52 protein-coding genes, 1 tRNA gene and 5 pseudogenes (2 of these 58 running past the window's edge) are annotated in these 56,623 nt (G+C 62.7%); 40 read left to right on the top strand and 18 right to left on the bottom strand.

What is annotated here, in order from left to right; genetic code table 11:
• From ACQB61_RS06665 to aat, 6 genes and pseudogenes are all read left to right on the top strand, one after another.
• Positions 1-64, top strand: the final stretch of a protein-coding gene (locus ACQB61_RS06665) for a M48 family metalloprotease (protein WP_430511995.1). Its footprint begins 1,208 nt before the window's first position; the window shows 64 of its 1,272 coding nt (coding positions 1,209-1,272); the start codon falls outside the window, past its left edge; its stop codon occupies positions 62-64.
• A gap of 54 nt (positions 65-118) precedes the next feature.
• Positions 119-886, top strand: coding sequence for a DsbA family protein (locus ACQB61_RS06660; protein ID WP_430511994.1), 768 nt, complete (start codon positions 119-121; stop codon positions 884-886).
• A 138-nt stretch (positions 887-1,024) separates the two neighbouring features.
• Positions 1,025-1,468, top strand: a complete 444-nt coding sequence (gene aroQ, locus ACQB61_RS06655) for a type II 3-dehydroquinate dehydratase (RefSeq protein ID WP_430511993.1) — start codon at positions 1,025-1,027, stop codon at positions 1,466-1,468.
• Between the two features lie 23 nt (positions 1,469-1,491).
• Positions 1,492-1,961, top strand: a pseudogene (gene accB, locus ACQB61_RS06650) (acetyl-CoA carboxylase biotin carboxyl carrier protein).
• Between the two features lie 10 nt (positions 1,962-1,971).
• The gene (accC, locus tag ACQB61_RS06645) at positions 1,972-3,318 is read left to right on the top strand and encodes an acetyl-CoA carboxylase biotin carboxylase subunit (RefSeq protein ID WP_430511992.1); all 1,347 of its coding nucleotides are present in this window, start codon (positions 1,972-1,974) and stop codon (positions 3,316-3,318) included.
• A 90-nt stretch (positions 3,319-3,408) separates the two neighbouring features.
• Positions 3,409-4,071, top strand: coding sequence for a leucyl/phenylalanyl-tRNA--protein transferase (aat, locus tag ACQB61_RS06640; RefSeq protein ID WP_430511991.1), 663 nt, complete (start codon positions 3,409-3,411; stop codon positions 4,069-4,071).
• A gap of 221 nt (positions 4,072-4,292) precedes the next feature.
• Here the strand turns inward: aat and ACQB61_RS06635 are convergent.
• The 9 genes and pseudogenes from ACQB61_RS06635 to ACQB61_RS06595 all read right to left on the bottom strand — a co-directional run.
• Positions 4,293-4,970: pseudogene (locus tag ACQB61_RS06635) on the bottom strand (SDR family oxidoreductase); the annotation flags it as partial.
• Positions 4,922-5,071, bottom strand: a complete 150-nt coding sequence (locus ACQB61_RS06630) for a hypothetical protein (protein WP_430511990.1) — start codon at positions 5,069-5,071, stop codon at positions 4,922-4,924. The gene ACQB61_RS06630 and the pseudogene ACQB61_RS06635, both read right to left, overlap by 49 nt.
• Positions 5,071-6,348, bottom strand: a complete 1,278-nt coding sequence (locus ACQB61_RS06625; protein WP_430511989.1) for an L-fuconate dehydratase — start codon at positions 6,346-6,348, stop codon at positions 5,071-5,073. The genes ACQB61_RS06630 and ACQB61_RS06625 overlap by 1 nt, the downstream gene beginning before the upstream one ends.
• Entirely contained in the window at positions 6,345-7,199 is an 855-nt protein-coding gene (locus tag ACQB61_RS06620; protein WP_430511988.1) for an ureidoglycolate lyase, read from the bottom strand. Before ACQB61_RS06620 ends, ACQB61_RS06625 begins: the two co-directional genes overlap by 4 nt.
• 131 nt (positions 7,200-7,330) lie before the next feature.
• Complete coding sequence (locus ACQB61_RS06615) at positions 7,331-8,275, bottom strand: ABC transporter substrate-binding protein (protein ID WP_430511987.1); 945 nt, start codon at positions 8,273-8,275, stop codon at positions 7,331-7,333.
• A gap of 64 nt (positions 8,276-8,339) precedes the next feature.
• Positions 8,340-9,347: an ABC transporter permease gene (locus tag ACQB61_RS06610; RefSeq protein ID WP_430511986.1), complete on the bottom strand. Its 1,008-nt coding sequence runs from the start codon at positions 9,345-9,347 to the stop codon at positions 8,340-8,342.
• A complete protein-coding gene (locus ACQB61_RS06605; RefSeq protein WP_430511985.1) occupies positions 9,344-10,864 on the bottom strand; it encodes a sugar ABC transporter ATP-binding protein in 1,521 nt (506 codons plus the stop codon). Before ACQB61_RS06605 ends, ACQB61_RS06610 begins: the two co-directional genes overlap by 4 nt.
• A complete protein-coding gene (locus tag ACQB61_RS06600) occupies positions 10,861-11,721 on the bottom strand; it encodes an amidohydrolase family protein (protein WP_430511984.1) in 861 nt (286 codons plus the stop codon). The genes ACQB61_RS06605 and ACQB61_RS06600 overlap by 4 nt, the downstream gene beginning before the upstream one ends.
• Before the next feature lie 56 nt (positions 11,722-11,777).
• On the bottom strand, positions 11,778-12,515 hold the full coding sequence (locus ACQB61_RS06595) for an SDR family oxidoreductase (protein ID WP_430511983.1): 738 nt from the start codon (positions 12,513-12,515) through the stop codon (positions 11,778-11,780).
• A gap of 182 nt (positions 12,516-12,697) precedes the next feature.
• Between ACQB61_RS06595 and ACQB61_RS06590 the strand changes: the two genes are divergently transcribed.
• On the top strand, positions 12,698-13,462 hold the full coding sequence (locus tag ACQB61_RS06590) for an IclR family transcriptional regulator (RefSeq protein ID WP_430511982.1): 765 nt from the start codon (positions 12,698-12,700) through the stop codon (positions 13,460-13,462).
• 13 nt (positions 13,463-13,475) lie between these two features.
• Here the strand turns inward: ACQB61_RS06590 and ACQB61_RS06585 are convergent, their stop codons facing one another.
• From ACQB61_RS06585 to ACQB61_RS06575, 3 genes are all read right to left on the bottom strand, one after another.
• Positions 13,476-13,910: an RbsD/FucU family protein gene (locus ACQB61_RS06585; protein WP_430511981.1), complete on the bottom strand. Its 435-nt coding sequence runs from the start codon at positions 13,908-13,910 to the stop codon at positions 13,476-13,478.
• A gap of 452 nt (positions 13,911-14,362) precedes the next feature.
• Positions 14,363-15,475: a Gfo/Idh/MocA family protein gene (locus tag ACQB61_RS06580; RefSeq protein WP_430514314.1), complete on the bottom strand. Its 1,113-nt coding sequence runs from the start codon at positions 15,473-15,475 to the stop codon at positions 14,363-14,365.
• Between the two features lie 7 nt (positions 15,476-15,482).
• The gene (locus ACQB61_RS06575) at positions 15,483-16,184 is read right to left on the bottom strand and encodes a GntR family transcriptional regulator (RefSeq protein ID WP_430511980.1); all 702 of its coding nucleotides are present in this window, start codon (positions 16,182-16,184) and stop codon (positions 15,483-15,485) included.
• A gap of 119 nt (positions 16,185-16,303) precedes the next feature.
• Between ACQB61_RS06575 and ACQB61_RS06570 the strand changes: the two genes are divergently transcribed.
• The 17 genes and pseudogenes from ACQB61_RS06570 to ACQB61_RS06490 all read left to right on the top strand — a co-directional run bounded on the left by ACQB61_RS06570 (position 16,304) and on the right by ACQB61_RS06490 (position 36,430).
• Complete coding sequence (locus ACQB61_RS06570; protein ID WP_430511979.1) at positions 16,304-17,461, top strand: LLM class flavin-dependent oxidoreductase; 1,158 nt, start codon at positions 16,304-16,306, stop codon at positions 17,459-17,461.
• Positions 17,461-18,354, top strand: coding sequence for an aldo/keto reductase (locus tag ACQB61_RS06565; protein WP_430511978.1), 894 nt, complete (start codon positions 17,461-17,463; stop codon positions 18,352-18,354). Before ACQB61_RS06570 ends, ACQB61_RS06565 begins: the two co-directional genes overlap by 1 nt.
• Positions 18,354-18,884, top strand: a complete 531-nt coding sequence (locus tag ACQB61_RS06560) for a flavin reductase family protein (protein ID WP_430511977.1) — start codon at positions 18,354-18,356, stop codon at positions 18,882-18,884. The genes ACQB61_RS06565 and ACQB61_RS06560 overlap by 1 nt, the downstream gene beginning before the upstream one ends.
• Before the next feature lie 62 nt (positions 18,885-18,946).
• Positions 18,947-19,537: a TRAP transporter small permease gene (locus tag ACQB61_RS06555; protein WP_430511976.1), complete on the top strand. Its 591-nt coding sequence runs from the start codon at positions 18,947-18,949 to the stop codon at positions 19,535-19,537.
• Positions 19,537-20,826 (top strand): TRAP transporter large permease, encoded by a 1,290-nt coding sequence (locus ACQB61_RS06550; protein WP_430511975.1) that lies wholly within the window; start codon positions 19,537-19,539, stop codon positions 20,824-20,826. Before ACQB61_RS06555 ends, ACQB61_RS06550 begins: the two co-directional genes overlap by 1 nt.
• Before the next feature lie 24 nt (positions 20,827-20,850).
• On the top strand, positions 20,851-21,825 hold the full coding sequence (gene dctP, locus ACQB61_RS06545; protein WP_430511974.1) for a TRAP transporter substrate-binding protein DctP: 975 nt from the start codon (positions 20,851-20,853) through the stop codon (positions 21,823-21,825).
• A gap of 599 nt (positions 21,826-22,424) precedes the next feature.
• A complete protein-coding gene (locus ACQB61_RS06540) occupies positions 22,425-23,480 on the top strand; it encodes a YeiH family protein (RefSeq protein WP_430511973.1) in 1,056 nt (351 codons plus the stop codon).
• Positions 23,481-23,583: 103 nt separating this feature from the next.
• Positions 23,584-24,999, top strand: coding sequence for a sigma-54-dependent transcriptional regulator (locus ACQB61_RS06535; RefSeq protein WP_430511972.1), 1,416 nt, complete (start codon positions 23,584-23,586; stop codon positions 24,997-24,999).
• A complete protein-coding gene (locus ACQB61_RS06530) occupies positions 24,992-26,284 on the top strand; it encodes a cache domain-containing protein (RefSeq protein ID WP_430511971.1) in 1,293 nt (430 codons plus the stop codon). The genes ACQB61_RS06535 and ACQB61_RS06530 overlap by 8 nt, the downstream gene beginning before the upstream one ends.
• The gene (locus ACQB61_RS06525) at positions 26,178-27,053 is read left to right on the top strand and encodes a sensor histidine kinase (protein WP_430511970.1); all 876 of its coding nucleotides are present in this window, start codon (positions 26,178-26,180) and stop codon (positions 27,051-27,053) included. The genes ACQB61_RS06530 and ACQB61_RS06525 overlap by 107 nt, the downstream gene beginning before the upstream one ends.
• A 708-nt stretch (positions 27,054-27,761) precedes the next feature.
• A complete protein-coding gene (locus tag ACQB61_RS06520; RefSeq protein WP_430511969.1) occupies positions 27,762-29,420 on the top strand; it encodes an OFA family MFS transporter in 1,659 nt (552 codons plus the stop codon).
• A gap of 93 nt (positions 29,421-29,513) precedes the next feature.
• Positions 29,514-30,458: a LysR family transcriptional regulator gene (locus tag ACQB61_RS06515; protein ID WP_430511968.1), complete on the top strand. Its 945-nt coding sequence runs from the start codon at positions 29,514-29,516 to the stop codon at positions 30,456-30,458.
• A 56-nt stretch (positions 30,459-30,514) separates the two neighbouring features.
• Positions 30,515-30,994: a formate dehydrogenase subunit gamma gene (locus ACQB61_RS06510; protein ID WP_430511967.1), complete on the top strand. Its 480-nt coding sequence runs from the start codon at positions 30,515-30,517 to the stop codon at positions 30,992-30,994.
• Positions 30,991-32,534: pseudogene (locus tag ACQB61_RS06505) on the top strand (formate dehydrogenase beta subunit). Before ACQB61_RS06510 ends, ACQB61_RS06505 begins: the two are co-directional and overlap by 4 nt.
• Positions 32,531-35,410, top strand: coding sequence for a formate dehydrogenase subunit alpha (gene fdhF, locus ACQB61_RS06500; protein ID WP_430511966.1), 2,880 nt, complete (start codon positions 32,531-32,533; stop codon positions 35,408-35,410). Before ACQB61_RS06505 ends, fdhF begins: the two are co-directional and overlap by 4 nt.
• Positions 35,407-36,225, top strand: coding sequence for a formate dehydrogenase accessory sulfurtransferase FdhD (gene fdhD / locus ACQB61_RS06495; RefSeq protein ID WP_430511965.1), 819 nt, complete (start codon positions 35,407-35,409; stop codon positions 36,223-36,225). Before fdhF ends, fdhD begins: the two co-directional genes overlap by 4 nt.
• Entirely contained in the window at positions 36,215-36,430 is a 216-nt protein-coding gene (locus ACQB61_RS06490; protein WP_374630294.1) for a formate dehydrogenase subunit delta, read from the top strand. The genes fdhD and ACQB61_RS06490 overlap by 11 nt, the downstream gene beginning before the upstream one ends.
• A gap of 13 nt (positions 36,431-36,443) precedes the next feature.
• On the opposite strand, the gene ACQB61_RS06485 is transcribed toward ACQB61_RS06490, so the two are convergent.
• From ACQB61_RS06485 to ACQB61_RS06475, 3 genes are read right to left on the bottom strand one after another with little or no spacing between them, the layout of a single operon-like run.
• A complete protein-coding gene (locus ACQB61_RS06485; RefSeq protein WP_430511964.1) occupies positions 36,444-37,220 on the bottom strand; it encodes an RES family NAD+ phosphorylase in 777 nt (258 codons plus the stop codon).
• Entirely contained in the window at positions 37,180-37,560 is a 381-nt protein-coding gene (locus ACQB61_RS06480) for an MbcA/ParS/Xre antitoxin family protein (protein WP_430511963.1), read from the bottom strand. Before ACQB61_RS06480 ends, ACQB61_RS06485 begins: the two co-directional genes overlap by 41 nt.
• Before the next feature lie 60 nt (positions 37,561-37,620).
• Positions 37,621-38,745, bottom strand: coding sequence for an AI-2E family transporter (locus tag ACQB61_RS06475; RefSeq protein WP_430514313.1), 1,125 nt, complete (start codon positions 38,743-38,745; stop codon positions 37,621-37,623).
• A gap of 372 nt (positions 38,746-39,117) precedes the next feature.
• On the opposite strand from ACQB61_RS06475, the pseudogene ACQB61_RS06470 reads away from it, so the two are divergent.
• The 5 genes and pseudogenes from ACQB61_RS06470 to ACQB61_RS06450 all read left to right on the top strand — a co-directional run bounded on the left by ACQB61_RS06470 (position 39,118) and on the right by ACQB61_RS06450 (position 42,401).
• A pseudogene (locus ACQB61_RS06470) lies at positions 39,118-39,947 on the top strand (bifunctional allantoicase/(S)-ureidoglycine aminohydrolase).
• Positions 39,944-40,468 (top strand): ureidoglycolate lyase, encoded by a 525-nt coding sequence (locus tag ACQB61_RS06465; protein WP_430511962.1) that lies wholly within the window; start codon positions 39,944-39,946, stop codon positions 40,466-40,468. The pseudogene ACQB61_RS06470 and the gene ACQB61_RS06465 overlap by 4 nt, the downstream one beginning before the upstream one ends.
• 417 nt (positions 40,469-40,885) lie before the next feature.
• Positions 40,886-41,161: a hypothetical protein gene (locus ACQB61_RS06460; protein WP_430511961.1), complete on the top strand. Its 276-nt coding sequence runs from the start codon at positions 40,886-40,888 to the stop codon at positions 41,159-41,161.
• Positions 41,162-41,398: 237 nt separating this feature from the next.
• Positions 41,399-41,489 (top strand) — tRNA-Ser (locus ACQB61_RS06455).
• 105 nt (positions 41,490-41,594) lie between these two features.
• A complete protein-coding gene (locus tag ACQB61_RS06450) occupies positions 41,595-42,401 on the top strand; it encodes a DUF3883 domain-containing protein (RefSeq protein ID WP_430511960.1) in 807 nt (268 codons plus the stop codon).
• Between the two features lie 165 nt (positions 42,402-42,566).
• Here the strand turns inward: ACQB61_RS06450 and ACQB61_RS06445 are convergent, their stop codons facing one another.
• A complete protein-coding gene (locus ACQB61_RS06445; RefSeq protein ID WP_430511959.1) occupies positions 42,567-43,946 on the bottom strand; it encodes a GntP family permease in 1,380 nt (459 codons plus the stop codon).
• 327 nt (positions 43,947-44,273) lie between these two features.
• Between ACQB61_RS06445 and ACQB61_RS06440 the strand changes: the two genes are divergently transcribed.
• From ACQB61_RS06440 to ACQB61_RS06405, 8 genes are all read left to right on the top strand, one after another.
• On the top strand, positions 44,274-44,618 hold the full coding sequence (locus tag ACQB61_RS06440) for a hypothetical protein (RefSeq protein WP_430511958.1): 345 nt from the start codon (positions 44,274-44,276) through the stop codon (positions 44,616-44,618).
• On the top strand, positions 44,585-45,193 hold the full coding sequence (locus ACQB61_RS06435; protein ID WP_430511957.1) for a helix-turn-helix domain-containing protein: 609 nt from the start codon (positions 44,585-44,587) through the stop codon (positions 45,191-45,193). Before ACQB61_RS06440 ends, ACQB61_RS06435 begins: the two co-directional genes overlap by 34 nt.
• An 88-nt stretch (positions 45,194-45,281) precedes the next feature.
• Positions 45,282-47,375 carry a TonB-dependent receptor gene (locus ACQB61_RS06430; RefSeq protein ID WP_430511956.1) on the top strand — a complete coding sequence of 698 codons (2,094 nt, stop codon included), beginning with the start codon at positions 45,282-45,284 and terminating at the stop codon, positions 47,373-47,375.
• Positions 47,369-48,382 carry a class I SAM-dependent methyltransferase gene (locus ACQB61_RS06425; RefSeq protein ID WP_430511955.1) on the top strand — a complete coding sequence of 338 codons (1,014 nt, stop codon included), beginning with the start codon at positions 47,369-47,371 and terminating at the stop codon, positions 48,380-48,382. The genes ACQB61_RS06430 and ACQB61_RS06425 overlap by 7 nt, the downstream gene beginning before the upstream one ends.
• Positions 48,383-49,116: 734 nt before the next feature.
• Positions 49,117-49,299: a hypothetical protein gene (locus ACQB61_RS06420; RefSeq protein ID WP_430511954.1), complete on the top strand. Its 183-nt coding sequence runs from the start codon at positions 49,117-49,119 to the stop codon at positions 49,297-49,299.
• Entirely contained in the window at positions 49,296-50,030 is a 735-nt protein-coding gene (locus ACQB61_RS06415) for an ABC transporter permease (RefSeq protein ID WP_430511953.1), read from the top strand. The genes ACQB61_RS06420 and ACQB61_RS06415 overlap by 4 nt, the downstream gene beginning before the upstream one ends.
• On the top strand, positions 50,027-50,608 hold the full coding sequence (locus ACQB61_RS06410; RefSeq protein WP_430511952.1) for an ATP-binding cassette domain-containing protein: 582 nt from the start codon (positions 50,027-50,029) through the stop codon (positions 50,606-50,608). Before ACQB61_RS06415 ends, ACQB61_RS06410 begins: the two co-directional genes overlap by 4 nt.
• 908 nt (positions 50,609-51,516) lie before the next feature.
• Positions 51,517-51,963 carry a carbonic anhydrase gene (locus tag ACQB61_RS06405; RefSeq protein WP_430514312.1) on the top strand — a complete coding sequence of 149 codons (447 nt, stop codon included), beginning with the start codon at positions 51,517-51,519 and terminating at the stop codon, positions 51,961-51,963.
• A 182-nt stretch (positions 51,964-52,145) separates the two neighbouring features.
• On the opposite strand, the gene ACQB61_RS06400 is transcribed toward ACQB61_RS06405, so the two are convergent.
• Together ACQB61_RS06400 and arsH are read right to left on the bottom strand one after the other, a co-directional pair.
• Positions 52,146-53,084 (bottom strand): ornithine cyclodeaminase family protein, encoded by a 939-nt coding sequence (locus ACQB61_RS06400; protein WP_430511951.1) that lies wholly within the window; start codon positions 53,082-53,084, stop codon positions 52,146-52,148.
• Between the two features lie 94 nt (positions 53,085-53,178).
• A complete protein-coding gene (gene arsH, locus ACQB61_RS06395; protein ID WP_430511950.1) occupies positions 53,179-53,913 on the bottom strand; it encodes an arsenical resistance protein ArsH in 735 nt (244 codons plus the stop codon).
• 262 nt (positions 53,914-54,175) lie between these two features.
• Between arsH and ACQB61_RS06390 the strand changes: the two genes are divergently transcribed.
• The 3 genes and pseudogenes from ACQB61_RS06390 to ACQB61_RS06380 all read left to right on the top strand — a co-directional run.
• Positions 54,176-56,023: a heavy metal translocating P-type ATPase gene (locus ACQB61_RS06390; protein ID WP_430511949.1), complete on the top strand. Its 1,848-nt coding sequence runs from the start codon at positions 54,176-54,178 to the stop codon at positions 56,021-56,023.
• An 81-nt stretch (positions 56,024-56,104) separates the two neighbouring features.
• The gene (locus ACQB61_RS06385) at positions 56,105-56,287 is read left to right on the top strand and encodes a hypothetical protein (RefSeq protein WP_430511948.1); all 183 of its coding nucleotides are present in this window, start codon (positions 56,105-56,107) and stop codon (positions 56,285-56,287) included.
• A gap of 184 nt (positions 56,288-56,471) precedes the next feature.
• Positions 56,472-56,623 (top strand): annotated as a pseudogene (locus ACQB61_RS06380) (cysteine peptidase family C39 domain-containing protein); its annotated part runs 268 nt beyond the window's last position; the annotation flags it as partial.

The raw sequence follows: 56,623 nt of genomic DNA, 5'->3' as shown, positions 1-56,623 counted from the left end.
AACGCCCGCATGGATCCTGGCAGATGATATCCTGACCTACAAGCCGCCAGCCCTGAATCGCTGAGCTGAGGCAATCCGTTTCCGCACCACGCGCTGCATGCGCGCGCAGGAGTTTTGTATGAATCGCTTTCTTCGCTGTCTCGCTGCGCCCGTGCTGGCGCTTGCCCTTGGCACCACGGCTCCCGTAACAGCCTCGGCCCAGTCCCCCGCCCTCGACAAGGCGCAGGTCGAGCAGATCGTGAAGGACTATCTGCTGCAGAATCCGGAAGTCATCCGCGACGCTCTTGTCGAACTGGACCGCCGTGACAAGGAAGCAGAGGCCACCCGCGTCAGCGCCATGGTGTCCGACAAGGACGGAATTCTGCTCAACTCACGCCATCAGGTCGTTCTTGGCAACCCCAAGGGTGATGTCACCATGGTCGAGTTCTTCGACTACAACTGCGGCTACTGCAAGCGTGCCATGGCCGACATGGAACGCCTGCTGGATGAAGACCCGAACCTGCGCGTCGTGCTGAAGGAATATCCGGTACTGGGTCAGGGCTCCTTTGAGGCCGCACAGATTGCCATTGCCGTGAATGCCCTGGCACCGGACAGGTACCGGGAATTCCACGTCGCCATGCTGAGCATGCGCGGCAAGGCCGATCAGGCCAGCACGCTGAAGGTTGCAGAGGCGATGGGACTTACCCGTGACGACCTCGCCCGTGCTGTCACCAAGGACGATGTGCGCGCCAATGTGGAAGAGGTCTATGAACTGGCAGACCAGCTCGGTATCTCCGGCACGCCGTCCTACGTGATCGGCGACGCCGTGATCAAGGGCGCCTATGGCTATGACACGCTGAAGGCCGCCATTGAATCCGTGCGCAAATGCGGCAAGTCGAGCTGCTGACCGGATTGGTCAGACCACCGGCATTTCCGTAAATTTCACAAAGACCCTGGGGGCGGCCATGGCGCTGCCCCAATCAGGGCTTTTCCTCCCGCACGCAAATCCCTATAAGGATGCGGAAATCGCGGCGACGGAGAAGGAATGCCCGCCACCTTTTTCATTTTGAACGGCCCCAATCTCAACCGGCTCGGCAAGCGCGAGCCAGAGACCTATGGCCGCACGACCCTCGCCGATATCGAGGCCCAGGCACGCGCAACTGCCGCGCGGCTCGGCTACGACATCGTCTTCCGCCAGACCAACAGCGAAGGAACGCTGGTGGACTGGATTCATGAAGCTGCCGACACCGGCGCTGTGGGGATCATCATCAATCCTGCCGCCTACACGCACACATCCGTCGCTCTTCACGACGCGATCCGTGCCGTGGCGCTCCCTACGGTGGAAGTCCATCTCTCTAACGTCCATGCACGTGAGGCCTTCCGCCACCACTCCTATGTCTCACCGGTTGCGGCCGGCGTGATCTGCGGCTTCGGCGCCAAGGGCTATGACCTGGCGATCGAGGCCCTGGCCCACAAGCTCGGCGCCTGAACGACTACAGAAAGCACTTTGAGATGACCAAAGAAAACAACGGTTTCGACAAAAACCTGATCCGTGAGCTGGCGCTCCTGCTCGACGAAACCAATCTGTCCGAGATCGAGCTGGAGCAGAAAGACTTCCGCATCCGCGTTGCCCGCGAGCTGACGATCCAGGCTTCCGTTGCCTCTCACTATGCTCCGGCTCCTGCCGCTGCCCCGGCCGCAGCTGCGGCCCCGGCCCCTGCGGCAGCTCCGGCAGAGCCTGCAAAGCACCCGGGCATGGTGCCTTCGCCGATGGTCGGCACTGCCTATCTTTCGCCCGAGCCGGGTGCCCGTCCGTTCGTGGAAGTTGGCGCCGCCGTGAAGGAAGGCCAGACGGTTCTGATCGTCGAGGCCATGAAGACCATGAACCAGATCCCGCTCCGCGCAGCGGCGTGCTGAAGCAGGTGCTGGTCACCGACGCGCAGCCGGTGGAATACGGCGAACCGCTCTTCATCATCGAATAAGGGGCGGCCCATGTTCACCAAGATCCTGATCGCAAACCGCGGCGAAATTGCCCTCCGGGTGCTGCGGGCCTGCAAGGAGCTCGGCATTTCCACCGTGGCGGTGCACTCCACCGCCGACGCGGATGCCATGCACGTGCGCCTCGCCGATGAAAGCGTCTGCATCGGCCCGGCTCCGGCCCGTGACAGCTACCTCAACATCCCTGCCCTTATGGCCGCCTGTGAAATCACCGGCGCCGATGCAGTGCATCCGGGCTACGGCTTCCTGTCCGAGAACGCCCGCTTTGCGGAAATTCTCGAGGCTCACAACATCACCTTCATTGGCCCCACGTCGGAACATATCCGCATCATGGGGGACAAGATCGAGGCCAAGCAGACCGCCAAGCGCCTCGGCATTCCGGTGGTACCGGGCTCTGATGGTGCCGTGACGCCGAAGGACGATGCCCACGCGATCGCCCGCGAGATCGGCTATCCGGTTCTCGTCAAGGCAGCAGCTGGCGGCGGCGGGCGCGGCATGAAGGTGGCAATGACCGAGGCCGACCTCGACAACGCCCTTTCCACTGCACGCTCCGAAGCCAAGGCAGCCTTCGGCGATGATGCTCTCTACATGGAGAAGTATCTGGCCAAGCCGCGCCACATCGAAATCCAGGTTCTGGGTGACGGTCAGGGCAACGCCATTCATCTGGGCGAGCGTGACTGCTCGCTGCAGCGCCGTCACCAGAAGGTGCTGGAAGAGGCTCCCTCCCCGGCGCTCAACGCCAGCCAGCGTGCTGAAATCGGCGAGATCGTTGCCGATGCCATGCGCAAGCTGAAGTACCGGGGCGTCGGCACGGTTGAGTTCCTCTACGAAGATGGCCAGTTCTACTTCATCGAGATGAACACCCGTCTGCAGGTGGAGCATCCGGTAACGGAAATGGTCACCGGCATCGATCTCGTGAACGAGCAGATCCGCATTGCTGCGGGCGGCACACTCGGCCTCAGGCAGGAAGACGTGCTGTTCGAGGGCCATGCCATCGAATGCCGCATCAACGCGGAAAACCCGCGCACCTTCGCGCCCTCGCCCGGCACGATCACCTACTACCACCCGCCCGGCGGCCTCGGTGTGCGCGTCGATTCTGGCGTCTATCAGGGCTACAAGATCCCGCCGCACTACGACAGCCTCATCGGCAAGCTCATCGTCCATGGCCGCAACCGCGTGGAATGCATGATGCGCCTGCGCCGCTGCCTGGATGAATTCGTCGTCGACGGCATCCAGTCCACCATTCCGCTGTTCCGCGATCTGGTGGATAATCAGGACATTGCCAACGGCCAGTATGACATTCACTGGCTGGAAAAGTATCTGGCTGCCAAGGAGCAGTAAGATACCGCAGAAAAGTTCTCCGCCCGCATGGCCGGGCGGAGACTGCATCTGATCAGATCCGGCGCAAGACCGGACGGTACAGGCCTCGGGATGGCACGCAAGAACAACGACGACGCCGTTCTGGAAATCACGCCGCAGCTTCTGCTGAAGGCCTATGCCTGTGGCATCTTTCCAATGTCGGAATCAGCGGATGACCCGCATCTGTTCTGGATCGAACCAGAGCAACGCGGAATCCTGCCTCTCGACGGCTTCCACCTGCCCCGCCGCCTTGCCCGCACCGTGCGCTCGGACCATTTCGAAATCCGCGTGGACAGCGATTTTGAAGGCGTCATCAGCGGTTGCGCAGAACCGGCACCGGGCCGCGACAACACCTGGATCAATTCCGAAATCCGCCGCCTCTATGGCGAGCTCTTCGAGCTTGGCCACTGCCACACGGTGGAGGCCTGGCGCGAGGGCAAGCTGGTGGGCGGTCTCTATGGGGTGAGCATCGGCGGCGCCTTCTTCGGCGAAAGCATGTTCGCCCGCGAGCGCGACGCCTCCAAAGTATGCCTCACCCATCTGGTAGCCCGGCTGATTGCCGGCGGTTACCGCCTGCTCGACACCCAGTTCACCACCACCCATCTGGAGCGCTTCGGCACCATCGAAGTGCCCAAGGCGGACTACAGCCTGCTTCTCGAAGACGCCATGCGCTGTGACGCGAGCTACTTCACCCTCCCCCGATGCCTCCGGCGAAATGGCGCTGGCCGTACTTGAAGGGCCGAAAGGGTCAGAGATGCAGAAGGCGTGAGCCATCAAGTTTGCGGGCACTGGGGCGCAAAGATTGCGAAAGACTATCCATCTTCGTCATGGCATGACGGAAATTGGATGTTTTCGTAAAAATAATCAGCCCCACAATGGTCACGCAATTTCATGAAATAAGAAGCCGGAAACTGCTCTCCAGTTCCCGGCTTCTTATTTTCAACGCTCCTGTCCCCTCAGCCGCGCAGAGCGCGGTCGAGGTGGGTGTAGCCACCGTCGGGGAAGACCCACTGGCCGGTCGTGTGGGACGAGCGGGACGACAGCAGGAAGACGACTGTGTCCGCCAGCTCCCGCGGTGTCGTCATGCGGGCGCCGAAGGGAATACGGCCTTCGATCTCCGCAAGCCGCTCCTCCGGGTCCGGGAAGGACTTCAGCCAGTTCTCATAGAGCGGTGTCATCACCTCGGCCGGCAGCACGGCATTGACCCGCACCCCGTCCTTGGCAAGCTCCGCCGCCCATTCCCGCGTCAGACCCAGCTGCGCCGCCTTGGCGGCCACATAGGCTGAAGTGTTCCCCTGCCCCGTCACCGCCGTCTTGGACGAGACATTGACCACGGCCCCTTTCGAGGCCTTGAGGTCGGCCAGAGCGTGGTGCATCAGCGTGTAGTAATGCACCAGATTGCGGTCGAGCGAAGCGCGGAAGGCTTCCGGCCCGGCATCAAGGCCGACGCTGTCATTGGCACCGGCATTGTTGACCAGCCCGTCGATTCGGCCATAGCGCACCCGGCAGGTTGAGATCACCGCCGCGCAATCCTCATCGCGCGACAGCTCCGCCTGAATGAAAGACGCCTGAGGCGACAGGGCGGTTATCCGCGCCATGAACGCCGCCTCCGGTTCCCGCCGCGTGGCGATGACCGGAACGGCCCCTCCTCGGCGAGAATTTCGGTCACGGCTGCCCCGATGCCCGAAGCCCCGCCCGTGACGATGATGACCTTGTCCTTGAGCCCCAGATCCATCAGTTTGCTCCGAACCGGTAGGCCGCGATGGAGGCCGGTTTCATTTCGATGGAGAAGCCCGGCATCTGCGGCGGCATGTAGGCTGCATCACGAATGAGGCAGGGCTCGACGAAATGCTCGTGCAGGTGATCCACATATTCGATCACCCGGCCCTCATAGGTGCCTGCAATACACAGATAGTCGATCATCGACAGATGCTGCACATATTCGCAGAGCCCCACGCCGCCCGCATGCGGACAAACCTTGAGGCCGTGCTTGGCCGCCATCAACATCACCGCGAGGATCTCGTTGACGCCGCCCAGGCGGCAGCTGTCGATCTGCACCACGTCGATGGCGCCGCGCATGATCAGCTGCTTGAAGATGATGCGGTTCTGGCACATCTCGCCGGTGGCCACTTGCATCGGGGCAACGGCTTCGCGGATCTTGCGGTGGCCTTCAATGTCATCAGGGCTGGTCGGCTCCTCGATGAACCACGGGCGGGCAAAGGCAAGCTGCTTCACCCAATCGATCGCCTGATCGACTTCCCACACCTGGTTGGCATCGATCATCAGGTTGATGTCCGGGCCGACCGTTTCGCGGGCAATCGTCAGACGGCGGATGTCGTCGGCCAGGTCGCGGCCCACCTTCATCTTGATGTGGCGGAAGCCGGCATCGACCGCCTCACGGCACAGGCGCCGCAGCTTGTCGTCGTCATAGCCGAGCCATCCGGCCGAGGTGGTGTAGCAGGGATAGCCGGTGGCTTCGAGCTTGGCCCGCCGCTCCGCCTTGCCTTCCGCCTGCTTCGTCAGGAACTCAAGTGCCCATTCCGGCGTGATGCAATCCGTGAGGTAGCGGAAGTCGATGCAGCGCACCAGCTCTTCCGGGCTCATGTCTGCCACCAGCGCCCAGACCGGCTTGCCCTCGATCTTGGCCCACAGGTCCCAGACCGCGTTGACGACGGCACCAGTTGCCAGATGGATCGCGCCCTTGTCGGGACCGATCCAGCGCAGCTGGCTGTCGGAAGTGATGTGCCGCCAGAAGCGGCCCATGTCTTCGGCAACCCAGGCCATATCGAGCCCTACGACCAGCGGACGCAGTGCCTCAATGGCGGCAACGCAGATCTCGTTGCCGCGCCCGATGGTGAAGGTCAGACCGTGGCCCTCGTGGGGGCCATCGGTCTCCAGCACCACATAGGCTGCCGAGTAGTCCGGATCCGGGTTCATCGCATCCGAGCCGTCGAGATGCTGGCTCGTGGGGAAACGCAGGTCCGCTGTGCGCAGCCCGGTGATCCTTGTCATGCCCGCACCACCTTCTGGGTCTGCTCGCCGAGGCCCGCGATGCCGAGGCGGATGGTTTCGCCGCCCTTGAGGAACACCGGCGGCTTCTGGCCAAGGCCAACGCCGGGAGGCGTGCCGGTGGAGATGACATCACCCGGCTGCAGCGACATAAAGCGGCTGAGGTAGGAAACGATATGGGCGACGCCGAAGATCATCGTTGCGGTAGAGCCGTCCTGATAGCGCTTGCCATCGACCTCCAGCCACATGTGCAGGTTGCCCGTATCGGCGACTTCGTCGCGGGTTACCAGCCAGGGACCGATAGGACCAAACGTATCGCAGCCCTTGCCCTTGTCCCAGGTGCCGCCGCGCTCGATCTGGAATTCGCGTTCGGACACATCGTTGACAACGCAATAGCCGGCCACATGGTCCAGCGCGTCTTTTTCCTCGATGTACTTGCCGCCCTTGCCGATAACGATGCCAAGTTCGACTTCCCAGTCGGTCTTCTGCGAGCCGCGCGGGATTTCGATGGCATCATCCGGGCCGGAGATGGCCGAGGTCCACTTGTTGAAGACCACCGGCTCTTTCGGGATGTCGGCCCCGGTTTCCGCCGCATGATCGGCATAATTGAGACCGATGCAGATGAACTTGCCGACGCGGCCAACACAGGCGCCAAGGCGCAGGTCCTGCTGCGGGGTGCCCGGCACAACCGGCAGCGAAGCCGGATCAATGGCGGCAAGACGCGCAAGGCCTTCCGGCGTCAGGTGGCTGCCGGCAACGTCATCAATGACGCCGGACAGATCACGCACCTTGCCATCCTTGTCGAGAAGGCCCGGCTTTTCCTGGCCATTCGGGCCGTAACGCAGCAACTTCATTTCAGTCTCCGTGGTTAAGAATGGGACCGGGCAGTCTGCCCGGCCCCGGATGTCAAAGCTGGATCTCCTCAAGCCCGTGCGGCGCCTGAGCCTTCCAAGGCGTGATGCGCAAGCATCTCAGCGCCTTGAAATCAATCGTAGAGAACGGCAGCAATCTCCGGCGCGTCGATGTTCGACTTGTCGTAGTAGTAGAAGCCGGTGTCGATGTTCGGCACCACCGGTTCGCCCTTGGCCGCAGCAACAGCGGCCTTGACGGTCTCATAGCCGATGCCGACGGGGTTCTGGGTGATCGCGCCAGCCATCAGGCCGTCGCGGACCGCCTGCTTCTGGGCAGCGCCCGAGTCATAGCCGATGATGACCACCTTCTTGCCCATTTCGCGCGCGCCATTGACGACGCCAATGGCCGAGCCTTCATTGGCACCGAAGATGCCCTTCAGGTTCGGGTTCGCCTGCAAAATGGCCTTTGTGATTTCGGTGGACTTGAGCTGGTCACCGCCGCCGTACTCGATGGCAACGATCTGGATCTTCGGCTTGTTCATGGCCATCCACTCGACAAAGCCGTCGCGGCGGTCGATGCCGGTGCGGCTGGTCTGGTCATGCACCACCAGCGCAACCTCGCCCTCGTCACCGATCAGCGCAGCCATCTTCTCGGCCGCAAGGGCGGCCGCTGCCTTGTTGTCGGTGGCAGCCGTTGCGACCGGAATGGAGCTGTCTACGCCGCTGTCGAAGGCAATGACCGGGATCTTGGCAGCTTCCGCCTGCCGCAGCAGCGGGATGGCCGCCTGGCTGTCCAGCGCGGCAAAGCCGATGGCAGAGGGCTTCTTGGCAAGGGCGGCGGACAGCATGTCGATCTGCCGGTCGACCATGGTCTCGTTGTCCGGACCTTCAAAAGTCACTTCCACGTTGAACTCGGCGGCTGCCTTGTCGGCGCCAGCCTTCACGGCCTGCCAGAACTGATGCTGGAAGCCCTTGGAAATCAGCGGGATATACATCTTCTCCTGTGCCATCGGCATGGATGCCGAGGCGACGAGGACGGCGGCACTGAGCGTGCCCAGCAGCATACGGCGTGTAATCATTTCCATTCCTCCACTTTCAGGGTTTCAAAGATACGGGGTGTTCCCACCCTCTTCTTTCCTGACCTCAGCTGCGCTCCCTCCGCAGTTGATCGGCATAGACGGCAAGGATGATGATCCCGCCGGTCACAACGGTCTGCCACTCGGGCGCGACCGAAAGAATGCGCAAGCCATTGGTGAGCACGGCCATGATCAGCGCGCCAATCAGCGTGCCAAGCACAGTGCCCCTGCCTCCGGCCAGCGACGTGCCACCAATGACGACGGCGGCGATGGCATCCAGCTCATAGCCAAGGCCGAGAGCCGGCTGCGCCGAGTTGAGACGCGAGGAGATAAGAATGCCTGCAATGCCGCAGATGCCTCCTGCCAGCGCATAAACAGCCATTTTCCAGGCGCGGGTGTTGACGCCGGACAGGCGCACCGCCTCCTCGTTTGAGCCGAGCGCATAGGTGTAGCGGCCAAGCACCGTACGCGACAACACCCAGGCCATGCCGCCCGCCACCACAAAAAGCACAAGTACGCCGTTGGGGATCGGCAATGCAGGGATCACCACGCCAAACAGAGAGCCCTGCGAGATATCCGTGTAGCCCGGCGTGTCGTTGAAATAGATCGGGCGAGCGCCGGTGATGATCAGCGACAGGCCCTTCAGCATCAGCATCATGCCCAGGGTGGCAATGAAGGGCGGGATCTTCATCTGCGCCACGAATGTGCCCGAAGCCAGACCACAAAGCGCGCCCGTGCCGATGGCCGCGAGAATGCCCAGAGGCAGCGGCATGCCTGCCCAGGTCAGCACCACGCCGGTGACAACGGCACAGAAGGTCATAAGAGTGCCGATGGACAAATCGATTCCACCCGTCAGGATGATGACCGTTGCTGCGACAGCCAGCACGCCGTTGACAGACGTAGCCTGCAGAATGGCCATGATGTTGCTCACCTGAAAGAAATTCGGCGAGGCAAGACTGAAGCCGATGACGAGAATGATCAGGCTGGCAAATGCCAGAAGCTTCTGCTGGGCGGATGCGGATTGCTGCACGAAGCTAGCCCCCGCTGCGGCCTTGGACTTGTCTTGTGCTGTCACGCGGGTTCCTCCTGACGCGTGGCTTGCCGGGCAGTGGCAAGGTGCATGATGTCTTCCTGGGTTGTGCCAGCCCCGCCGGGCAGCGTGCCGGTCAGCCGGCCTTCGCACATCACGGCAATGCGGTGTGACACACGCAGGATCTCCGGCAGTTCCGAGCTGATGACGATGATCGCCTTGCCCTCCGCAGCAAGGTCCGCCAGCAGCTTGTAGATCTCCGACTTGGCGCCGATATCAATGCCGCGTGTCGGCTCATCGAAAATCAGGATATCGCAGTTGCGCAACAGCCATTTGGCGATGACGACCTTTTGCTGGTTGCCGCCGGACAGAAGCCGCACCTCCTGCCGCTCGGACGGGGTGCGGATACCAAGGCTCTTGATGAATTCCCGCGCCGTCTTGCGCATGGCTTCGTCATTGAGCTGCCCGGCTCCACCGGTAAAGCGGTGCATGCTGGCCAGCGCCACGTTGTCGGCGACGTCCATGCCAAGGGCGAGGCCGAAATGCTTGCGGTCTTCGGACAGATAGCCAATCCCGGCGCGCACCGCGTCCACCGGCGAGCGGATCTCCACCTTGCGGCCATGCACAGTGATCTCGCCGCTGTCACGCGGATCTGCACCAAAAATGGCGCGGGCAACTTCCGTGCGCCCGGCTCCCATGAGACCGGCGAAGCCCAGCACCTCGCCCTTTTTCAACGAGAAACTGACATCGCGGATCTCGCGGCCCCGGTTCAGTCCCTTCACATCGAGAGCCACCTCAGCTCCGGACAGATCGGGGATAGAGACCGCTTCTTCTGTCAGCGTGCGCCCGACCATCATGGAGATGATCTGCGAGATTGGCGTTTCCTTTGCACCCACCGTGCCCACATACTCGCCGTCACGCATCACCGTTACACGGTCGGAGATGCGGCGGATCTCGTCCATCTTGTGGCTGATATAGACGACGCCCACGCCATCGGCCTTCAGCCGGGCAATCATCGCGAAAAGCTCGTTGATCTCGCCATCGGTGAGCGCCGCCGTCGGCTCGTCCATGATCAGCACGCGGGAACGCGCAGACAGGGCCTTGGCGATCTCCACCATCTGCTGGCGGGCGATGGACAGACCCTCAACCTTGCGGCGCGGATCAATGGTGATGTTGAGCGTGCGAAACAGCGCCTCCGCATCGCGGATCATCTTCGCGTCATCGACCCGGCCAAAGGACAGGCGCGGCTCGCGGCCAATGAAGATGTTCTGCGCAACCGTCAGATCCTTCATCAGGGCGAGTTCTTGATGGATGATGCCAATGCCCTGATCCTGCGCAGCGCGGGGGCTGGGCAGGGTCACTTCCCGGCCCTCAACCAGAATGCGGCCCGAATCCGGATGATAGACGCCGGAAAGGATCTTCATGAGTGTCGATTTGCCAGCGCCGTTCTCGCCCATCAGCGCGTGAACCTCGCCCTCCTGAAGGTCGAAGCTCACGCTTTTCAGGGCATGGACGCCAGGAAACCGCTTTTCGATGCGCTGCATTTCCACGAGGATCTTCATGCGCGCCCCTCCCCGAGCCCGTAGAACCGGGTGGCGGTGCCGCCGAGCAGGGCAGCACGCTCATCAGCCGAAAGGCCGCCCGTCAGCCGCTCCGTTACCTCTTCCCAGAAGCCGTGCGAGCCAGCCAGCGTCACCACCGGCCAGTCAGAGCCCCACATCAGCCGCTGCGGACCAAACCACTCCAGCAAGTGATCCATCACAGGCTTCAACAGGGCAGCAGCGGCATCCACATCCTGCGGGCAGGACGGGCGGACTTCGGTCAGGAGCCCGGACAGCTTGCAGACGATGCGCGTGTCCGCCGCCAGCCCCTTCATGTGCTTCTTCCAATGGCTGCTCAGTCCCTCCGCCACCGTTGGCTTGGCAGCATGATCGATGACCAGCGGAAGACCAGGATGAGCAGCAGCGAAACGAGTGATGGCGGCAAGCTGCGGTTCCATCACCAGTGCATCGAAGCGCAGGCCAAGGCGAACCATTGCCTCGATCACCGATGTCTCGGGCGCGGTCAGGATCCAGTCCGGATCGGCAATGTCCTGAAGCATCGGGCGGATGCCCTTGAGGCGTTTGTCCGCTGCCATACGTGCCAGCCGGTCTTCCGCCAGCGGATCGGTCAGATCCACCCAGCCGACGACGCCGGCAATCTGCGGCGCGTCCTTTGCAAGATCCAGCAGGAACAGGGTTTCCGCTTCGGAGGGCGCAGCCTGCACCACGACAACGCGGCGGCCACCGTTCAGCGCTGCAAGATCAGCAGGCAGAAAGTCACGGCGCAGCGGCGCAAGGGCAGGACCGCCCTCCTCCAGCCAGCCATAGTCTCCCCGTGCCGGGCGCCAGAAATGGCAGTGAGCATCAATTCGTTCCATCCGGCGGCCTCCCGTCCGCGTGTGATGGCTGCGGGCCTCAAACTGGCCCGCGAGACTCAGATCGTAACGCCGCCGTCCACCAGCACGGCCTGGCCAGTCATGAAACGGCTTTCGTCACTCAGAAGATAGAGCACCAGCGGCGTGATATCGTCCACCGCAGCAAGACGCCCCATGGGCTGGCGGGCGATGAAGTCCTTTTCAGCCTGCACAGGATCGGCAGCAGAGGCGATACGGCCACGCAGCGAAGGCGTGTCCACCGTGCCGGGACACAGGGCATTGCAGCGGATGCCCTGCTTCACATAATCGGCTGCCACAGCCTTGGTCAGACCAATCACCGCCGCCTTGGTGGTGCCATAGGCGGTACGGTTGACAAATCCCTTGATGGAAGAGGCCATCGAAGCCATGTTGAGAATGGATGCTGATCCGGTTTCGCCCGCTCGTTCCAGCATCCCCGGCAGGAAAGCCCGGATCATGCGCATCATGGAGGTTACATTGACCGCCAGTGCCTGTTCCCAGTCCTCGTCCGTAATGTCGAGCACTGCGCCGTTGTGCACCATGCCCGCGCAGTTGAAGAGCCCATCCAGCGGACCAACTTCCCGCGCCAGCGCATCAATGGCGGTCCGGTCCGTCACGTCCAGCTTCATCGTTTCAAGGCCGGAGAGGCCCGTCAGCAGCGAGGCGTCACGGTCCGTGGCAATCACACGGGCGCCTTCTGCGGCCAAAGCTACAGCCGACGCTCGGCCCATGCCCTGACCGGCTGCCGTCACGAGAATAGTCTTGCCTGCAAGGCGCATCGCAGTCCTCCCGGATACCGGTTCCACCCCAGGGCCACCGGCCTTTCCTCCACCAGCCGCTCTTGCTGGCGGCTGTTCATATACGAACACCCTATTCACAAATAAACTGATATGCAACACTACAGATCAAAGGAACGAAGCACCCCGCCTGAAACTTGGGCGGGGACCGGGAGGACAGAACCATGAGCGATTCAGAGAGCGGCACAGAGCGCTATCGCGCTCCCGCACTGGACAAAGGGCTCGATATTCTCGAACTTCTGTCGGAACAATCGGCCGGCATGACCCGGGCCGAGATCGTCAAGGCCATGGGCCGCAGCCCCTCGGAAATTTACCGCATGCTGGAGCGGCTGGTGGCACGCGACTATGTGGTGCGTTCCTTTGGCGGCGACCGCTACGCCCTGTCGATGAAGCTGTTTGTGCTGGCCAACCGCCACCCGCCTGTGCGCCGCCTCGTGGCGCAGGCAACGCCGAAGCTGGACGTGTTTGCCCGCGACAGCCGCCAGTCCTGCCATCTCGCCGTTCCGGAGCGCGCCGCTGCCGTTGTCGTGGCGCAGGCAAGTCCCATGGACAGCTGGGAGTTCCGCGTGCGCACCGGCGCAAGGCTTGATCTTCTGGAAACGGGCTCAGGCCTCGTCCTGCTGGCCTTCCAGAACCCGGAGCGGCGGGCCGAAACGCTGGCCACCTGGGGCAGCAGCGCCCAGACAGCACGCCTGCATGAAGTGGAAGAGGAACTCGAACAGGTGCGGGCGGCCGGTTACCGTATCGCCGAAAGCGGCCAGCTTCTGGGCGTGCAGGACATTTCCGTGCCCGTCCTGGCTCCGGACGGCGACGCCATCGCCGTCCTGACCTGCCCCTATCTCGGCCGCCCCGCCAACGCGCCTTGCGCCAGCATCAGCGAGGTTCTGGACAGGTTGAAGGGGCTTGCGGGGGAACTCTCCCTCGCCTGACCCGGACTTGATTTCACCCGAAGATCACGCCCTTGCGGATAATGAAATTGCCATAGGCGCGCAGTTCGGTCGTCAGAACCACCGCGTAACAGCTCTTGGCGCGGGCGTAGAAGTCGTAGCGCTCCAGCGAGGCCATGGATGCCTTTTCCGCATCGAACAGGGGCTTTGCCTCGGCCACGACGGGCGGAATGGCCGCGGCATCGCCCACCACCTGCATAGTGAAGACCGGATCGCCGTCGAATGTATCCACTGGCAGAAGGGTGAGAATGGCTTCCACCGCCGTCACCGCCGGACAATCCATGCGCAGCGGCACCCCATGCACTGTGTGGCGGGCGGTCGATTCAGCCGGAAAATTGGCATCGACGATCGCAATCTCGTCCCCATGCCCCATGGCGGCCAGAACCATCAGTAGTTCCGGGCTGATGAGCGGATGAATGCCCTTGAGCATGACGGAAATCCTCCCTGCCCGCAGAATTGGAATCTCTAAACAGCTGCGCGGGCGGGCGGCAGATTAGCGGGCTGAGGGATGAGGTCAACGGGGGAGCGGATTGGATGGCGCCGATGGGGCAGAGCGCTGCCCCACTCACAGCCGTCACCCCGGGCGAAGCGCAGCGCAGCCCCGGGGTCCACTCACGTGCAGAGAGAGGTTGCTGTCCGGAGCGGCGCGGCAAAGTCTGGGCGGCATGTCTCACCGCTGTGCATCAGCCTTACCACTCTGCGAACGAATAGGCCCCGGCGGATTCCATGGATTGGGGGCCAGGGCGACCGCCGGGAAAGCCGCAAGGCCCAACGTCCCTGGCAGGTCCCCGCACAAGGCGGGGACGGCGCGGTGTAAGTGTCTTCCTGCCGGGCAGCGCTGCATCATCTCTGCATTCCAGAAACAATGCATCGCGCCTCCTCTCACCCCGGCGTGTATGCCAGGCTTGCGATGTCCACGGCCTTGCCGGTCATGGCGGATTGCTGGGCGGCGAGGCCCATGGCGACCGCCCACCAGCCATCATTCAGCGCCACTTCAACCGGCGCACCGGCGGTGACCGCCTTCTGGAAGCGCTGGTGCTGGTAGAAGGTGGAACCATTGTGGTCACCGGCATCCAGCAGTTGCGGATCGACCGGCACTTCAAGCACCACAGGCCCTTGCGGCTGGCGCGGCGAAACGATGACCTGCGGCACCGGCGGTTCGCCCAGATGCTCCGGCCAGAAGCGGCCCGGCCCCGGAACGAGGCATTCGATCTTGCCCTTCGGCCCGACGGCGGAAATCTCCTCCTGATAGCGCGAGCCTTCCGCAAACATGCAAAGCTCCAGCATGGCGCGGGCGCCGGAGGCGAAATCCACGATCACATAGGCATGGTCCCAGATGTCGGATCGCTCGCCTGCATAAACCTCGTTCAGATGGTTCACCGCCTGCCCGCCGGAGGCCATCACCCGCACCGGATCGGACTTGAGGATGTGGCGCATCAGATCGAAGAAGTGGCAGCATTTTTCCACCAGCGTGCCACCGGTGTTGCGGTTGAAGCGGTTCCAGTCGCCGACCTTCTCCAGGAACGGAAAGCGGTGCTCGCGGATGGTCAGCATGCGGATGCCGCCGGTCACCCTGTCCGCTTCCTCGATCATCTTTGCGACCGGCGGCATGTAGCGGTATTCCATCGCCACCCAAATCGGCGCGGGATAGGCAGCCCGCAGCGCAGCAAGGCGCGGGGCATCTTCCGGGGCAGTGAACAGCGGCTTTTCCACGATCACCGGCAGCGGCCGGACGGATGCGATTTCCTCAAGCTGGCTGAGATGCAGGAAGTTGGGGCTTGCGATCAGCAGGCAGTTGATCTCCGGCACATCCAGAAGATCCGCAACGGACGCCACCATTCGGGCACCGGGCACAGCTGCGGCAGCGCGGGCACGCATGTCTGCATCGGGCTCGTAGATTGCTGCGACAGACGCCCCCTCCAGCAGGGCAATGTTGCGCAGGTGCTCCTGCCCCATCATGCCGCAGCCGATGATTCCATACGTCAGATCCAAGATGCTTCCCCTATTTGAGACGCGCCACGTAGCGCGCCACGTTATGATCGAACCAGGTGCGGGAAACCTCCGCCCGCTGCCCGTCCTGTCCATGACTGATGCGAAGGATGTGCGGCACCGGTGCACCCGGCGCGAGGCCGAAATTGGCAGGCGCCCAGTCCGGCACATGGTCCAGCCCCACCTGATCCTCGGCCTTGACAATCCACAGGCCGAGCCGGGTGCGGTAGAAGAGATAGAGCGACTCTGACAGCTCTTGCGCCGTCACATGCTGCACGTAGGAGCCGTCGAGCCAGATCTCCTCCACAGCTGCAATCTGCCCCGAAAGACGCCGCAGGCGGCGGATGCGATGCCCCTCTTCGCCCTGTCCGAAAGGCGGCAGGTAATCCGGCTTTGCCAGCCGGTCCACGGACAGCACCTCCGCCGTCGGCAAGCCCCCCTTGATCAGCTCCAGCCGGAACATGGCATAGAGACTCTTCGGATCACTCACCGCGCGGACGTAATTTCCAGAGCCCTGAACGCGTTCCAGAAGCCCGCGATTCTGCAATTCCGCCAAGGCCTTGCGCAGGGTGCCGACAGCGATCCCCATCTCCGCCGCCATGTCCCGTTCGGGCGGCAGGCGCATGCCGTCGATCAGCCGTCCGGCGGCTATGTCGCGCACCAGCAATTCAGCAATCTGCATGTAGATCGGAAGGCTGCCCTTGCTCTGTGTCATCGCGTTCCGGCCATGGGATGAGGCACCCGGGGAGTGGATCGAAGAAAATTGATACACTATTGATTTACATCAATGCAGGTGATACGCAAGTGGAAACTGCGGCTCAAAAGGGGAGTATGATGACCGTTGTTCCCGTGACCTCCGCCGATCTCGACGCGTCCGAAGTGTCCTGGTTTGCGGCTCTTTGTTCCGACGATTACGCCTATCTCGGCGTGCCGGACGGCAGCCTGCGCTCCAGCTGGGAGCACTGCTCCTCGATCGTTCAGAAGGCGGAAAGCCTTGGCTTCCGCAACATCCTGTGCCCCTCCTCCTATCAGGTTGGGCAGGACACGCTGAGCTTCGTGGCCGGCTGCGCGCCCATTACGGAGCGCATCAACATGCTGGCGGCCATCCGCTGCGGCGAAATGCAGCCGATCATGCTGGCACGCACGGTGGCGACGCTCGATCACATGCTCAAGGGCCGCCTGACGCTCAACGTCATCAGCTCGGACTTCCCGGGTGAAGTTGCTGACAGCGCCTTCCGCTACAAGCGAAGCCACGAGGTGGTTCAGATCCTGCGCCAGGCCTGGACACGCGAGACTATCGACCATGAGGGCGAGGTCTATCAGTTCAAGGGCGTATCGACGGAACCGGCTCGGCCCTATCAGCAGAACGGCGGCCCCCTGCTCTATTTCGGCGGCTATTCACCGGACGCGCTGGAGCTGTGCGGTGCCCAGTGTGACGTCTATCTGATGTGGCCCGAGACCAAGGACCAGCTGGCAGAGCGGATGAAGGCCGTGCATGAGCGCGCCGCCGCCCATGGCCGCACACTCGACTATGGCCTGCGCGTTCACATGATTGTCCGCGACACGGAAGCCGAAGCCCGCGAATATGCCGAACATCTCGTCTCTAAGCTCGATGATGAATACGGCAAACTGATCCGCGACCGGGCACACGACTCGATCTCGCTGGGCGTTGCCCATCAGGCCCGCGCGCGGGAACTGGCGGACAAGTTCGGCTATATCGAGCCGCATCTGTGGACAGGCATTGGGCGTGCGCGCTCGGGCTGCGGTGCGGCGCTCGTCGGCTCCACCGATCAGGTTTTGTCGGAGATTGAATCCTACCGGAAGATGGGCATCCGTGCCTTCATCTTCTCCGGCTATCCGCATCTGGAGGAAGCCGGTCACTTCGGAACCAAGGTCCTGCCCGAGCTCAAGACCTGTTCCTTGCCCCATGAATATGGCCGAGTGCCAAGCGAGACGCCCGCCACTCCGCTGGGCGTGGGAGAACGCCGCTAATGAACCGCATTGATCTCACCAAAGACCTGAGCCTCAGCCGCATCGTCTACGGCATGTGGCGCATCGGTGACGACAGCAACACCAGCCCGGCGCATGTTCAGGCCAAGATCGAAAGCTGTCTGGCGCAGGGCATCACCACGCTGGATCAGGCCGACATTTACGGCGGCTACACCGCCGAAGCGATCCTTGGCGGCGCGCTGAAGGCATCGCCGCAGCTGCGCGACAAGGTGGAACTCGTCACCAAATGCGGCATCGTCGCCCCGGTCGGCCGCTATGCAGACCGCCGGGTGAAGTACTACGACACCACTGCCGGTCACATTACCGCGTCGGTCGAGGCCTCCTTGCGCGACATGGGCACGGACCGGATCGATCTGCTGCTGATCCACCGGCCCGACCCGCTGATCGACCACGAAGAAACCGGCAAGGCGCTGGATGGTCTTGTGGCCTCCGGCAAGGTGCGCAGCGTTGGAGTATCCAATTTCCGCCCCTGGGACTTCTCACTGTTGCAGTCGGCGATGAGCAGCAAGCTCGTCACCAACCAGATCGAGATAAGCCTTGTGGCAACCGAATGTTTCATCAACGGCGATCTGGCCTATCTTCAGGAACGCGCGATTGCCCCCATGGCCTGGTCGCCGCTTGGCGGCGGCTCACTCTTCGGCGAGGACAACCGCCAGCTTCTGGCGGCACTGGAGCGGATTGGCTCGGCACAGGGCATTGATGCAACCGCCGTCGCCGTTGCCTGGCTGCTGCGCCATCCGGCACGGATCATTCCAGTGATGGGCACCAACAACATCGAGCGGATCAGCAAGATCAGCGATGCAGCCAAGGTGGAGATGGACCGGCAGACCTGGTTCGAGCTCTACACCCTCGCCATCGGCAAGGATGTTCCGTAATGATGGCGGCGAACGGGCACTTTTCCGGACGGGATGAGCGGCTGTTCGTGCCAGGCGCGGACACATCGCGCGAGTTCCGCAACGCGCTGGGCACCTTTGCCACGGGCGTAACGGTGGTGACGGCAATGGGTGATCAAGGCCCGATGGGCATGACGGCCAACAGCTTCACCTCGCTGTCGCTGGACCCGCCGCTGGTGCTGTGGTCGCCGGCCAAAAGCTCATCCAAGCACGGCGGCTTCACCACCGCCGGGCATTTCACCATCCATGTGCTGAGCGAGGAGCAGGACAACCTCAGCACCTGTTTTACCCGTGGCGGTACTGGCTTTGACGGGCTGGATTGGGCGTTCAATGCGGAAGGCACGCCGGTCATTCCTGGCACGCTCGCCCGCTTCGAGTGCGCCCTGCACGCCGTTCACGACGGTGGGGACCATTCCATTGTCATCGGACGGGTGCTACGCGTAGCACAGCGCGATGGCGCACCGCTTTGCTTCTCGCAGGGCACTTTCGGACGGTTTGCCCGAATGACCTGACAAATCAGGCCATTCGAGTGTGGCAGCCGCGCCGGGAGACCGCGGCTGGTGGGAGGAAGATGATGGCTTTCATTCTGGCACTTGCCAGATACCTGGGCCTTGTCAACGGCGCGGCGCTGGCCGCAGGCCGCTGGATCGGGGCAGGCTGCGTCGGGCTGATGGTTACCATCATCCTGATACAGGTATTTTTCCGTTACGTGCTCAACGACGCCCCCGCCTGGACGGAAGAGGCGTCACGTTTCCTTATGCTCTGGATGACCGGCTTGATGGTACCCACGGCCTTTCGCCGGGGTGGTTTCGTTGGCATCGACATGCTGGTGATTCTGCTGCCGCGCTTCGTGGCCGGCGTGCTCAATCTCGTTCTGCTCATGTTGATTGCCGGCCTCCTGTTCTACGCAATGAAGCTGGGCTGGAAGGAAGTCACAGGCATTGGCGGGCGTTTTGCGATGGCGGCAATTTCCGTGCCTGCATCGCTGGACCTTTCCGTCTGGATGAAGGTTCCCCGCGCCTGGATGATGGCCTCGCTCGCAGTCGGCTGTACGGCAATGTTCTCCGTCTGCATCGAGCTGATCCTGCGCAGCCTCATTTCACTGGCGGGCGCTGAACGCCAGCTTACACCGATTGCCGAAACTCAGTCTCTGGGAGCGGAGTGATGCTCAGTCTTTTCCTGCCGCTCTTTCTGCTGCTGCTATTCCTCGGTCTGCCCGTCGTCTTCGGCCTGATCATGGCACCAGCCGCTCTGCTTGCAATCAACGGGCAAGAGCGTGAAATTGCCCTGCTCTACCGCAATGTCTACAACGGCATGGACAGTTTCCCGCTGATGGCGATCCCCTTCTTCATGCTCGCAGGCGAGCTGATGAACCGGGCGGGCATCACCATGCGCCTCGTGGAATTTGCGCAGGCCATGATTGGCCATCTGCGCGGAGGCCTGGCGCATGTAAACATCATGTCCTCCATGCTCTTTGCCGGATTGTCCGGCTCGGCGGTGGCTGATGTTTCGGCGCTCGGCTCCATGCTCATTCCCGCCATGGAGAAGCAGGGCTACACCCGCCGTTTTGCTGCCGCCGTCACTGCGGCCTCGTCCATCATCGGCCCGATCATCCCGCCTTCCGGCATCATGATCATCTATGCCTATGTGATGAACCAGAGCGTTGCTGCCCTGTTCCTTGCAGGCATCGTGCCGGGCATCCTCATTGGCCTCAGTCTGATGGTCATCGTCTGGCTGCAGGCCGACCGGGAGAACCTGCCTGCCGCAACAACGCGTGCCTCGTGGGCTGACAGACGCAAGGCAAGCCTCTCGGCCTTCTGGCCGCTGCTGACGCCGGTGATCATTCTCGGCGGCATCCTGGGCGGTGTCTTCACACCGACGGAAGCCTCGGCCATTGCCGTGGGCTATGCCTTCTTCATCGGCCTCTTCGTCATGCGCACGCTGAAGCTGAGCGAGATCCCGGACGTGCTGACGCGCGCCGGCATGACCTCCGCCGTGGTGCTGCTGCTGGTGGGCGCAGCCATGGCCTTCAAGACCGTCGCCAGCCTTGCCCACACGCCGGAACTTCTGGCCGAGATCATCCTTGGCCTCAGCAACAATCCGCTGGTGCTGCTGTTCCTGATCAACATCCTGCTGTTCATCGTCGGCATGTTCCTGGATGCAGGGCCTGCCATCATCATCCTGGGCCCCATCCTTGGTCCGATCTTCACCTCCATGGGCGTGGATCCGATCCATTTTGCCATCATCATGGCGGTGAACCTGACCGTTGGCCTGCTCACCCCGCCCATGGGCCTCGTGCTCTTCGTCACCTCATCCGTATCCGGCCTGAGGGTGGAGACCATTGCCCGGGCAACACTGCCGTTCCTGGCGGCGGAAGTGGCCGTGATCTTCCTGATCACCTACTTCCCTGCCATCTGCCTCACCGTCCCCCGCCTTCTGGGGTTCGTGAACTGACTTGAGTAAAAGGGAGGAACTGGAATGCTCAAGGCACTTCTGAAAACCGTGCTGCTGGCCAGCACACTGTCCATGGCCACTATGGCGCAGGCCGCAGACATCACCCTGCGCGCCACCGCCAACTCCAACGAGAATGACGAGGATTATGACGGCCTCGTCGTCTTCAAGAATTACGTCGAGAATGCCTCAAACGGCGCGATTGCCGTGGAGCTGTTCATCGGCACCCAGCTCTGCGCCACGGGCGAGGAATGCCTTCAGGGCGTCGCGGACGGCAACATCGACATCTACATCTCCACCTCCGGCGGTGCAGCGGGCCTCTTCCCCTATATTCAGGTGCTGGACCTGCCGTATCTCATGAGCGACGACCGGGTGGCAGAGGCCGTGCTGACCGGCCCCTTCACCCGCGAACTGCGCGCCAAGGCGCTCGCCGACAGCGACAACAAGATCCGCCTGATGACCATCGGCAACACCGGCGGCTGGCGCAACTATGCCAACACCAAGGGCACAGTGAAGACCCCGGCAGACCTCAAGGGCCTGAAGATGCGCACCGTCCCGGCCGACCTGCCGCAGCAGGTGGCCACCGCCGTCGGCGCCTCCCCCACCCCCGTTCCGTGGCCGGAACTCTTCACCGCCCTGCAGACCGGCGTTGTTGAAGGCACGGCCAACGGCATCACCGACATCATGAACATGAAGTTCACCGATGCGGGCGTGAAGTACATCACCCTCGATGGCCACTCCTACATGGGCGCCTTCTGGTGGATGTCGAACGACCGCTTCCTGTCGCTGTCGCCGGAGCAGCGCAAAGTGGTGGCCGATGGCTTCGCCGCGCTGCAGCAGGCCACCTTCGCCAGCCCGAAGCGCAAGGAAATCGCCGCCTATCAGGACTTCCTGAAAGCCGGTGGCGAGATCTACGTGCCGACCGCCGAGGAAAAGGCCGCCTTCAAGGAGGCCGTTGCCCCGGTGTTCGACTGGTTCAAGACCAAGGTTACGGGGGGATGAAGTCTTCGCCATGTTCACCACGGCCGTGGCTGAAGCCGAGGAAATCGTTAACGCAGAGCGCGCCGCAGAAACGGCCGACTGACATTGATCCAGCAGGACGGGGCGCGCTCCGTCCTGCTTTTTGGGAACCTCGGATATGACCGGAGTAGCCTCTCCTCCCTCGTGGGGCAATGTTTACAACGGACGCATGGCGCGGGAACGCACCGTCCTTTGGCCGCAGCCCCCTCTCCCCCTTGAGGGGAGATGTCTGCGTCAGCAGACAGAGGGAGGTGGCAGCGCCTCAGTACGGCAGGATCTCTCTTATAGACGGACAGTCCGTTACCCCCTCTGCCCCCTACCGGGGGCATCTCCTCCTCAAGGGGGAGAGGAATTGGTGCCTGACTGGCTGTCCGTTGTAAACGTTGCGCCACGAGGGGGCGCGGGCTGAAAGGCCTTGCCGTAGATTCCAGCCACAAACACCAACCGCAAACAGGCCCAGACCAGATATCCTTTCATCTGTCCTGAAACAAAAATTCCTGCCCCGCGAAAACAGCGGCTCTCAAGACAGGCACCGGAGTATCCGGTGCGTCTCTTTGCGCCCAATCCTGAAGGTTCACATCATGGCCACTCCAGATCAGGCCTTTCCTCCTGCTCAGAGCGGAGAGACTTCGCTTGCGGCGCGCATGCGCCTGCGTTTCCCCGGCCTTTCCATCGCCGTGCTGATTGCGCTCGCCTCCGCCTTCCTGTCGGAGCATTACGGCGCGCCGGCCATGCTGCTGGCGATCCTCATCGGCCTCGCGCTGCATTTCCTCTCAGATGATCCGCGCATGCTGCCGGGGCTGGAGTTTGCGGCCAAGAGCCTCCTGCGCGCCGGGATCACGCTGCTCGGCCTCAGGATCAGCCTCGGCATGTTTGCAGATCTCGGGCTGCCGATGCTTCTGGTGCTGGCAAGCGCCGTTGCCCTGACCATCGGCTTTGGCATGGCCGTCTCGCGCCTCTTCGGGCAGGAGAGCCGCTTCGGCCTGCTCACGGGCGGCGCCGTCGCCATTTGCGGGGCGTCCGCCGCCATGGCCATCGCCGCCGTACTACCGCGCAAATCGGCCCATGAGGCCGAGCGGGACATGGTGTTTGCCGTCTTTGGCGTCACGATGATGTCGACACTCGCCATGATCGGCTACCCGATCCTCGCCGCCGCTCTGGGCATGAGCGATCAGGTAACCGGCGTTTTCCTCGGCGCAACGATCCACGATGTGGCGCAGGTGGTGGGCGCCGGCTTCTCCGTCTCCGAAACAACCGGCGACATGGCCGTGCTGGTGAAGCTGATCCGCGTTACCATGCTGGCGCCCGTGGTGCTGCTGATCGCCCTCGCCTTCCGCCGATCCGTGCCCTCCGATGCCAAGCGTCCGCCGCTGGTGCCGCTGTTTGTCCTCGGCTTTCTGGCGCTGGCCATTCTCAATTCCATCATCGAAATCCCGGCCTTCGTTGCAGAAGGCGCCAATGCGGCCTCCCGCTGGGCGCTGCTGGCGGCCATCGGCGCGGTCGGCGTCAAGACCTCCCTGCCCAACATCATGAGCGTTGGCCGCCGCGCCATTGCGCTGCTGGTTGCCGAAACCGTGTTCCTCGCAGGCTTCATCCTGATCTGCGTCGAGTTCCTGCCGCTCGACCGGCTGCATTAAAGTTCTCCACCCTTGCCCTTCCCTGCCAGTTTTGCGAGGGTCACAGTCTGCCGCTCGCAAGGTGCAGACAAGACACCGCAAGCAGGCAGCGTGGGAGGGGAACATGAACACCAGCACGGCACTGGCCAGCGCTGCGCCGAAGACAGGCTTTGATCAGGCGCTGGGCGAAGCCTCGATCCTCGTCATCGATGACGAGCCAGGCATGCGCAACTTCCTTGACCGGACGCTGCGCCCGCGCTGCCGCCATCTGGATCTGGCCGCCAGCGTCGAAGAGGCCGCAGGCCTGCTGGATGCAGCGCATTTCGATATCGTCATCCTCGACAATATCATGAGCGGCAAGCGCGGCGTCGACTGGCTGGCCGAGCAGCGCGACACCGGCTTTCTGCCTGCCGCCATCCTGATCACCGCCTATGCCGACCTCGAGACGGCCATTCAAGCGCTGCAGGCGGGCGCGGCGGATTTCGTGCTGAAGCCTTTCCGCTCCAACCAGATCCTCAATGCCGTGGCCCGCTGCCTCGACCGGATGCAGTTGCAGCGGGAGAACACGGTGCTGCGTCATGAACTGAAGGCAAGCTCTGACCTTATCCTCTTGCGTGACAAGCTGATCGGCGCCTCCCCCGCCATCGAGGACATCAGAGCCACCATCGCCCGCGTTGCCCCGCTCCCCTCCTCCGTGCTACTGACCGGCCAATCAGGCACCGGCAAGGAAGTGGCCGCGCGCATGATCCATGAGCTGTCCGACCGGGCGGCCAAGCCCTTCGTGCCGGTCAACTGCGCTGCCATGCCGTCCGACATGGTGGAGAGCGAGCTTTTCGGCCATGTGAAAGGCGCCTTCACCGGTGCGCAGAATGGCCGTGAGGGGCTGTTCCTGCATGCCCGCGGCGGCACGCTGTTTCTGGACGAGATCGGCGATCTGCCCCTTCAGACCCAGGGCAAGCTGCTGCGCGTTCTGGAAGACCGCAAGGTGCGCCCCGTTGGTGCGGAACGGGAGCTGCCGGTCGATCTGCGCTTTGTCTTTGCCACCAATGTGGATCTGGAAAAGGCGGTGGCTGAGGGTCGCTTCCGGGCGGATCTCTTCTTCCGCATCAACATCGTCAGCCTGCACATGCCGCCACTGAAGGAGCGCGGGTGTGATGGGCTCGATCTGGCGGAACTGTTCATGCAGAAGCTGTCGCAGCAGCTCGGCACCCCGCCGCTGCCGCTCACCGAAGAGGTGCGCCGGGCGATTGCCGCCTATGACTGGCCGGGCAATGTGCGCGAGCTGCGCAATTTCATCGAGCGCAGCCTGATCCTTGGCCGCTTTCCGCCGGACTTCCTGCGCACCGCGCAAACGCCCGTTACCGGCGGGCACGCCAGTGCGGCACCGCAGGCCGATGGCACGCCGACGCTGGCCGATATGGAGCGCAGCCATATTCTGGGCACGCTGGAGCGCTGCGGCGGCGACCGGGATGCAGCCGCAAGCCTTCTCGGCATTTCCCGAAAGACCATCGACCGGCGGCTCAGGGACTGGAATGTCTGACCCTGCCGCGCCTCTGGAGAGCGTCCGCCCATCCCGCTCCGTCCGCTTCCGCCTGCTGGCGATTGCGCTTCTGCCCATGCTGGTCATCGTGCCGCTGGTGGCCGGCGGCATCATACTGCGCTGGAATGCCAAGTTCAGCGAAGTCTTGATCAACAAGGTGAGCGCCGATCTCACCATCGCCCGGCAATATCTCGCCCGGCTGATGGAAACCAACGGCGAGCGGCTGACCGCCATCGCCCAGTCCGCCCGCTTCCAGAGCGCCGCCTCCGGCCCGGCACTGGCGGATCTGCTGGCGCAGGAAAAGACCGTCCTCGGCCTCGACTATCTCTATCTGAGCGACGCCTCAGGCGCGCTGATTGCCGCCAGCAGCCCGGACCTGCGGCTGCCGGAGCAATCCTCCCCGGTCATCGCCAGCGCGCTGGAAGGCAGCGCCCGCACCGGCATCACCATTCTCTCCGGCCCGGATCTTGAACGGCTGTCGCCGGAGCTTGCGGCGCGTGCCAGGCTCGACATCGTGCCCACCGCCAACGCCGCCCCCAGCCCGCGCAAGACCGAAGACCGTGGCATGGTCATTCTGGCAGCTACCCCGGTCACGCTTGCCGATGGACGCAAGGCTGCGCTCACCGGTGGCTTGCTTCTCAACCAGAACCTCGTCTTCATCGACACGATCAATGATCTCGTTTACCGGCAGGGCAGCCTGCCGGAGGGCAGCGAGGGCACGGCGACGCTGTTTCTGGATGACGTGCGCATCAGCACCAATGTGCGCCTGTTCGAGGGCAAGCGGGCGCTGGGCACGCGGGTGTCGGATGCCGTGCGCAAGACCGTGCTGGATGACGGCATCACCTGGCGGGCGAGCGCCTTTGTCGTCAACGACTGGTACATCTCCGCCTATGAGCCGATCCTCGACAGCGAGGGCCAGCGCGTCGGCATGCTTTATGTCGGCTTTCTGGAAACGCCCTTCACGCAGGCGCGGCAGCAGACGGTGCTGCTGGTCGTCCTTGCGCTTCTGGCCATCGGCACCATCACCGTTCCCATTTTCCTGCGCTGGGCGCGGGCGATCTTCCGTCCGCTGGAGAAGATGGCCGGCACCATTTCCCGTGTTGAGGCAGGCGACATGGGCGCCCGCACCCACGCCCCCGCCGCAGGGCGGCGGGGCCGGTCAGGACGAAATCACCCGCGTGGCGCATCTGCTCGACCACCTGCTGGATCTCGTGCAGGAGCGGGACGCCGCCCTGCGCCAGTGGAACGAACAGCTCAACGCCCGCGTTGCCGAGCGCACCCGTGAGCTGGAACAATCCAACCTGCAGCTGGAAGCCGCCACCCGCCAGCTCATCGTCTCGGAAAAACTCGCCGCCATCGGGGAGATCACCGCAGGCGTTGCCCATGAGATCAACAATCCGGTCGCCGTCATCCAGGGCAATCTCGATGTGCTGCGCCAGGTGATGGGCGACCGTGCGGTGGAAGCGGCCACCGAGTTCCGCCTGCTGGACGAGCAGGTCCACCGCATCCACCTCATCGTCACCCGCCTCCTGCAGTTTGCACGGCCGGAGGAATTCGCCGGCTGGACCGAGCGCACCGACCCCGCCGAAGCCCTCGAAGGCTGCCTGCCGCTGGTGCAGCATCTTCTGAAAAAGGCCGATGTCAGCGTCACGCTGGAGCCCTTCTCCACCCGGCAGGTGCTGATCAACCGCACCGAGCTTCAGCAGGTGCTGATCAACCTCATCGTCAATGCCGTCCACGCCATGCCCGGTGGCGGACGGCTGCGCCTCGCCTGCGAGGACGCGGAAGAAACCGGCCATTCCGGCGTGCGCTTCACGGTGGCAGACACCGGCACCGGCATGAGCGCCGAGGTGCAGGCCCGCATCTTCGAACCCTTCTTCACCACCCGCCCTGCCCCCGGCAGCAGCTCTGGCACCGGGTCAAGCGCCACCGGCTCCGGCCTTGGCCTGTCCATCTGCCAGAAACTCGTCGAACGCCAGAACGGCCGCATCACCGTCCAGAGCACCCCCGGCGAAGGAACTACGTTCATGATCTTCTTGCCGGAGGCGGTGTGAGGGGGCAAAGATAGGAATGCGCCCTCCTTTTGCCGCAGCATTCCTCTCCCCCTTGAGGGGGAGATGTCTGCGCCAGCAGACAGAGGGGGTAGCAGCGCTTCAACACAGCACCACCTCTCTTACAAACGGGCAGTCCGTTACCCCCTCTGCCCCCTGTCGGGGGCATCTCCCCCTCAAGGGGGAGAGGAGTTGGCGCCTGCCTGGCGGCCCATTGTAAACACTGCCCTAAAAGCGAAAAGGGCACTAGGGCCACCGGAAGAACCGTCCTGTTTTCTGCCCCCCAAGACCCTCTGTCCGGACAAGCTGTCCCTGAGCCTCCCAAGTTGTCCGGCATGAAGGGCGAATGCTGCGGGTGGAGGTCCGGCAGGGGCTGGAGAGCAAGGTGCGCGGCCCTCGTGCCGGCACATTCTGACAGATCGCCCCACAGCATCACCGGGCCCAATTAGTCATATTTTTTCAGATAGTTAACTAGAATATCACGCATTCCGCCATCTCAACAAAACCTGATGCAAACCACGCCTGCCCTTCAATTCACTCCCTTCCCCGGCAACTGGCACGCTTCTGGCTAAGTAACTTGCCGGGGAGAGGCGGCCTTCGGGAGGAACGGGGGCTGGGGTCCGGAGAATGGCTTGCAAAAGCCGCCGGTCCGTCATGCGAAGGCGCCCTCCAAGGTCCCCCTGTGAAAGGGGCTCTCGGGAGGAGACAGGAATGACCACAACCACCGGCGTCGAGGGCGGGTACTCCGAAGGAGGACTGCTCGACCGGGAACGCATCATTGCAAAACCCGGATTCAACCGCTGGCTCGTGCCGCCAGCAGCGCTTGCCATCCATCTTTGCATCGGCATGGCCTATGGCTTCAGCGTGTTCTGGCTGCCGCTGTCGCGTGCCATCGGCATCCAGCAATCCGTCACCTGCGAGGGCATGACGCTGGTTGGCGCCCTGTTCACCGCCTCGTGTGATTGGCGCGTGGCGGATCTTGGCTGGATCTACACCCTCTTCTTCGTCTTCCTTGGCTGTTCGGCGGCCATCTGGGGCGGCTGGCTGGAAAAGGCCGGGCCGCGCAAGGCGGGCGTCGTTTCCGCCTTCTGCTGGTGCGGCGGCATTGCCGTGGCGGCCGTGGGCGTGATCACCCATCAGCTCTGGCTCATGTGGCTGGGCGCTGGCGTCATCGGCGGCATCGGCCTTGGGCTTGGCTATATCTCGCCCGTCTCCACCCTGATCAAATGGTTCCCGGACCGGCGCGGCATGGCGACCGGCATGGCCATCATGGGCTTTGGCGGCGGTGCCATGATCGGCGCACCGCTGGCAGACCGGCTGATGAGCTACTTCGCAACGGCCACCAGCGTCGGCGTCTGGGAGACCTTCCTCGTCATGGCGGCGATCTACTTCGTCTTCATGCTGGGCGGCGCCTTCGGCTACCGTCTGCCGCCGGCTGGCTGGCGTCCGGAAGGCTGGACCCCGCCGCAGTCGAAGGCCACCACCATGATCACCCAGCATCATGTGCACCTGAACAACGCGCACAAGACGCCGCAGTTCTGGATGATCTGGATCGTGCTGTGCATGAACGTCTCTGCCGGCATCGGCGTGATCGGCATGGCCTCTCCCATGCTGCAGGAAATATTCTCCGGCAAGCTGATCGGCCTGCCCGAACTCACCTTCACAGATCTGTCGGGCGAACAGAAGGCCGCCATCGCGGCAATTGCAGCAGGCTTCACCGGGCTCCTGTCCCTGTTCAACATCGCGGGCCGCTTCTTCTGGGCCTCGCTGTCGGACCGGATCGGGCGGAAGAACACCTATTTCACCTTCTTCCTGCTCGGCATTGTGCTCTATGCCCTGGCCCCGACGGCGGCACAGCTTGGCAACCAGCTGCTGTTCGTCGCCATCTTCGCGGTGATCCTGTCCATGTATGGCGGCGGATTTGCCACGGTACCGGCCTACCTTGCCGACATCTTCGGCACTCAGTTCGTCGGCGCCATCCATGGCCGCCTGCTGACAGCCTGGGCAACGGCCGGCATCCTCGGCCCCGTGGTGGTGAACTACATCCGTGAAGCACAGATCAACGCCGGCATCCCCCGGGCTCAGGTCTATGACTTCACCATGTATATCCTCTGCGGCATGCTGCTGATCGGGCTCATTGCCAACGCGTTGGTCCGGCCGCTGGACAAGAAATGGTACATGTCTGACGAGGAAGTCGCAGCCCTGCAGGCCAAGGCCCGCACGGCGGATGCCAACGTCGCCCATGGCTCCTTCGGCATCGGCAAGGGCGGGCTGGACGCCAAGGCCGCACTTGCCTGGGCCGTGATGGTCATCCCGATCCTCTGGGGTGTCTGGATCACGCTGGAAAAGACCGCCGCCCTCTTCGGCTGATACTTTTTCCTGCTAGAACAGGCTGGCCGGGCGCTTTCTGCCCGGCCGGTTCCACCAGACTGGAACTGCTGTGCCCCTGCCGGTAGCGGACCCATGATCGACAAGCTGGAAATGTTCATCGCCCTTGCCAACGAGCAGCACTTTGGCCGCGCCGCCGAAGTGATCGGCGTGACACAGCCAACCCTTTCATCTGCCATGAAGCAGCTGGAAGATCAGCTGGGCGTTCAGCTTATCCATCGTGGCTCACGGTATCAGGGGCTGACGCCGGAGGGCGAAAAGGCGCTGGAATGGGCGCTGCGCATCGTCGCCGATGCAAGGGCGCTGAAGGCCGACATGCGGCAAGCGCGATCGGCACTGTCGGGCAATCTGCGCATTGGCGTCATCCCTACGGCCCTGCCGATGGTGACAGACCTTTCGGTGCCCTTCACCGAACGCCACCCAAATGTGCGCGTCTCCATCCTGTCGCGCACCTCTGCCGAAATCCTCGAACAGCTGGAGCGGCTGGAGCTGGATGCCGGCATCACCTATCTCGACCCGCCGCCCGCCCGCCGCCTGACAGTGACGCCGCTTTACCGGGAGACTTACCGGCTGCTGTGCCGCGCCAACTCAGAGGTTGCGCGCAGGGGCTCGCTGACCTGGGCGGAAGTCGGCCCCCTGCCCCTCTGCCTTCTGTCAGGCGACATGCAGAACCGGCGCATCGTGGACCGTTACCTGCAGGAGGCAGGCATCAGCTCCATGCCGATGGTGGAATCGAACTCCATCATCGTGCTTGCATCACATGTCATGACCGGGCGCTGGGTCTCGGTGGTGCCGGAAAAGCTCGCCGTGCATTTTCTGGACCGCAAGGATCTGGCTGCCGTGCCCATCACCGGGGACCTGCCGGAGGACAAGATGCCGGGACAGGATGTCGGCCTCGTCATCGCGCACCGCGAGCCGCTGACGCCGATGCTGACCGCATTGCTCGACCTTGCCCGCAAGTTCAACGCCGCCCTGGAGGAGGGCCGCAACGATAGAAGGTTTCAATCAGCTGACGAATAGCCGGAATTGAAGTGGGAGAAATTCCGCCTAACATGCGGAATTGAGAGGAAAAACACATGACGGCACATCTGTCTGCCGCCACGATCTGCTCCCTGACGCAGGAGATCGTGACGGCCCATTCGGCTCTGGAAGGGCCGCTTTTGCCCATTCTTCATGCTGTACAGGAGGCCTTCGGCTACGTGCCGCAGGACGCCCTGCCCGTGATCGCGGACGGTCTCAACCTGTCGCGTGCGGAAGTCCACGGCGTGATGAGCTTCTACCACGATTTCCGCCCGGAGCCTGCGGGCCGCCACGTGCTGAAGGTCTGCCGGGCTGAAGCCTGCCAGTCCATGGGTACGGATGCGCTGGCTGAAAGGCTGAAAGCAAGGCTCGGAATCGACTGGCACGGCACCACGAAGGACGGCGGCGTGACGCTGGAACCGGTCTATTGCCTCGGCCTTTGCGCCCAGAGCCCGTCCGCCATGCTGGATGGCGAGCTTTACGCCCGGCTGGATGATGATGGCATCGACGAAATGCTGGGAGGGATCGGCAAATGACTGTGACCGTTTTCGTCCCCCGCGATGCAGCCGCACTGGCTGTCGGCGCAGACAAGGTGGCCGCCGCCATTGAACGGGAAGCCGCCGCCCGAAATCTTGATGTAAAGATCATCCGCAACGGCTCACGCGGCATGCTTTGGCTGGAGGTGCTGGTCGAGGTGCGGACCCCGCAAGGCCGCGTTGCCTATGGCCCGGTGAAGGCCTCGGATGTGCCATCCCTGTTCGATGCCGGGTTCCTGACCGGCGGCGCGCACCGGCTCGCCCATGGTCTCACCGCGGAAATCCCCTTCCTCAAGGGCCAGACACGCCTCACCTTCGCCCGTTGCGGCGTCACCGATCCGCTATCGCTGGCGGACTACCGCCACTACAAGGGCCTGCGCGGCCTTGAAGCAGCGGTTGCCATGGCACCTGCCGATATCGTGAAGCAGGTCACCGACAGCGGCCTGCGTGGTCGTGGCGGCGCAGGCTTCCCCACCGGCATCAAGTGGAAGACCGTTGCGGACGCCAAGGCAGACCAGAAATACATCGTCTGCAACGCCGATGAAGGCGACAGCGGCACCTTTGCCGACCGGATGATCATGGAGGGTGATCCCTTCGTGCTGATCGAGGGCATGGCCATTGCCGCCATCGCCGTGGGCGCGACGAAGGGCTACATCTACACCCGCTCAGAATATCCGCACGCAATCGCGGTGATGCAGGAGGCCATTGAGATTGCCCGGCGCGAGGGCATTCTTGGCGCATCCGTGCTGGGCTCACCGCATGCCTTCGACATGGAAGTGCGCGTTGGCGCAGGCGCTTATGTTTGCGGCGAGGAAACCTCGCTTCTGAACAGCCTGGAAGGCAAGCGCGGCATCGTGCGCGCCAAGCCGCCCCTTCCCGCGCTGGAAGGCCTGTTCGGCAAGCCGACGGTCGTCAACAACGTCATGTCACTGGCCTCCATCCCGGTCATCATGGACCGCGGTGCCCAGTTCTACCGCGACTTCGGCGTAGGCCGCTCCCATGGCACCATCCCGATCCAGCTGGCCGGGAACCTGAAGCATGGCGGCCTTTACGAGACCGCCTTCGGCCTGACGCTGGGCGAACTGGTGAATGATATCGGCGGCGGCACGATCACCGGCCGTCCTGTGAAGGCGGTGCAGGTGGGCGGACCGCTCGGCGCCTATTTCCCGCAGGACCTTTTCGACACCATCTTCGACTACGAGGCATTTACGGCCGCAGGCGGGCTCATTGGCCATGCGGGCATCGTCGTCTTCGATGACACCGTGGACATGCTGGTGCAGGCGCGCTTTGCCATGGAATTCTGCGCCATCGAATCCTGCGGCAAGTGCACCCCTGCCGCATCGGCGCGGTGCGCGGCGTGGAGACGGTGGACCGGATCGCCAGAGGCGATGCCGCCGCCATTCCGCTGCTCGAAAGCCTGTGCAGCACCATGAAGGCCGGATCGCTCTGCGCCCTCGGCGGCTTCACGCCCTACCCCGTCATGAGCGCCCTGACCCATTTCCCCGCAGATTTTGACAGGATGAAGGAGGCCGCGGAATGAAGGACTCCCGTTTGCTCGACCGTGACTTCGGCACCCCCGCCGCCCGGTCCGAAAAGATGATCACCCTGACCGTCGATGGCTTCGAGGTCAGCGTGCCGGAAGGCACCTCCGTCATGCGGGCAGCGTCTGAAGCCGGCATTTCCGTGCCCAAGCTCTGCGCCACCGACATGCTGGATGCCTTTGGCTCCTGCCGCCTGTGCCTTGTGGAGATCGAGGGCCGCGCCGGAACGCCAGCCTCCTGCACCACACCAGTGGCGCCGGGTATGGTGGTCCACACCCAGACCGGCAAGTTGAAGGACCTGCGCAAGGGGGTGATGGAGCTTTACATCTCCGACCATCCGCTCGACTGCCTGACGTGTGCTGCCAATGGCGATTGCGAGTTGCAGGACATGGCCGGTGCCGTGGGCCTGCGCGATGTGCGTTACGAGGCCGTTGACACCCACTTCCGCGCCCGCAATGCCGGGGGCGATGTCAATCCGCAATGGCTGGCAAAGGACGAGAGTAACCCCTATTTCACCTATGATCCGTCCAAGTGCATCGTCTGCTCCCGCTGCGTACGCGCCTGTGAGGAAGTTCAGGGAACCTTCGCGCTGACCATTGAGGGCCGTGGCTTTGACAGCCGCGTCTCGGCGGGCATGATGAGCGACACGTTCCTCTCCTCCGACTGCGTGTCCTGCGGCGCCTGCGTGCAGGCCTGCCCGACGGCGACGCTGCAGGAAAAGAGCGTGATCGAAATCGGCACACCCGAGCGGGCCGTGGTCACCACCTGCGCCTATTGCGGCGTCGGCTGTTCCTTCAAGGCGGAAATGCGCGGCGACGAGCTGGTGCGCATGGTGCCCTACAAGGACGGCAAGGCCAACCGTGGGCACAGCTGCGTCAAGGGCCGCTTTGCCTGGGGCTACGCCCAGCATCAGGACCGCATCCTGAAGCCGATGATCCGCGAGGCGATCACCGATCCCTGGCGGGAAGTCTCCTGGGACGAGGCACTTGGCTTTGCCGCCTCCCGTATGAAGGCCATTCAGGAAAAGCATGGCCGCCAGTCGGTCGGCGTCATCACCTCCTCCCGCTGCACCAATGAGGAAACCTACCTGGTGCAGAAGCTGACGCGTGCCGTCTTCCTCAACAACAACACGGACACCTGCGCTCGCGTCTGCCACTCGCCCACGGGCTATGGCCTCGGCCAGACCTTCGGCACCTCGGCAGGCACACAGGACTTCGACAGTGTCGAGGACACCGATGTCGTCATCGTTATGGGTGCCAACCCGACGGACGGGCACCCGGTCTTCGGCAGCCGCCTGAAGAAGCGCCTGCGCAAGGGCGCCAAGCTGATCGTCATTGATCCGCGCCGCATCGATCTGGTGAAGTCGCCGCATATCAAGGCCGCGCATCACCTGCAGCTGAAGCCCGGCACGAACGTGGCCGTGGTTTCCGCTCTTGCTCACACCATTGTCACCGAAGGCCTGTTCGATGAGGCCTTCATCCGCGAGCGCTGCGACTGGGACGAGTTCCAGGACTATGCCGAGTTCATCTCCGATCCGCGCCACAGCCCCGAGGCGACGGAGGCCCTGACCGGTGTTGCGGCGGAAGAGCTGCGCGGTGCCGCAAGGCTTTATGCCCGCGGCGGCAACGGTGCGATTTACTACGGCCTCGGCGTCACCGAACATTCGCAGGGCTCCACCACGGTCATCGGCATCGCCAACCTTGCGATGATGACCGGCAACATCGGACGCAAGGGCGTGGGCGTGAACCCGCTGCGCGGGCAGAACAATGTGCAGGGCTCCTGTGACATGGGCTCCTTCCCGCATGAGCTGCCCGGCTACCGCCATGTGAAGAACGACCACGTGCGGGAGATCTTCGAGAGCCTGTGGGGCGTGGAACTGGACAAAGAGCCGGGCTTGCGCATTCCCAACATGCTGGACGCCGCCGTCGATGGCACCTTCAAGGGCCTTTACTGCCAGGGCGAGGACATTCTCCAGTCCGACCCGGACACCAAGCATGTGGCTGCCGGCCTTGCCGCAATGGACTGCGTCATCGTGCATGACCTGTTCCTCAACGAGACAGCCAATTATGCCCATGTGTTCCTGCCGGGATCGACCTTCCTGGAGAAGGATGGCACCTTCACCAATGCCGAGCGCCGCATCAACCGCGTGCGCAAGGTGATGGCCCCGAAGAATGGCTATGCCGACTGGGAAATCACCCAGATGCTGGCCAATGCCATGGGCGCCAACTGGACCTACACCCATCCCTCGCAGATCATGGCGGAAATCTCGCTGACAACGCCATCCTTTGCAGGTGTCAGCTACGAGAAGCTGGAGGAGCTGGGCTCGGTGCAGTGGCCCTGCAACGAGAACGCACCAGAAGGCACGCCGCTGATGCATATCGACGGCTTCGTGCGCGGCAAGGGCAAGTTCATCCGCACCGAATATGTCGCAACGGACGAGCGCACCGGCCCGCGCTTCCCGCTGCTGCTGACCACGGGCCGCATTCTCAGCCAGTATAACGTGGGTGCCCAGACCCGGCGCACCGCCAACACGGTCTGGCACGCGGAGGATCTCTTGGAGATCCACCCGCATGATGCGGAAAACCGGGGTCTCAAGGATGGCGACTGGGTGCGACTTGCCAGCCGCTCGGGCGAAACGACCCTGCGCGCCAAGGTGACGGACCGGGTGTCCCCGGGCGTGGTCTACACTACATTCCACCATCCGGACACGCAGGCCAACGTCATCACCACCGACTTCTCGGACTGGGCCACCAACTGCCCGGAATACAAGGTGACGGCGGTGCAGATCAGCCCGTCCAACGGCCCCTCCACCTGGCAGGAGGACTATGCCGCACAGGCTGCCCAGTCCCGCCGCATTCTTCCGGCGGCCGAATGAGCAAGACCAGCGCCAGCATCCCGCGGCTGCGCATTTCGCGCGGCCGCAGCGGCAAAGGTGAGCGCAGCCTGCCGGCCGAAGTGCCGGTGGCCCTGTCCTACAATGGCTCCACCCACGCCGTGATGATGGCCACCCCCGCGGATCTGGAAGACTTCGCCTATGGCTTTTCGCTGACTGAAGGCATCGCGGAGCCGGACGAAATCCGCGAGCTTGAAGTTGCGGAAACAGAGGACGGCATCGACCTGCGCATCTGGCTGAGCGAGAGCGCAGGCAACCGCCACAATGACCGGCGGCGCACGGTTACAGGGCCGGTGGGATGCGGGCTCTGCGGGCTCGACAGCCTGAAGGCTGCCCGCCGCCCCCTGCCCCCGGTGCCGGATACGGGTTTTGCCATGAGCGAAGCGGAGGTGCTTTCCGCCGCCGCCAGCCTCACTGCCCATCAGCCGCTGCAGGACGAAACCCGCGCCGTCCACGCAGCCGCTTTCTGGCGGGGCGGACGCATCGTGACAGCACGTGAGGATGTTGGCCGCCACAATGCGCTGGACAAACTGACCGGCGCGCTGCTGCGGCAGGACGCAGGCCAGAGCCGCGCCGGAGCCTTCATCATCACCTCGCGCATCTCCATCGACATGGTGCAGAAATGTGCAAGCTTTGGCGCGCCCGTGCTCATTGCCGTCTCCGCCCCGACGCTGGCCGCCGTGGACCTGGCGGAAAGCTGCGGCATCACGCTGGCGGCGCTGGTACGGACAGACAGTTTCGAGATATTCACCCACCCCGACCGGATCAAGCTGCAAGAGGACGCCCATGTCGCCTGACAAGCTCGTCTACATGGCCAACCAGATCGCCAAGTTCATGGAAACCAAGCCCCACGCGGAAGGCGTCGAGGGCGTTGCGTCCCATATCAACGATTTCTGGGAACCACGCATGCGCCGCCAGTTTTTCGAGATCATCGACACCGGCGGCGAAGGACTGCGCCCGCTTGTGCTGGAAGCTTCAGAAAAGATCAGAAGGCCGCAGTAAAGGGGAACGCCGCTCACCGTGCGCGGGGGCGGTTCCAGTCCATTCCCGCAAGGCGGGGATCTGCCGCGAAGTCCGTGGCTGAAAACTCAAGACCAAGCCTCGGGAACTCACGAAGCGCCTGCCCGCCATTGGGCCCGATGCGAATGCGCCAGGTCTGGCGGTCGGAGGGCTGCGGCTGCGCAAAGGCACTGCACGTCAGCACCGCAAGATTGGCCCGTCCTTCCGGATCGCGGACAGAGGCGTAGCGGATGATCTCGGCGCCAATTGCCCGCGCCTCATCGGCCAGTTCCTGACATGGGGCATAGTTCACCGGATGCGTCCAGACCGCATGGTCTGCTGCTAGAGCCCCTTGCATCAGGTCGATCGCCACAGGTGTTCCGACCTTGACGGAGAAGCAGGTATATTCGGACGCGTCATCGGGAAACGGCGTCTCCGGACTCTCGGCGTAGAAACAGAAGCGGTAGAAGACGACTTCTGCCGCAGCCGTCTCAGGCGCCTCCGCCCCATACCAGACGCCCTCTGTCAGACCAGCGCGGCGGAAGCGGGACCCGTTCGGATAGGGACGGTAACGAAATGGCGTTGTCAGAAGATAATCAAGGCCCCGGCAGCTTTCCGGCACCAGCGGCTTGCTGAGTTCGAGAATCTCCTCAAGCGCGGCCTGCTCCGCCAGATTATCAACGAGCTTCAACGTCGAAACACGATGCTGAGCTTCAACGAACCGCCACGCGAGCCCTTCATAGGGGCGAGCCTCAGAGCGGAGCGCGTCTTGCGTCCAGATAGGCGGTGACATCGACAAGACCCTGTATCTGCATCATGCGGTCAACCGGCTTTGCAGCCAGTGCCGTATTGTGGGCAGTCAGCCAGCGCCTTGCCACAGCCTCATCACCACCGGTAATCGCATCCAGCGAACGGAAGGCACGAACAAGAAGCACGGCAAGCTCGAAAGGCTTCGTACCCGGCTCCAGCAGGCTTTCGCCTCGCCTCCAACGCGACACGGTTGCCTCGGACACGCCGACGATATCGGCCAGCTGACGGCCAAGAAGACCAAGCCTTTCAGCCGCACGCAGCGCAGCTTTGGTCAACACGGCACCAGCCTCGGGCTTTTGCATGATCTGATGAATAAGCGCCATGAGCAGCTCCTTTCTACAGAAAGGATAACATCAAATTCTTTCATGTAAAAGGGCTGTATGTCACCTCACCCGTGACGACACATCAATCTCACGCTGCCATTCGCGCCACATGGCGACTAGCAGGGCCATCAGCACCGGGCCGACGAAGAGGCCGACGATGCCCATGGTTTTCACGCCGCCGATGAGGCCGAAGAAGGTTGGCAGGAACGGCAGTTTCACCGGGCCGCCGACGAGCAGCGGGCGGATGGTCTTGTCAACGATGAAGAGCTCCGTCGTGCCCCAAAGAAACAGGGCGACACCTGCAACCGTGGAGCCGCTGGCCACCAGATAGACCGACACAAGCGAGAAGGACAGCGGCGCACCGCCGGGAATGAGTGCCATGAAGCCAGTGATGACGCCGAGTGTGACCGGAGACGGCACACCCGCAATGGCATAGGCGATGCCAAGGACAATGCCCTCGCCGATGGCGATCAGCGTCATGCCGGTGACGGTGGAGCTGATGGTGGCCGGCACAACGCGGGAAAGCCTGTCCCAGCGCTCGGGCAGGATACGCTGGCCCACGCGGTCGATCTGCGCAGCGATCTTCTCCCCATCCCGGTAGAGGATGAAGAGAGCAATCAGCATGAAGATGAGCGTCAGCGCGAGATGGAAGACCAGAGTGCTTGCCGTGAGAATGCCGCGATAGATGGTGCCAATATTGGCACCGCTGACAAGCTGGATGAGTTCACCTATGGCACCTGGATGGCCGATATACTTGTCCCACTGGATGGTCAGCCAGGGCCCGACCTGCGGCAGATTGGCAATCCAGCCCGGCACCGTCTCGCCATTCTGGTTCACCGCTATCGCCCAGCTGATCCATGACTGGGATTCGCCCACCGCATAGATCATGGCATAGGTGACCGGTGCCACGATGAAGCCGATGATCATCAGCAGCATAAGGCTTGCCGCAAGTATGCGCCCGCAGGCAAGGCGCCGCTCGATCAGCCGCAGCAGCGGCCAGCTGGCAAAGGCAATCACGGTCGCCGCCAGCACCGGCACGATGAAGCCGTGGAAGAACCAGATGGAGGCCGCAAGAACGAACAGCAGCAGCCACCGCGCGGCAGCCATGTCTGTAATCAATGGGCGGCGGGTACGCACAGACACATCCTGTGTGGCTGGAACGTTTTCCTTCACTGAATGATCCATGACGGAATCGGGTCCGATCTCTTCCTGCTCAGGCACACCGGCTGCCCATTCCCGGACTTGCCGCACGCCGTTTACTCCAGCCGCGCCATCTGCTGCTGCTTCTAGCCTGAAACATGGCAAATCACGCTGCCGATTGCCACCGCCATTGGCCGGTCGAGCCCAAAAAACCATCCAGTGCAAATGATTGGTCAACTTGGCGCAAGCCGCACTGCCAGCCCCTTGCGCCAACCCGTATCCCCACTGGGCAGCCTGCCGTCTTTTTGCGCTGACCACGCCTGCGAATGAGGCGCCGGGGGCTCGCCAGTCCCCGGCTTTCCGGGCTAAGGTAACACGAAAGGTCTTCAAGGGACCTGCACACCTTCGAGAGAATTCATGTCCGCTTACCATGTGCCCCAGGGCGGTCTTCCGCCCCAGACTGCCCTCCACACAGGCCGCGCCCTTTTCACGCCCGCCTATGCCGTCATTCCCAAAGGCGTGTTTTCCGACATCGTGACGTCCTGCCTCCCCGGCTGGACGGGACTGCGCTGCTGGATCATTGCCCGGCCCATGAGCGGCTTTTCCGAGACCTTCAGCCAGTATGTGATGGAACTGCAGCCGGGCGGCGGCTCTGCCGCGCCGGAGCCTGACCGGCAGGCACAGGGTGTGCTGTTCGTCACCGAAGGCACACTCAGCCTCACAGTCAATGGCACCACACACATCATGGAGCCGGGCGGCTTTGCCTATCTGCCGCCGGAAAGCGGCTGGACGCTGACCAACCCCGGCAGTACGGCCGCCCATTTCCACTGGGTGCGCAAGGCCTATGAGGACGCCCCCGGCATCGCCCGGCCCAAGGCATTCGTCACCAACGAAAAGCTCATCGAGCCCGTGGCTATGCCCGGCACCAACGGCGCCTGGGCAACCACCCGCTTTGTCGATCCGTCTGACCTTTCCCACGACATGCATGTCAATGTGGTCACCTTCCAGCCTGGCGGGCTGATTCCTTTGAAGAAACCCATGTGATGGAACACGGGCTTTATGTGCTGGAGGGCAAGGCCGTCTACAAGCTCAACCAGGACTGGGTGGAAGTGGAAGCGGGAGACTTCATGTGGCTGCGCGCCTTCTGCCCGCAGGCCTGCTATGCGGGCGGTCCCGGCCGCTTCCGCTACCTGCTCTACAAGGACGTGAACCGTCACGCGAAACTCTCCGGAGTGCTTGGCCGATGACAAGGGCCGCCCAAACGGCATCCGGGGCTGCCCTGCCCCGGATCGTTACTGAGCCATTGACCGCAGAAGCCTTCCGTCCGTTCGGCGATGTGCTGGATGCGGAGGGCGCTCCGGACCGGCTGATCAATCAGGGCCTGTGCGGGCGCTTTCACGACCGGGCACGGCTGGACTTCGGGCCGGACGGGCGGGCGGGACTTTCCATTTTCAAGGCCGAGCCACGCGCCCTGCCCTACCGGCTGGAAATGCTCGAGCGGCATCCGGATGGCAGTCAGGCCTTTGTGCCGATGAGCCTTACGTCCTTCCTGGTCATCACAGCAGAGGACGAGAATGGCCGCCCCGGCACGCCCCGCGCCTTCCTCACTCAGCCGGGTCAGGCCATCAACCTTTTGCGCGGCACATGGCATGGGGTGCTGACGCCGCTGGAGGCGCCGGGCCTCTTCGCCGTCATTGACCGCATTGGCACCAGCGCCAATCTGGAAGAGCACTGGCTCGATACAGCTTTCGAGGTCACGCTCGGCTGACCGGATACCTTCCGCCACCAAATCTGCGCGTAGCGTTTTCCAGTCTTTTCATGTCTTCCCCAGCCGCCTTCTTCCACCGTGGTGAATAAATCGTCACCACGGCTCGGAGAAGTGTAAGCAACGGGGGCTGATTCCAAACTGCTTTCAGCCGAATCCTGCTTAAGCAGATGTAAATTTTACATCTGGTTAGAGTCTTGTTTGAATTGCATTAAGTTAAAGTTTTAACGGCCCTTTCAGCCCGCCCGGGCAGTATTTCCTTCAAGGACGCAGGCAATCTCCGCAAAGACGGAGCCGCTTCCAGACCAAGGCACACAGAAGCCTCAAAGAGCGCCGGGCCGAAGTCATCAACAGGGACGACGACAAAACACTGCAAGGGCAGGACCACCGCAAAGCGGGGTTTGAAGACAGGAACCGCAAATGGCACGTTTTGAAATGCATCAGGCCGACATGGCCATCATGGGCGGCACCGCCCCTGGAACTTCGGCCAGCATCCTCTTCCAGATGGGTCTTGACTGCGCAGCCGGCCGCAGCGGCACTGCCGATCTCGTCAGCGCCCACAAGTGGTTCAACCTTGCCGCCATGAAGGGCAACGCGGAGGCTGCGAGCTACCGCAAGGAAATCTCCAGCGAAATGTCCGCCGCAGACATCGCGACGGCACAGCGCCTCGCCCGCGAATGGCTGCGCCTGCAGTGAAACGCGCAACCGGACAGCGCCTTCCGGCCAAAGCGACCGGCGCACCGGCAAAGCATGATCACTCAGGTTCAAGGTGACGGGCTGACCGCCAGATCAGCGTCAGCCCGCCCTTTTCCGCCTTTCTTGCCGACGCAAGACACGAGTTTTCCCCAACCCGCTGAACTGCCTTCCAGAATCCACAGCCCCTTGCGCAAATCACTTGCATTCAGCGCAAGATCCTTTATCAGGGTCTCCACCGGAGAGGTGGCCGAGTGGTCGAAGGCGCTCCCCTGCTAAGGGAGTAGGCGTCAAAAGCGTCTCGTGGGTTCGAATCCCATCCTCTCCGCCACCCCCTTCTTTAGCGCATCGTCAGACAAAGCTCTTCAACACAGACATGAGATATCGAGCTCATGCTGCTGATGACAATTGTCTTTTAGGCCTGTAGCCTGACCTCATGGCTGGCGTAGACTGGACAGATGACGAGAACAGGCTGATCGTCGCGGACTATTTCGCGATGCTGGCCGACGATTGCGCCGGGCACCCCTATAGCAAGACGGAACACCGGCGTGCGCTGCTGCCATATCTGCATGGGCGCACCGAAGGCTCTATCGAATTCAAGCACCAGAACATCAGCGCCGTCCTGAAGGGTTTCGGCGAAACCTGGATTTCAGGCTACAAGCCAGCCTTCAACTTTCAAACATCGCTCGAAGACGCAGTGGCGGAATGGCTCGCCCGCAATCCTGCCTGGACGGAGCGCAGGCAAGACCGCACTTCCGAAAACGGCGGCCTGCATGAACCAGGCTCCCTTTGGATCGGCCCTGCCCCAACCCGAACCAATCAGCCGCCCCCGCAGGAGCTGGAACAGATGCTGCGCATCGCCCGCAAGTTTGACGTGGCGGGACGGGACGAACGGAATCGTGCACTCGGCAAGGCAGGGGAAGAATTCGTTCTGGACTATGAACGCTTCACACTGCGCGCCGCCGGACGTAACGATCTGGCGCGAAAAGTGCGCTGGACCTCTCAGGAGGATGGCGACGGCGCAGGCTATGATATCGGCAGCTTCCAGCCGGATGGCCGCCTGCGGCTGGTCGAGGTAAAGACCACCAACGGCTGGGAACGTACACCTTTCCATATCTCCCGCAACGAACTGGATGTTGCCAATGAGCGGCGGGACGAGTGGTGCCTGATGCGGCTGTGGAATTTCTCTCGCGAGCCGAAAGCCTTTGAACTCCATCCCCCCTTGAGGCCCACGTGTCTCTAACGGCAACCGCTTTTCAGGCGAGCTTCCAGTAGAAGGCCGTCTTGGCATACTGCTTTGAGAGTTGGACCCCACTCAAACTTGCTGGCAGACGAGAACGCGGGGCAGCTTGGCGGCAGTATCCAAAACACGGCGAGTCATGATACCGGGATTTCCGGGCACAGCGCTTCAGAAACTTCCGAACACCGTGCCGATGGCCACCAGCACCACAAGGGCAAGCACGGGGATGGCGACGGCGACCATGAAAATGTCCCGGTAGGCTTCCCTGTGCGTCAGCCCGCAGATGGTCAGCAGGGAGATGACAGCGCCGTTGTGCGGCAGTGCATCCAGTCCGCCTGTCGCCACCGCCGTCACCCGGTGCAAGAGCTCGGGAGACACCCCTGCCGCCTGCCCCATGGCCAGATAGGTCCCGCCCAGTGTCGAGAGAGCAATCGACATCCCGCCAGAGGCTGATCCCGTAATTCCAGCCAGAAGGCTTGTGCCGGCCGCCAGCGAGACCAGCGGGTTGTCCCCGCCCAAGGTGATCACCCAGTCGCGGATCAGCCCGAAAGCTGGAAGGGAAGCAATCACGGCGCCAAAACCGACGAGGCTTGCCGTGTTGAAGATCGGCATGAGTGCATCCTTGGCGCCTTCATCCAGCGTCCCGGACAGACCAGCCACAAGACGGCGCCAGTTCATGGCCACCAGCGCCAGAGAAGCAAGCGTCAGCGCCGATATGATCGACCAGACCCCGCGCAGCGCGCCCACATCGGTTCCGCCAAACTCGGGCTGCGCCAGATAGCCGGTGTCCATCGCCGGGATCACCAGAAAGGTGAAGCCAAGATTCAGCGACAGCACGAGCACCAGCGGTGCGGCTGCCACCAGCAGTCCGGGCGCGGCTCCTGCATCAGGTCCACCCGCATCACTATCCGGCTCTCCGTAACCAGAGCCAAGGGCGCGTGCACGGTACTCCAGCCAGGCCCAGCCAAGCCCCAGCATAAGCCCAGCGCAGATCAGCCCCAGTCCGGGTGCTGCAAAAGGCGTCGTGCCGAAGTAAGGCATCGGGATCGCATTCTGGATGGCAGGCGTGCCGGGCAGCGCTGTCATGGTGAAGGTGAAGGCCCCGAGAGCAATGGTCGCAGGAATCAGCACCTTGGGCAGATCAGCCTCGCGGAACAGCGCGGATGCTATGGGCCAGACGGCAAAGGCCACGACAAACAGCGATACCCCACCATAGGTCATCGCGGCACAGGAGAGGATCACTGCCAGAATGGCCCGGCTTGGCCCCAGCCCGCGAATAATGCCATCTGCCAGAACCCGCGCGGAGCCTGATGCCTCCATCAGCTTGCCGAACACCGCCCCCAGCAAAAACAGCGGAAAATATTGAATGATGAAGCTGCCGGTGGCCTGCATGAACACCTGCGTATAGCTGGCCAGCAGCGGGCCTCCCTCGGCGAACAACACAGCCAGCATCGCCATGGCCGGGGCCAGAAGCAGCAGGCTCACTCCCAGATAGGCCAGATAAATCAGGGCAGCGAGGGTCAACAGGATGACGAGGATACCTGTCACTGCCTAAATCCCCTGCCGGTCTTGCGGAAATTTTCCTGAAGCCAGATCCCGGCCAAGCTGCGGCCTTGTGCCTTGAAGCGCCGGGTTGATCTTCATGCAAGTGCTTGCGTTGCCCATGTCACCCTCATGCTGCATCGCGGCAACATACCGGCACGAGCGGACCCCGGCAACCACACCATAGATGCGGCGCATGGCTTGTAAATGGATGCAGGATATCAGATTGTGAAACAGCAAGCCCATTCGCCAGCTTTCCCAGACCAATCAAGACAGCCAGATCGTCAGCGCCTGACCGGAAACAGACCGGCGCTAACGCCAGGGGATAGGTGCATGAGCCTGATCGAGCCACATCGTTTCACCCCACATGAAAACGGGCGCGCAGCCTGCGTCACCTTGCCGGGCCTGCATCGCGACACCCATGTGGATGTCTTGCGAATAGGCCGCGGGCTTGTTTTGGCTCACAGCCATTTCTCTCCAGCAGAGCGGCACGAAGATGAGATCCGCCGGCCGGAGGACCAATTGATCCTCGCCTTCAATCTCAGCGGACGCATGGTGCTCACCAATCCTCGGGGGCACGGCATGAGATCAGCGGCGGCGAGGCCTGGATCATCCGGTCGGGCGGCCGCCGCCTGCGCAGGATCGTGGAGAAGGGGGATGGCTGCTCGAACCTCGTGATTTCACAGTCCGTCCAGTTGCTCTCCCCGGCACTGTCGCATCTGCTGGAGCAGGCATTGCCGCCAAGCGCGCCGTTCCGCCGCCTGCGCCTGCCGGTACCGGGAGGAACCGCGCTCGAACAGCTTCTGGATGGGCGTACAACTCCGGCGGCGATGCTGCGCAAGGAAGGGCAGTGCCTTGCCTTGATCGGCCACGCTATCGAGGAGCTGTCCGCGTGCCCGCGGCCAGACTGCGTGACAGACGATACAGCGCTACTGGTGCAACGCCTGACCGCCCTTCTTGCAGAACGGCTGGCAGAAACCATCTCCATGGCGGACATCGAACGCGAGGCCGGGTTGAGCCATGTCACGCTCAACCAGATCTTCCGCAAGGCAACGGGAGCGACCGTTTTCGAACGGCTGCGCACCTTGCGCCTTGAGGCTGCAGAACGCATGGTCCGTCTCACTGACCGCAGCCTGACCGAAATAGCAGGCGACTGCGGCTTTTCTGATGCAAGTCATTTGTCCAATGCCTTCCGCAAGCGCTTCGGCTCAACGGCAAGTGCCTGGCGGAAAAATATGAGGCAAAAACTCTGAAAATTTCGCCCGATGCAAGTTCTTTTTCGTCAGCTACAAGCCTTGATGCTGACCGCATGACAGGTTCCCTCCGAAAAGGAGGCCAGCCATGTCCCTTGATACCCGCTTTCGTTCCCAGCTGCGTCCAGTTGCCGTCTTAACATTGACAACCGCTCTGGCCAGCATCCTGCTGCCGGCCAGCCTGAGAGCCGAAGAAGCTGCCACTGACCTGAAGGCCATAACGATTTTTGCCAACTTCTGGGAAGAGATGGCGTCAAAATCGGCAACCACAGCCACAGTCCTGACAGACAGAGACCTCGACCAACCGGTTACCCCAGATCTTGATGCGGTCGTGGCGCGGTCGGCGAACACGGTTTTCCAGCGAGCCAACTCGCAGGAGCGGCTGGTCGTGCGGGGCATATCGGCCTTTGACAACGCCCTCTCAGACCCGGTCGGATATCTTGTGAATGGCGTGCCTCTCCCCATGGGTACGATCCAGCTGCCGCACTTCTTCGGTGCCGAAACCGTAACTCTGCTCAAGGGCCCACAGGGAACGGCGTTCGGACGCAATTCGGAAGCCGGGCTTCTTTCGTTCGACACGATACGACCGGGCACACGGGAAGGTGTCACAGTGCGTCTGGGAGCTGAGGGTTCGGATGCCGGAGCGGCGCCTGTCGGCGGCAATGGATCAGCTATCTGGTCAGGCCGCATAGAGGACGGCCCGGGACTGACCTTCGGTCTGGAAGCAGCACATGATCCGGGCGTAATGAGCAACCCCGTAACCGGCAGCAAGAATGGAGGGAAATCCCGCCGTGCCACCGGTTTCGGCGGGCTTGAGTGGGAGCTGAATGACGGCGGCCATCTGCGCCTCACAACCGTGGCCGAAGACCATAAGTTCAACAAGGAGCAGTTCCGCTATATTGCCGGACCTCTGGCGACAGAGCGGTTTCAAAGCGTCTATTCTGACCCTTCGTCCGAGAACAGGCGCAGCACCGTTTCGGCCTTCGAATATCAGGGCGTCTTCGACACTTTTGATCTGACCGCAATAACCGGCCTTGCCACGTTCGACCGGGACTTCGAGCTCGACTTCGACGGCTCGCCTCTGCGGCTGGGTGTTACCAGCATGGACCTGAGCGACAGAACTGTGTCGCAGGAAATCCGCCTCACCTCGGCGAACGGGGAAGCCTTGAAGTGGACCGTCGGCGTAAGCGGCTTCCGCCAATGGACCAAGGCCGACTTCGATCTCGGCTCCATGAGCACATACAGACACACAGAGATCGACCAGACAGGTGCCGCCCTGTTCGGATTTGCTGAATATGCGCTCAGTGACCGGTTCCGCCTGGGCTCAGGACTGAGGATTGATCATGTATCCTCCAACGCCTGGCAGCGTTTCACTTCGCCCCGCTCCAGATTGCGTTACAGCGGCAGCGACAACACGACTGAGGTCCTGCCGAAGTTCACCGCTGCGTATGATCTGACCGGGGCAACGACGGTGCACGCCAGTCTGGCGCGCGGATATATGCCGGCCGGATACAATTATGGCTTCGCCAACAGCTCGGGGAGCTTTGGCTATGATGCAGAACACAGCTGGGCGACCGAGGCAGGTATCAAGCACGAGCTCGACGGCGGCGGCTCGCTGGCACTTACGGCCTTCCATACCACTGTGAAAGACAAGCAGATCACCGAGACGATCCCCGGTGCGGCACAGTTCATTTCAAATGCCGGCGAAGCCAGAATCTACGGCATCGAGGCAGAAGCCGTTGCCCCGCTTGGCCACGGTTTTGAACTGATTGCGAATGCCGGCTGGCAGCGGGCTCGCGCAACATCGCTCGAAACCACATCGGTTGATGTTGCCACCGGTATGCTGATGCCAGTCAACTGGTCGGGCAACGCCCTGCCCCTGGCCCCGGATGTGACCTGGGGCCTCGCCCTCTCCCATCGGGGCGAAGTCTGGAGTGGCCGCATCAGCCTGAGCGGATCAACCGGTTACTGGTTCGACCCTGGCAATACCGTCAAGCAGAAGGGTTACATGACCGTTGATGCGGAGATTTCCCGCAAGATCGGCAACGGCGAACTGACTCTCTGGGCAAAGAACCTGTTCGATGAGGCTTATTACAGCGCCGCCGCAAGCACAACGCGGGGTGTAGTTGCCGAAGATGGCAGCCCGCGCAAGATCGGTCTCAACTGGCGGATGACATGGTGAACCTGCAACGGGAAACAGGCGCAGGCCGCCTGCTGGCCACCCTCGAGGGGCCAATCCGGTACGCACTCCTCACGTGGGCGCTCGACAAGGACCTCTTCAACTGCTGCCGCAACCCGGTGAGAGTAGAAGAGCTCAGCCGGTCGATGAGCCTGCCGGAGCAGCAGTTGGGCCTCGTCCTGCGGTCACTGGTAGCGGCTGGGTTTCTGGAGCAATCGGCGGAAGGATTTTGCACCGCAGGTGACATTTTGCCTTTCGTTAGCAGCGATAGCAGCCGCAACATGGTCGAGACTTTGCGGTCCATGGCCAAAACCCGGCTCACCGGCCTGGATCAGTTCGACGCGCTTGTCGCAGGCCGCGGCTCAAGTGGTCAGAAGCGCCTGTTCGACGACGCGCATTGGGATGCAAGCCATCGGGCACTCAGCGCCTTCCATCAGGCGCTGGCCGCCGAAGTCATGGCAACATGTCTGACCGGGCTTCCCGAATGGGCTGCCGCGTCTGATCTTCTCGAAGTCGGGCCAGGCTCTGCGGTTCTATCCCGGCTTTTGCTGGAGAAGCGGCCAGAACTCAGCATCACGCTCTTCGATCTGCCACCGGTGGCGCAACGGATCGAGGCGGAGGCAGACGGCCTGCCGGTTCGGGTGTGGCCAGGCAGTTACACGCAGACACTGCCAGAGGGCGCTTTCGACATCATCTGGTGTTCGATGTCGCTCTATTTCCACGATCAAGGCCTTCCCGATCTGATTGTCAGGCTCTCACAGCGCCTGAAGCCTGGCGGCGTGCTCGTCAGCTTTCACGAGGCACTTACAGATGAGCGCACCGGCCCGCCAGAGCATGTAATCGGGCGCTTGCTCCCTGCCCTGCGGCAAGGGGACGTATCCTTTGCCGAAGGCGAGATCGCCGGGGCGATGGCTGCGGCAGGCCTTGTCCGCCCCAGCAACACCACACACGACACGCCGTTCGGCCGGTTCCGGCTGGATGCAGCACGCAAGGACGGCACTCATGCCTAACCGCCTCTCAGTCCTCACAGGCTGTCTGCTTGCCCTCGCTCTCCTGGCGCCGCTGAAATCCGGCGCAGAAGAGATCATTCTGTCAGGCCCCCCATATGGGAAAGTGCGCCGCTCGTGGTCCTCTCCGAGACACAACCTGTTGCTGGCGTGACCTTCACCTTCCGCCCGTGGACTAGCCCGGAAGGCCTCCGCAAGCTGATGCAGGGCGATGCGCCAGCCATGGCGGTGATGCCAGCACCAACTGCGGCGCTGTTTGAGGCCAATGGCATTCACCTCACGCTGTTGTCAGCCACCGTAACGGAGGGCAGCTTGTCGATCGTCGGCCGGGGCGCTCCAGTCAGTACGCTTGCAGAGCTCAAGGGAGCCAAACTGGCATTGCCGTTCAAAGGCTTTCTTCCGGATCTTCTGATGCGGAGAATCGAGGCACCCGGACCGGACCACTGGCAGCCCTATTACACAGGCAGCCTGGTTGCAGGGATGCAGCTGTTGCTCGCAGGTCAGGTGGAAACCGCACTGCTTGCCGAGCCGATGGCGTCCCTTGCCGTGGCCAGGGACACAAGCCTCGTTCGTCTGGCAAGTATTTGCCGCCTGTGGAGGAGCGCAACCGCGTTGCCGGAATGCCCTCCCGCAGGTGTAGTCGCCATGAACCCGGCACTGATCAAACGGCCAGAGCTCAAACGCGCCTATCAGGACGCTTTCAGACGTGTGGCAGATAACCCAGGTTCAGCAGCAGCGTGGCTGAGCCGTTTTTCCCCGAACTTGCGCAGGCACAGGAGGGTTACAGCCGCATCATCGCGCGGGACCTGTCCATGCCGGAACATGCGCCAGAGCTTGCGGCATTCTACGCCGAGATAATGGCCGTTGAACCTGCCGCCATTGGCGCTGCGCTGCCAAGACCGGACTTCTACGGCCAATGACACGTCACTTGTGCTTTATGGCAGGACTGGCGGCACTGGTGCTGCTCTGGTCGCTTGCGGCGCGCGAAACCCTGCCTGCGGTTCTACCTGGGCCATTGGCCGTTCTTCAGGCGCTCGTTGACCTCTTTGCCGACAAGGGCTTTTGGCGGGACGCCTTTTTGCCCAGTCTCGCCCGCGCTGCATCCGGGCTTGCACTGGCTCTGGCAGCTGGGGCGCCACTTGGTCTTCTTGCCTGGCGCTGGGGGCTTGTCTCCGCATTCCTTGCGCCTTTGCGCCTGCTGACGATGAGTATTCCGGCGCCAATCCTCGCTATTCTCCTTATCCTTTGGTTCGATGGAGGGACGGTCACCGTCACCCTGACCGTCGCCATCCTGCTTCTTCCGGTGTTCCAGATCGCAGTTGCGGAGGGAATGTCTGCCATTGACCCGGAACTGGCTGAAATGGCGCGCATTTTCCAGGTTCCACTCCTGCCCCGGCTGCGGCGGATCGTACTGCCAGCCGTATGGACAGCCTTCGGTCCCGCGCTTCGGGTTGCAACCGCCAACGCACTGCGCGTGACTTTGCTGACAGAACTCCTTTCCGGCGCGGAAGGGCTCGGCGCGGCTGTGCAGCGGGCACAAAGCTGGCTGCAGACCGACCGCCTGTTTGCACTGGTTGCAGTGATCCTCCTGCTGATAGGGCTCGCCGAAACACTGCTCTCCCTGATCGTCAACAAACGGCAGCTGCCATGAGCCTCTTTGCCTGCGACAAGATCGGACTGCACTTTCCCGGCCGCCCTGAGCCAGCCTTCAGCTGCGTTTCATTTGCGGTTGAGACTGGCAGCTGCCTGCGTATCACCGGCCCAAGCGGTGCACGCAAGACAAGCCTTATGCGGGTCATTGCCGGGCTCACCAAACCGACGTCCGGCCGCATCACGGTCAGGCCGAAGCGCATTGGCATGGTGTTCGCAGAGCCTCGGCTCATCGGTCACTTGAGTGTGCTTGAAAATCTGCGCTTTGTTGCCCCGCGCGCCACCTCAGAAGCTGAAACCCTGCTGGCCGCGCTCGATATTGCGGCCTTTGCCAATACTCTGGCCGGCAGCCTGTCCAAAGGCCAGGCTCAACGGGTTGCCTTGGCCAGGGCGCTACTGGTCCATCCCGAAGTGCTGCTCCTTGACGAGGCATTGAGTGGTCTTGACCAGTCCGCCTGGGGACTGGCACGCGATCAGATTGAGGCACAGCACCTGCGGGAGAACATGGCTATCGTCGAGATCACTCACGACGTCTCCCGAGCTGTGTCCCGCAGCGGAAAGACCCTGCAGCTTGCGTGAGACACAGATCATGCCCGAACGCCGCCCCCGGCACTCCACGGCGGCACTTCGTTCTGTTCAGTCTTCGCGTTGCGCCGCATCACCGCATTGATCAACTCAGCGCAGGGATAACGCACGGACCGGCTGCGTGACAGGGGACGGAATCCGCGACCTAACTCAGGTCCGGCCACACGAAGACATGCACCATCCAGCCCCTCTCCGGACTGCCAGACATCGAAGAATGCGGCCTTGGCTGGCGGGTTGGATTGGCAGGAGAGGAACTTGCTGACATGCAGCCGTTCGTCTTCAGTGAACTTGGCCAGGATCGCATCCGGCAAAGACAAAACCCGTGCTTCTATCCTGAATGCACCGCCGCGACCGATGATTGACGTGGCAGAAAATTCAACTATTGCAAATTCACATATATAATACGCATAATATCGAAATGCGTTTTACGCTCAGAAAGCTCACATTCGGATATAATAAATATAAAATACGAATGATGATACAAAACAATAACAGTCTGATTTTAGAGTGCGAAGTTAAGCCCCTAAGTCAGGGCAGAATATTGAGAGCCGGTCACTTGGCGCCGAAAGGGCCCTGGCCGGAGCAAGCCAGAGGACAGCTCATTTGTCCTGATTTCTGAGGAGGGAATATCATGTGTCAGGATTGTTCAGGTTTCTCCATTGCTCGCCGCAGCCTTCTCAAGGGAGGGTTGGCGCTTGGACTTGCTGCACCATTCATGTCTTCTGCCTATGCCAGCGGCAGTGCAGATGCGGCGTCCCCCGGCCGCAAACAGCCAGCGAAGCACTGCAGGCACTTGCTGACGGCAACGCCCGGTACGTTGCCAACGCGGCCATCAACACGGACCATTCGGCGGGCCGCACAGCGCGGTCTGAAGGGCAGCAGCCCTTCGCGGCAGTCGTGACCTGCGCAGATTCCGCGTCGTTCCCGAACTGATCTTCGACCAGGGTCCGGGAGATCTGTTCGTCGTCCGCGTTGCCGGGAATTTCATCAATGAGGACGGTCTTGCCAGTCTTGAATATGCCGCGGCAGTTCTCGGCATCAAGGCGATCCTCGTGCTGGGGCACACATCCTGTGGCGCAGTAGACGCCACGATCAAGTCGATCCACGACAACACCTTGCCGCCCGGCCACCTTCCCAGCCTTGTCAACGCCATCCGCCCGGCGGTCTACGATGTCATGCCGGAAAATCCGGCAGACCTGCTTGCCGCTGCAACTGCCCAAAATGCCCGGCTCAACGCCCAGAAAGCAGAGACGACCGGACCGATCTTGTCGGACTTCCACTCCTCCGGCAAAATCAAGTCCGTCGCCGGCATCTACGAGATCGCAACCGGCAAGGTCTCCATCCTCTGACAAGCTGCACAGACCGGGCGTGGAGCGACACATTGCCCCGCGCCCGGAGTGCCTGGGGCGTTTTGTTTCTCCGCCCCCGCGCACATGCTGCCACGGCAGGATCAGCCGTCAGGAGAGCTCTCTGCAACGAAACTGTCTGGCCAACGGCGCACGCCGGCAAAGTCTCAAGACTGCGACCCCCTTTAAACAGGCCGGCGGTCAAGCAAGTCGTGGATCAACTGAGCGGTGATCAGATCGAGGTGAGCACCGCCGCCGTTCTTGTAGAGGGTGATTTCAGAGTCACTTCGCCGTCCCGCGCGCCCCGCAACGAGGTCGAACAGATCGCCCGCAACATCACCAGCGGTGATGAGCCCGCTTCGGATCGGGATCATCAGCTCACCGATCTCGGCCACAGTGGTATCACGGCAATCGACAAAGAGGCGTGAGCGCTGAAGTGCCGTATCATCCGCTTCGCGCATATCCGGACGGTAGGCGCCGACAAGGTCAAGGTGGCAACCTTCCGGCAGCGCATCGCCAGGAATGAACGGCGTCTGCGCCATCGTGGCACTGCTGATCACATCCGCCTGAGCCATGGCTGCGCGCAGATCCTCGCAAACACACACCTCTGCCGGCAGATCGCCGAGCCTGCCGGCAAGCGCTGCCGCCCCTTCCGGACTGCGGTTCCAAAGCAGAACGGTGCTGTAAGGCCGCACGGCCAGGTGCGCCCGTATCAAAGGCTCAGCCATGGCACCAGCGCCGATCATCAGCAAAACCCTTGCATCCTGACGGGCAAGAAGATCGGCCCCAAGAGCCGAATCTGCGGCAGTCTTCCAAGCGGTAATGGCCGCACCATCGATGACGGCAACCGGCGCGCCGCTGCCGCCATCAAACAGGATAAAGCTGCCCTGCACGGCCGGGCGCGGCGGCGTTTCGCGCGGATTGTCCGCAAACACCGTGACCGCCTTGACGCCAAGCATCCTGCCCGGGAACCAGGCGGAGCGAACCAGAAGATTGCCACTGCCGGACGCCAGATGCATGTCCTTGACCGTTGGTTCGGCCAACCGGTGCGCAGCGCGCATGGCCTCCACAAGAGCAGGCCAGGTGAGCACCTTGTTGACGTCGTCTGCCCCAATCAGCTTCATTTGCGCCTCCCGGCCCTTTCATCTCCCAGACCCTTCATCGTCAGGTTCTGGCTTCAAACTGTGTGCCAGCCGGTGCCAGCCTGTCCATGTCACGTCATGTTGCAGATGACTGGTTGACCCGCTTCATCAATGCTTCGGCACTTTCCCTGCGCTCGGAATAACGGTCAACCAGATAGTCCGAGCGCCCCCGGGTCAGGAGCGTAAACTTCACCAGTTCCTCCATCACATCGACGATCCGGTCAAAGAAGGGAGACGGGCGCATCCGCCCCTCGTCGTCGAATTCCTGGAAGGCTTTCGGAATGGAGGACTGGTTTGGGATGGTCAGCATTCTCATCCAGCGGCCAAGGATGCGCATCTGATTGACCGCGTTGAAGCTCTGCGATCCACCCGAGACCTGCATCAGGGCGAGGGTCTTGCCCTGCGTCGGCCGCACGGCACCATCTGACAGCGGGATCCAGTCAATCTGCGTCTTCATCAGGCCGGTCATGGCTCCGTGGCGCTCGGGGCTCGACCACACCATGCCCTCCGACCAGGCCACCAGATCGCGCAGTTCGCGCACCTTCGGATGGCTGGCATCAACACCATCATCCACCAGTGGCAAGCCCGAAGGGTTGAAGAACCGCACTTCAGCGCCAAACCGCGTCAGGATACGCCCCGCCTCTTCCGCAGACAGCCGGCTGAAGGAACGCGGCCTGAGTGACCCATAGAGGATCAGGATCCGCGCCGGATGAGTGCTGACGGGCGCAGAAAACAGCCGGTCTTCGTCGATGGCTGCAAAACACGTCTCGTCGATCTGTGGAGTGGAATGAGGGGAAGAAAAGTCAGACACTCAGGTTTCCTTATCGCATCGATGATCGTTCGTGGCCGATGCCAGGGTCTGATACGGCAGGTCCTCGGGCGCCGGATGGATCTTGAGGTGCTATTCATAGCGCGTTGTCGTGTGGCGGGAAGCCCTTATCGAGCGGTGTCTCGTGAAGCGGCAACCGGAAAACCTGAGCCACAGGCCACCGGCATCTACAGCTTTAAACGTGACCGGATAGAAGCTAGCTTCTGGATGCGGCAAGAGCGGCGCTGCCGGCGGAGAACCTATCTTGGGACCGATCACAGACAAGGCACCAACAGACCGTTTCAAGGCGCTGCTTCTGGCAATCGCCGTCACTGCCCTTGCAGCCGGACTGGCGCTGCACTTCAGCTCGTATCAGGACGCCGCCCGGATCGTGTGGACCGCCGGAGTATTGCCGGTGCTTGCTGCATTGCTGGCTGAGATCTTGCGCAGCCTCATGCGCCGCGAGACCGGCCTCGATGTGGTGGCCGCCCTGTCCATGACGGCCGCCCTTGCCTTTGGGGAAACGCTGGCCGCAGCCGTGGTTGCGGTGATGTATTCCGGCGGCACTTTTCTGGAGAGCTTCGCCGAAGGCCGCGCAAGGCGGGAAATGCGGGACCTGTTGTCACGCGTGCCGCGCACGGCAACACGATACAGAAATGGCGGTCTCGAAACGGTGGCGCTTGACGCCGTTGCACCGGGCGACCGTCTGCTCATCCGGCAGGGCGAAGCCGTGCCGGTGGATGGATGCATTGCGTCAGCCTTGGCTTTTCTGGACACATCCGCCCTGACCGGGGAATCCTTGCCCGTGCGGCTGGCGCAAGGTGCGGAAGCACTGAGCGGATCAACAAATGCTGGCGATGCCTTCGACCTGCTGGCAACGCACGAGGCCAGCACCAGCACCTATGCGGGGATCGTCCGGCTCGTCGAAGAGGCGCAACGCTCCAGGGCTCCCATGTCCCGGCTGGCGGACCAATGGTCGCTTGGCTTCCTTGCAGTGACCCTTGCCATGGCGGCAGCAGCATGGTGGCTCGCGGGAGATCCGGTGCGCGCTGTCGCGGTGCTGGTCGTGGCAACGCCCTGCCCGCTGATCCTTGCGGTTCCCGTTGCGCTTGCCAGCGGACTGTCCCGGGCAGCCCATTTCGGCGTGCTAATCAAAGGCGCCAGGGCCCTTGAGGCCATGGCACGGGTCCACACGCTCATCCTCGACAAGACAGGCACGCTGACGGCCGGGCACCCGCAGATCATAGACATCCACAGTGCCGGAGGCATGCCCGGCGATGAAATACTGCGGCTTGCTGCGGCTCTGGATCAGGCATCGAGCCATCCTGTGGCGCAGGCCGTCGTGGCGGAGGCCAGAACGCGCGGCTTGCATCTGCCGCCCCCGGAGGATGCAACAGAGATACCCGGCGAAGGTGTCAGCGGTTCGGCTGGCGGGCATCAGGTGATCGTTGGAGGCGCCGGATTTGTTGCCCGGCGTCTGGGGCTGTCTGCCGGAATGAAACCGGCACTGGAAGCCGGCGCCCTTACCGTTGCCGTTGCTGTTGACGGCAAGATGGCCGGGCATCTCGTGATGGCCGATCCCCTGCGCGAGGGCACGGATCTCATGCTGGCCTCTCTGCGCCGGCAAGGCGTCGCACGCATCCTTCTTGCCACAGGTGACCGTGAGGCGGTCGCCAGACGTGTAACCCGCGGACTTGGGCTTGATGGCATCCGTGCCGATCTGACACCGGATCAAAAGGTGCTGCTTGTCTTGAGCGAACGCAAGAACGGCCCTGTGATGATGATCGGCGACGGCGTGAACGATGCCCCGGCGCTGGCAGCGGCAGATATTGGCGTGGCGATGGGGGCCAGAGGGGCCGCAGCCAGTGCCGAGGCCGCCGACGCCATTCTTCTGGTTGACCGCCTCGACCGGATTGCCCCCGGTATCGGCGTTGCACGCGGAGCCCGGCGGATTGCACTGGAAAGCGTTGCAGCAGGGACCGGTCTTTCGGTTCTGGGCATGGCCGCTGCCGCCCTCGGCTATCTGACGCCCCTGCAAGGCGCTTTGATCCAGGAAGCCATAGACGTGGCAGTCATTCTCAATGCCCTGCGCGCCCTCCGGATCACGCCCTGAAACGATCAGCGCGCCTCATGCCAGCAAAAGCCAGGCTCCAGCTGCCGCACAAACTGCAGCGCCTGCGAGCAGAACGGGAAGATGGGGAAGCACCGCCAGCCGGGCCGGGCGGTCGAGATCTTCGGTCGCGGACAGACGGGCGAGAGCCTCAGCCCGGAAAAGACCGCTTCCCTTCGGTTGAAGGGTGGCAGCACCGGAAGGCTGTCCGACTGTCTCGCTGCCATCAGCAGCGGTGTTTCCCGGCCCATTCTCACCCGGCATTGATGCCTCCACCTGCCCTGCTGCACCGTCTGCCCTGCGCAAGACTTGCGCAGGCGGATCAAGTCATACATCACATGCCGGTGGACTTCATGTCCCTGCGCCGGACCATGCTTCAACATGCGGTGCACTGTCCTGCCCGACACCTCGCACACCCTGCATCAAATGCCAAAGAGCGCCCACTGAACCCATGCTGCCACTTTTGCGCAAGCCTCAAGCACAGCAGGACAAGCAAAGGCCAACACCGGATATCCGGCAGGGCGAGACAGCAGAATGCGGTCTGGCCGCGCTGGCCATACTGCTGGCGCATCATGGCAGCGCGGTAACCCTTGAGGATCTGCG

The organism is Pannonibacter phragmitetus (genome assembly GCF_050510895.1).
In the GTDB taxonomy this organism is placed as follows: Bacteria; Pseudomonadota; Alphaproteobacteria; order Rhizobiales; family Stappiaceae; genus Pannonibacter; species Pannonibacter phragmitetus_B.
The sequence above is the reverse complement of the archived record's forward strand: the minus strand, read 5'-3'. Positions and strand labels throughout refer to the sequence as shown.

Excerpts from the sequence above, each read along its gene's own strand:
- ACQB61_RS06660 (WP_430511994.1), top strand. The coding sequence starts at position 119 with ATGAATCGCTTTCTTCGCTGTCTCGCTGCGCCCGTGCTGGCGCTTGCC.
- aroQ (WP_430511993.1), top strand. The coding sequence starts at position 1,025 with ATGCCCGCCACCTTTTTCATTTTGAACGGCCCCAATCTCAACCGGCTC.
- accC (WP_430511992.1), top strand. The coding sequence starts at position 1,972 with ATGTTCACCAAGATCCTGATCGCAAACCGCGGCGAAATTGCCCTCCGG.
- aat (WP_430511991.1), top strand. The coding sequence starts at position 3,409 with ATGGCACGCAAGAACAACGACGACGCCGTTCTGGAAATCACGCCGCAG.
- ACQB61_RS06630 (WP_430511990.1), bottom strand. The coding sequence starts at position 5,071 with ATGGATCTGGGGCTCAAGGACAAGGTCATCATCGTCACGGGCGGGGCT.
- ACQB61_RS06625 (WP_430511989.1), bottom strand. The coding sequence starts at position 6,348 with ATGACAAGGATCACCGGGCTGCGCACAGCGGACCTGCGTTTCCCCACG.
- ACQB61_RS06620 (WP_430511988.1), bottom strand. The coding sequence starts at position 7,199 with ATGAAGTTGCTGCGTTACGGCCCGAATGGCCAGGAAAAGCCGGGCCTT.
- ACQB61_RS06615 (WP_430511987.1), bottom strand. The coding sequence starts at position 8,275 with ATGATTACACGCCGTATGCTGCTGGGCACGCTCAGTGCCGCCGTCCTC.
- ACQB61_RS06605 (WP_430511985.1), bottom strand. The coding sequence starts at position 10,864 with ATGAAGATCCTCGTGGAAATGCAGCGCATCGAAAAGCGGTTTCCTGGC.
- ACQB61_RS06600 (WP_430511984.1), bottom strand. The coding sequence starts at position 11,721 with ATGGAACGAATTGATGCTCACTGCCATTTCTGGCGCCCGGCACGGGGA.
- ACQB61_RS06595 (WP_430511983.1), bottom strand. The coding sequence starts at position 12,515 with ATGCGCCTTGCAGGCAAGACTATTCTCGTGACGGCAGCCGGTCAGGGC.
- ACQB61_RS06590 (WP_430511982.1), top strand. The coding sequence starts at position 12,698 with ATGAGCGATTCAGAGAGCGGCACAGAGCGCTATCGCGCTCCCGCACTG.
- ACQB61_RS06585 (WP_430511981.1), bottom strand. The coding sequence starts at position 13,910 with ATGCTCAAGGGCATTCATCCGCTCATCAGCCCGGAACTACTGATGGTT.
- ACQB61_RS06575 (WP_430511980.1), bottom strand. The coding sequence starts at position 16,184 with ATGACACAGAGCAAGGGCAGCCTTCCGATCTACATGCAGATTGCTGAA.
- ACQB61_RS06570 (WP_430511979.1), top strand. The coding sequence starts at position 16,304 with ATGACCGTTGTTCCCGTGACCTCCGCCGATCTCGACGCGTCCGAAGTG.
- ACQB61_RS06565 (WP_430511978.1), top strand. The coding sequence starts at position 17,461 with ATGAACCGCATTGATCTCACCAAAGACCTGAGCCTCAGCCGCATCGTC.
- ACQB61_RS06560 (WP_430511977.1), top strand. The coding sequence starts at position 18,354 with ATGATGGCGGCGAACGGGCACTTTTCCGGACGGGATGAGCGGCTGTTC.
- ACQB61_RS06555 (WP_430511976.1), top strand. The coding sequence starts at position 18,947 with ATGGCTTTCATTCTGGCACTTGCCAGATACCTGGGCCTTGTCAACGGC.
- ACQB61_RS06550 (WP_430511975.1), top strand. The coding sequence starts at position 19,537 with ATGCTCAGTCTTTTCCTGCCGCTCTTTCTGCTGCTGCTATTCCTCGGT.
- dctP (WP_430511974.1), top strand. The coding sequence starts at position 20,851 with ATGCTCAAGGCACTTCTGAAAACCGTGCTGCTGGCCAGCACACTGTCC.
- ACQB61_RS06540 (WP_430511973.1), top strand. The coding sequence starts at position 22,425 with ATGGCCACTCCAGATCAGGCCTTTCCTCCTGCTCAGAGCGGAGAGACT.
- ACQB61_RS06535 (WP_430511972.1), top strand. The coding sequence starts at position 23,584 with ATGAACACCAGCACGGCACTGGCCAGCGCTGCGCCGAAGACAGGCTTT.
- ACQB61_RS06530 (WP_430511971.1), top strand. The coding sequence starts at position 24,992 with ATGTCTGACCCTGCCGCGCCTCTGGAGAGCGTCCGCCCATCCCGCTCC.
- ACQB61_RS06520 (WP_430511969.1), top strand. The coding sequence starts at position 27,762 with ATGACCACAACCACCGGCGTCGAGGGCGGGTACTCCGAAGGAGGACTG.
- ACQB61_RS06515 (WP_430511968.1), top strand. The coding sequence starts at position 29,514 with ATGATCGACAAGCTGGAAATGTTCATCGCCCTTGCCAACGAGCAGCAC.
- ACQB61_RS06510 (WP_430511967.1), top strand. The coding sequence starts at position 30,515 with ATGACGGCACATCTGTCTGCCGCCACGATCTGCTCCCTGACGCAGGAG.
- fdhF (WP_430511966.1), top strand. The coding sequence starts at position 32,531 with ATGAAGGACTCCCGTTTGCTCGACCGTGACTTCGGCACCCCCGCCGCC.
- fdhD (WP_430511965.1), top strand. The coding sequence starts at position 35,407 with ATGAGCAAGACCAGCGCCAGCATCCCGCGGCTGCGCATTTCGCGCGGC.
- ACQB61_RS06490 (WP_374630294.1), top strand. The coding sequence starts at position 36,215 with ATGTCGCCTGACAAGCTCGTCTACATGGCCAACCAGATCGCCAAGTTC.
- ACQB61_RS06485 (WP_430511964.1), bottom strand. The coding sequence starts at position 37,220 with ATGTCACCGCCTATCTGGACGCAAGACGCGCTCCGCTCTGAGGCTCGC.
- ACQB61_RS06480 (WP_430511963.1), bottom strand. The coding sequence starts at position 37,560 with ATGGCGCTTATTCATCAGATCATGCAAAAGCCCGAGGCTGGTGCCGTG.
- ACQB61_RS06475 (WP_430514313.1), bottom strand. The coding sequence starts at position 38,745 with ATGGATCATTCAGTGAAGGAAAACGTTCCAGCCACACAGGATGTGTCT.
- ACQB61_RS06465 (WP_430511962.1), top strand. The coding sequence starts at position 39,944 with ATGACAAGGGCCGCCCAAACGGCATCCGGGGCTGCCCTGCCCCGGATC.
- ACQB61_RS06460 (WP_430511961.1), top strand. The coding sequence starts at position 40,886 with ATGGCACGTTTTGAAATGCATCAGGCCGACATGGCCATCATGGGCGGC.
- ACQB61_RS06450 (WP_430511960.1), top strand. The coding sequence starts at position 41,595 with ATGGCTGGCGTAGACTGGACAGATGACGAGAACAGGCTGATCGTCGCG.
- ACQB61_RS06440 (WP_430511958.1), top strand. The coding sequence starts at position 44,274 with ATGAGCCTGATCGAGCCACATCGTTTCACCCCACATGAAAACGGGCGC.
- ACQB61_RS06430 (WP_430511956.1), top strand. The coding sequence starts at position 45,282 with ATGTCCCTTGATACCCGCTTTCGTTCCCAGCTGCGTCCAGTTGCCGTC.
- ACQB61_RS06425 (WP_430511955.1), top strand. The coding sequence starts at position 47,369 with ATGGTGAACCTGCAACGGGAAACAGGCGCAGGCCGCCTGCTGGCCACC.
- ACQB61_RS06415 (WP_430511953.1), top strand. The coding sequence starts at position 49,296 with ATGACACGTCACTTGTGCTTTATGGCAGGACTGGCGGCACTGGTGCTG.
- ACQB61_RS06410 (WP_430511952.1), top strand. The coding sequence starts at position 50,027 with ATGAGCCTCTTTGCCTGCGACAAGATCGGACTGCACTTTCCCGGCCGC.
- ACQB61_RS06400 (WP_430511951.1), bottom strand. The coding sequence starts at position 53,084 with ATGAAGCTGATTGGGGCAGACGACGTCAACAAGGTGCTCACCTGGCCT.
- ACQB61_RS06385 (WP_430511948.1), top strand. The coding sequence starts at position 56,105 with ATGGGGAAGCACCGCCAGCCGGGCCGGGCGGTCGAGATCTTCGGTCGC.